The sequence below is a fragment of the Parasaccharibacter sp. TMW 2.1884 genome, assembly GCF_023337695.1.
GTDB lineage: Bacteria > Pseudomonadota > Alphaproteobacteria > Acetobacterales > Acetobacteraceae > Bombella > Bombella apis.
On record NZ_QORR01000003.1, the window covers coordinates 1 to 57,671 of the forward strand.

The 57,671-nt window shown below is 56.7% G+C and carries 41 protein-coding genes, 1 tRNA gene, 1 pseudogene and 1 CRISPR repeat array (1 of these 44 running past the window's edge); of the genes and pseudogenes, 20 read left to right on the forward strand and 23 right to left on the reverse strand.

The genetic code is table 11. The annotated features are described in order from the left end of the window. Positions 1–43 precede the first annotated feature (43 nt). The 3 genes from DTI93_RS05530 to DTI93_RS05540 all read left to right on the forward strand — a co-directional run bounded on the left by DTI93_RS05530 (position 44) and on the right by DTI93_RS05540 (position 2,592). Positions 44–120 (forward strand) — tRNA-Met (locus DTI93_RS05530). 1,312 nt (positions 121–1,432) lie between these two features. Next, the gene (locus DTI93_RS05535; protein ID WP_146046929.1) at positions 1,433–1,948 is read left to right on the forward strand and encodes a hypothetical protein; all 516 of its coding nucleotides are present in this window, start codon (positions 1,433–1,435) and stop codon (positions 1,946–1,948) included. A 113-nt stretch (positions 1,949–2,061) separates the two neighbouring features. Next, positions 2,062–2,592, forward strand: coding sequence for a hypothetical protein (locus tag DTI93_RS05540; protein ID WP_143539960.1), 531 nt, complete (start codon positions 2,062–2,064; stop codon positions 2,590–2,592). A gap of 68 nt (positions 2,593–2,660) precedes the next feature. On the opposite strand, the gene DTI93_RS05545 is transcribed toward DTI93_RS05540, so the two are convergent. Genes DTI93_RS05545 through DTI93_RS05580 form a run of 8 tightly spaced genes read right to left on the reverse strand, consistent with a single transcriptional unit; the run spans position 2,661 to position 16,126 of the window. Continuing rightward, complete coding sequence (locus tag DTI93_RS05545) at positions 2,661–4,481, reverse strand: SUMF1/EgtB/PvdO family nonheme iron enzyme (RefSeq protein WP_081562553.1); 1,821 nt, start codon at positions 4,479–4,481, stop codon at positions 2,661–2,663. Between the two features lie 47 nt (positions 4,482–4,528). Continuing rightward, positions 4,529–5,833 (reverse strand): hypothetical protein, encoded by a 1,305-nt coding sequence (locus DTI93_RS05550; RefSeq protein ID WP_043561880.1) that lies wholly within the window; start codon positions 5,831–5,833, stop codon positions 4,529–4,531. Positions 5,834–5,870: 37 nt separating this feature from the next. After that, positions 5,871–6,617 carry an ABC transporter ATP-binding protein gene (locus DTI93_RS05555; protein WP_249079910.1) on the reverse strand — a complete coding sequence of 249 codons (747 nt, stop codon included), beginning with the start codon at positions 6,615–6,617 and terminating at the stop codon, positions 5,871–5,873. A 14-nt stretch (positions 6,618–6,631) separates the two neighbouring features. After that, positions 6,632–8,593, reverse strand: coding sequence for a vWA domain-containing protein (locus DTI93_RS05560; protein WP_052349235.1), 1,962 nt, complete (start codon positions 8,591–8,593; stop codon positions 6,632–6,634). Then, the gene (locus DTI93_RS05565) at positions 8,590–9,597 is read right to left on the reverse strand and encodes a hypothetical protein (RefSeq protein ID WP_249079912.1); all 1,008 of its coding nucleotides are present in this window, start codon (positions 9,595–9,597) and stop codon (positions 8,590–8,592) included. Before DTI93_RS05565 ends, DTI93_RS05560 begins: the two co-directional genes overlap by 4 nt. Then, a complete protein-coding gene (locus DTI93_RS05570) occupies positions 9,594–12,236 on the reverse strand; it encodes a virulence factor SrfC family protein (RefSeq protein WP_249079913.1) in 2,643 nt (880 codons plus the stop codon). Before DTI93_RS05570 ends, DTI93_RS05565 begins: the two co-directional genes overlap by 4 nt. A 48-nt stretch (positions 12,237–12,284) precedes the next feature. After that, complete coding sequence (locus tag DTI93_RS05575) at positions 12,285–15,506, reverse strand: virulence factor SrfB (RefSeq protein WP_249079915.1); 3,222 nt, start codon at positions 15,504–15,506, stop codon at positions 12,285–12,287. A 53-nt stretch (positions 15,507–15,559) separates the two neighbouring features. Then, positions 15,560–16,126: a hypothetical protein gene (locus tag DTI93_RS05580; RefSeq protein WP_143539963.1), complete on the reverse strand. Its 567-nt coding sequence runs from the start codon at positions 16,124–16,126 to the stop codon at positions 15,560–15,562. 1,636 nt (positions 16,127–17,762) lie between these two features. On the opposite strand from DTI93_RS05580, the pseudogene DTI93_RS05585 reads away from it, so the two are divergent. From DTI93_RS05585 to cas2e, 9 genes and pseudogenes are all read left to right on the forward strand, one after another. Beyond that, positions 17,763–18,326: pseudogene (locus DTI93_RS05585) on the forward strand (CRISPR-associated endonuclease Cas3''); the annotation flags it as partial. Between the two features lie 96 nt (positions 18,327–18,422). Further along, entirely contained in the window at positions 18,423–20,288 is a 1,866-nt protein-coding gene (gene cas3 / locus DTI93_RS05590; protein WP_249080039.1) for a CRISPR-associated helicase Cas3', read from the forward strand. A gap of 166 nt (positions 20,289–20,454) precedes the next feature. Further along, positions 20,455–21,942, forward strand: coding sequence for a type I-E CRISPR-associated protein Cse1/CasA (casA, locus tag DTI93_RS05595; RefSeq protein WP_249079917.1), 1,488 nt, complete (start codon positions 20,455–20,457; stop codon positions 21,940–21,942). After that, positions 21,939–22,487, forward strand: coding sequence for a type I-E CRISPR-associated protein Cse2/CasB (casB, locus tag DTI93_RS05600; protein WP_248630787.1), 549 nt, complete (start codon positions 21,939–21,941; stop codon positions 22,485–22,487). The genes casA and casB overlap by 4 nt, the downstream gene beginning before the upstream one ends. Positions 22,488–22,540: 53 nt before the next feature. Further along, positions 22,541–23,605 carry a type I-E CRISPR-associated protein Cas7/Cse4/CasC gene (gene cas7e / locus DTI93_RS05605; RefSeq protein WP_249079920.1) on the forward strand — a complete coding sequence of 355 codons (1,065 nt, stop codon included), beginning with the start codon at positions 22,541–22,543 and terminating at the stop codon, positions 23,603–23,605. Beyond that, complete coding sequence (gene cas5e, locus DTI93_RS05610) at positions 23,605–24,297, forward strand: type I-E CRISPR-associated protein Cas5/CasD (RefSeq protein ID WP_086431673.1); 693 nt, start codon at positions 23,605–23,607, stop codon at positions 24,295–24,297. The genes cas7e and cas5e overlap by 1 nt, the downstream gene beginning before the upstream one ends. Beyond that, positions 24,294–24,977, forward strand: a complete 684-nt coding sequence (gene cas6e / locus DTI93_RS05615) for a type I-E CRISPR-associated protein Cas6/Cse3/CasE (RefSeq protein WP_249079922.1) — start codon at positions 24,294–24,296, stop codon at positions 24,975–24,977. Before cas5e ends, cas6e begins: the two co-directional genes overlap by 4 nt. Then, the gene (gene cas1e, locus DTI93_RS05620) at positions 24,974–25,924 is read left to right on the forward strand and encodes a type I-E CRISPR-associated endonuclease Cas1e (RefSeq protein ID WP_043561865.1); all 951 of its coding nucleotides are present in this window, start codon (positions 24,974–24,976) and stop codon (positions 25,922–25,924) included. Before cas6e ends, cas1e begins: the two co-directional genes overlap by 4 nt. Further along, positions 25,924–26,205, forward strand: coding sequence for a type I-E CRISPR-associated endoribonuclease Cas2e (cas2e, locus tag DTI93_RS05625; protein ID WP_249079925.1), 282 nt, complete (start codon positions 25,924–25,926; stop codon positions 26,203–26,205). Before cas1e ends, cas2e begins: the two co-directional genes overlap by 1 nt. Before the next feature lie 90 nt (positions 26,206–26,295). Next, positions 26,296–27,056: direct repeats of the CRISPR family, unit length 29 nt; unit sequence CTGTTCCCCGCCCATGCGGGGATGAACCG. A 300-nt stretch (positions 27,057–27,356) separates the two neighbouring features. Here the strand turns inward: cas2e and DTI93_RS05630 are convergent. Both DTI93_RS05630 and DTI93_RS05635 read right to left on the reverse strand, forming a co-directional pair. Next, positions 27,357–28,103, reverse strand: a complete 747-nt coding sequence (locus DTI93_RS05630) for a hypothetical protein (RefSeq protein ID WP_249079927.1) — start codon at positions 28,101–28,103, stop codon at positions 27,357–27,359. 562 nt (positions 28,104–28,665) lie between these two features. Next, positions 28,666–30,768 carry a TonB-dependent siderophore receptor gene (locus DTI93_RS05635; protein WP_249079928.1) on the reverse strand — a complete coding sequence of 701 codons (2,103 nt, stop codon included), beginning with the start codon at positions 30,766–30,768 and terminating at the stop codon, positions 28,666–28,668. A 331-nt stretch (positions 30,769–31,099) separates the two neighbouring features. On the opposite strand from DTI93_RS05635, the gene cysG reads away from it, so the two are divergent. The 4 genes from cysG to DTI93_RS05655 are packed head-to-tail and all read left to right on the forward strand — an operon-like array spanning position 31,100 to position 34,956. Beyond that, positions 31,100–32,545, forward strand: coding sequence for a siroheme synthase CysG (gene cysG / locus DTI93_RS05640; protein ID WP_249079931.1), 1,446 nt, complete (start codon positions 31,100–31,102; stop codon positions 32,543–32,545). After that, the gene (locus tag DTI93_RS05645; RefSeq protein ID WP_052349231.1) at positions 32,545–32,886 is read left to right on the forward strand and encodes a DUF2849 domain-containing protein; all 342 of its coding nucleotides are present in this window, start codon (positions 32,545–32,547) and stop codon (positions 32,884–32,886) included. The genes cysG and DTI93_RS05645 overlap by 1 nt, the downstream gene beginning before the upstream one ends. Further along, entirely contained in the window at positions 32,883–34,565 is a 1,683-nt protein-coding gene (locus DTI93_RS05650; RefSeq protein WP_249079932.1) for a nitrite/sulfite reductase, read from the forward strand. Before DTI93_RS05645 ends, DTI93_RS05650 begins: the two co-directional genes overlap by 4 nt. Then, on the forward strand, positions 34,552–34,956 hold the full coding sequence (locus DTI93_RS05655; protein WP_249079934.1) for a DUF934 domain-containing protein: 405 nt from the start codon (positions 34,552–34,554) through the stop codon (positions 34,954–34,956). Before DTI93_RS05650 ends, DTI93_RS05655 begins: the two co-directional genes overlap by 14 nt. Positions 34,957–35,036: 80 nt before the next feature. On the opposite strand, the gene DTI93_RS05660 is transcribed toward DTI93_RS05655, so the two are convergent. The 3 genes from DTI93_RS05660 to tauD all read right to left on the reverse strand — a co-directional run bounded on the left by DTI93_RS05660 (position 35,037) and on the right by tauD (position 39,887). Then, positions 35,037–37,541 carry a TonB-dependent receptor gene (locus DTI93_RS05660; RefSeq protein WP_249079935.1) on the reverse strand — a complete coding sequence of 835 codons (2,505 nt, stop codon included), beginning with the start codon at positions 37,539–37,541 and terminating at the stop codon, positions 35,037–35,039. A gap of 82 nt (positions 37,542–37,623) precedes the next feature. Then, a complete protein-coding gene (locus DTI93_RS05665) occupies positions 37,624–38,979 on the reverse strand; it encodes an amino acid permease (protein WP_086431680.1) in 1,356 nt (451 codons plus the stop codon). A gap of 8 nt (positions 38,980–38,987) precedes the next feature. Further along, positions 38,988–39,887: a taurine dioxygenase gene (tauD, locus tag DTI93_RS05670; RefSeq protein WP_086431681.1), complete on the reverse strand. Its 900-nt coding sequence runs from the start codon at positions 39,885–39,887 to the stop codon at positions 38,988–38,990. A gap of 486 nt (positions 39,888–40,373) precedes the next feature. Here tauD and DTI93_RS05675 point away from each other — a divergent pair, with 486 nt between their 5' ends. After that, positions 40,374–41,144: an SDR family NAD(P)-dependent oxidoreductase gene (locus DTI93_RS05675; protein WP_249079937.1), complete on the forward strand. Its 771-nt coding sequence runs from the start codon at positions 40,374–40,376 to the stop codon at positions 41,142–41,144. A gap of 135 nt (positions 41,145–41,279) precedes the next feature. Here the strand turns inward: DTI93_RS05675 and cysK are convergent, their stop codons facing one another. Then, the gene (cysK, locus tag DTI93_RS05680; RefSeq protein WP_043561845.1) at positions 41,280–42,281 is read right to left on the reverse strand and encodes a cysteine synthase A; all 1,002 of its coding nucleotides are present in this window, start codon (positions 42,279–42,281) and stop codon (positions 41,280–41,282) included. A gap of 187 nt (positions 42,282–42,468) precedes the next feature. Here cysK and DTI93_RS05685 point away from each other — a divergent pair, with 187 nt between their 5' ends. Further along, on the forward strand, positions 42,469–42,924 hold the full coding sequence (locus DTI93_RS05685) for an Rrf2 family transcriptional regulator (protein WP_043561842.1): 456 nt from the start codon (positions 42,469–42,471) through the stop codon (positions 42,922–42,924). A 298-nt stretch (positions 42,925–43,222) separates the two neighbouring features. Beyond that, on the forward strand, positions 43,223–46,813 hold the full coding sequence (locus DTI93_RS05690) for an autotransporter outer membrane beta-barrel domain-containing protein (protein WP_249079939.1): 3,591 nt from the start codon (positions 43,223–43,225) through the stop codon (positions 46,811–46,813). A gap of 84 nt (positions 46,814–46,897) precedes the next feature. Here DTI93_RS05690 and DTI93_RS05695 read toward each other — a convergent pair whose 3' ends face one another. Continuing rightward, entirely contained in the window at positions 46,898–47,524 is a 627-nt protein-coding gene (locus DTI93_RS05695; RefSeq protein ID WP_103765730.1) for a LysE/ArgO family amino acid transporter, read from the reverse strand. Between the two features lie 72 nt (positions 47,525–47,596). Between DTI93_RS05695 and DTI93_RS05700 the strand changes: the two genes are divergently transcribed. Next, the gene (locus DTI93_RS05700; protein ID WP_249079942.1) at positions 47,597–48,493 is read left to right on the forward strand and encodes a LysR family transcriptional regulator ArgP; all 897 of its coding nucleotides are present in this window, start codon (positions 47,597–47,599) and stop codon (positions 48,491–48,493) included. Positions 48,494–48,503: 10 nt separating this feature from the next. Here the strand turns inward: DTI93_RS05700 and DTI93_RS05705 are convergent, their stop codons facing one another. The 8 genes in view from DTI93_RS05705 to DTI93_RS05740 are tightly spaced (at most 6 nt apart) and all read right to left on the reverse strand, a layout consistent with a single transcriptional unit that may run on beyond the window. Next, positions 48,504–49,769 carry an NAD(P)/FAD-dependent oxidoreductase gene (locus tag DTI93_RS05705; protein ID WP_249079944.1) on the reverse strand — a complete coding sequence of 422 codons (1,266 nt, stop codon included), beginning with the start codon at positions 49,767–49,769 and terminating at the stop codon, positions 48,504–48,506. Between the two features lie 6 nt (positions 49,770–49,775). Further along, positions 49,776–50,201 carry a hypothetical protein gene (locus DTI93_RS05710; RefSeq protein ID WP_043561832.1) on the reverse strand — a complete coding sequence of 142 codons (426 nt, stop codon included), beginning with the start codon at positions 50,199–50,201 and terminating at the stop codon, positions 49,776–49,778. Beyond that, positions 50,188–50,985, reverse strand: a complete 798-nt coding sequence (locus DTI93_RS05715; protein WP_043561829.1) for a beta-ketoacyl synthase chain length factor — start codon at positions 50,983–50,985, stop codon at positions 50,188–50,190. The genes DTI93_RS05710 and DTI93_RS05715 overlap by 14 nt, the downstream gene beginning before the upstream one ends. Then, entirely contained in the window at positions 50,982–52,187 is a 1,206-nt protein-coding gene (locus tag DTI93_RS05720; protein WP_103765731.1) for a beta-ketoacyl-[acyl-carrier-protein] synthase family protein, read from the reverse strand. The genes DTI93_RS05715 and DTI93_RS05720 overlap by 4 nt, the downstream gene beginning before the upstream one ends. Further along, positions 52,184–54,502 carry an MMPL family transporter gene (locus DTI93_RS05725; RefSeq protein WP_249079946.1) on the reverse strand — a complete coding sequence of 773 codons (2,319 nt, stop codon included), beginning with the start codon at positions 54,500–54,502 and terminating at the stop codon, positions 52,184–52,186. The genes DTI93_RS05720 and DTI93_RS05725 overlap by 4 nt, the downstream gene beginning before the upstream one ends. Next, complete coding sequence (locus DTI93_RS05730) at positions 54,499–55,122, reverse strand: LolA-related protein (RefSeq protein ID WP_249079948.1); 624 nt, start codon at positions 55,120–55,122, stop codon at positions 54,499–54,501. The genes DTI93_RS05725 and DTI93_RS05730 overlap by 4 nt, the downstream gene beginning before the upstream one ends. 4 nt (positions 55,123–55,126) lie before the next feature. Further along, positions 55,127–56,038 (reverse strand): hypothetical protein, encoded by a 912-nt coding sequence (locus DTI93_RS05735; protein ID WP_081562526.1) that lies wholly within the window; start codon positions 56,036–56,038, stop codon positions 55,127–55,129. Continuing rightward, positions 56,038–57,671, reverse strand: the 3' portion of a protein-coding gene (locus DTI93_RS05740; RefSeq protein WP_249079951.1) for an AMP-binding protein. Its footprint extends 7 nt past the window's final position; 1,634 of the gene's 1,641 nt are visible here — the last part of the coding sequence; the start codon falls outside the window, past its right edge — the gene reads right to left on this strand; it ends in the stop codon at positions 56,038–56,040. Before DTI93_RS05740 ends, DTI93_RS05735 begins: the two co-directional genes overlap by 1 nt.

Sequence of the window (57,671 nt, forward strand, 5' to 3'; positions counted from 1 at the left end):
CAGGTCCCCTCGCTCACCCACCCCCATAAAAACCACCCACCAACGCGGGGTGGAGCAGCCCGGTAGCTCGTCAGGCTCATAACCTGAAGGTCGTAGGTTCAAATCCTACCCCCGCATCCATACCCACGAATACTCCCAAACAAGTTGATACGGAACCATCGGCATATTGCTTGTTAACAGTAGAGCTATGTTGTGGGGAAGCGTGCCTGCAGAGCTCTACAAATGGGCTCATGAATGGTTTGGGTGGATTGTTCGGGCAATTTTCTGCCCAGCAAGCGCTCTCAATGCCTGACCCGGGAGTGTTGGCCAGGAAGGTGATATCCCAGATTACGTTTGGATTTGGGTTCTGGGTTACCCTATTGGCAGCAGTGGCGCTTGTCATTATGCGCATATAAGGGCCATTCAACGCCATTTGAGAGAAGTGTAAGCTTTTCTGAGGTAGGCTGTCGGATAAGATTATCATCAAGAATAATGGTTTTGAAATGGTCGGGCGTATAAAGCTTCTCGGGAGGAGCTGAACAGAGCGCTGGGACACTGTCCTTTTATCAAGAACGAATTGCAGCAGTTTTGCCATGTTCTTCAAATAGGTGGACGTCAATATGGTGAGCTTTGCTGACTAGCGGTCCTTTTTGCCATGATGGGGCCAGAGACGGAGAGATAGTGCCAGCCTCATTCAAGCTTAAGATACTGTGCATCGATCTGCGTAGGTCTGGAACTAAAATAGTTAACGCTTGGCAGCTTGTTCCTGTCATCAAGGAACTGAATGAAATGGGATTTCAGGATTAGGCCGCAGACCGAAACAGTGGGTTTTTCTTGTGATCCATGGCCTATCTCCTTTTGGAAAACCATGAACAGTGTCAGCCGTTCTAACTAGATTGAACCGTGTCGTGTATGAAATCTTCCCTTAGGGAAGATGCTGTTCGGTTATTCTTTTCACCATCATTTCTGGAAAATGCTTTTCCTGTCAGGGATCGGATTGGAACTCTAAGGCGTATTCTTCTTTTGCCTTGAAGGCTCCGTTGAAAACAGGGATATCGCCATAGATTGCGCTTCGGTGCCAGCCAATGTCATGGCTGTGTAGCCGAAAAACTGTGTCTTTTTCATGTCCAGGCTTTCGTAACTTTCGGCCAGTGGGCTGCTTGGTTGCCCAAATCAGAGTTGCCTAGGGAGATACTCTCTCCGTGTTCTTTCTGAATATGGAGGAACGGTATGAAAGGGGGGCACCGGCTTCCGTCGCAAGGATGCCCTCGCCGTAGTGGGTTGTCACTGTTCTTCATTCTTTCAGACTTGTCCAGAGAATTTCTCTCAAGTGTCTGATTCTGTATTCAACCTTCTTTTTAAGTCAAAATATAAAATTTTGTGTTAACATAAAACAATGATAGCATGAGGCTGTGCCTGATATTTCAGGAACATTAAAGAAGGATTTCAGAGTATGCGTCGTTCTATTTTTGCGATAACAGCATGTGCCGTTTTTGCGTTTTCGACACAGAGTAGTTATGCAGGATTCTTGAGTGATATCGAAAATGCAGGGACTGCATCCAACGGTGCCGCCATTGGAGGAGTTGCCGGGGGAAAGAAAGGTGCCTTGATTGGTGCCGGTGCTGGCCTGGCCTTTCAGACGTTGCATGCTCAAGCCAAGGGAAATAATGAGCAGCAGAAGGCTGTGGAAAATGGTTTGAACGCTGAAATTGCCACGACCAAGAAAAAGCTGCGTATCGCTCAGGCGAATGTGCAGAAAGCCCAGAAGGCTTATGATGAAGCAGTCGCCAAGAAAAATGGTCTTGAAGGCGATGCTGCGAAAGCCCAGGATCAGGTTATTGCTCGTAAAAATGCTGTTTTGGAAAATGAGAAGCAGCGTGTAGCGGAATATAAGGCAATGGCTAACAAACTGCAGCAGACCAAGAGCGATGCGCTTGCAAAGTCTAATGCTCAGAATAATGGCGATTAATATTTGAAATTATATATCTTGAAGGGAGCATATATTTATATGCTCCCTTTCTTGATAGAACGCCTAGTATATTATTTTTACTAGGCGTTTTTCTGTATGAAAGGGGGTATGTTATGATTGTTAAGGTCTCAAAGAGACGCTCATTGTATGTGTCTCTCTCAACAGCATCTCTTATGCTGTTTTTGGCTGGTTGCTCAGCAGCAGATTGTGACCCGAATAAACAGGATGAAATGTTTACCCAGATGGCTTGTTCGTTTGGGGGAGGCTACCAGAAAAGAACAAAGGCTTTGACAAATGAGCGTAGCGTGCAGGAACAGGCTGTTCAGATACAAGATGCTCATCTAATGTCCATCAATCAGCAGATTGCCGTACTACGTCAGGAAATGGCGCAGCTACAACAGAAGATTGCTAAGGAAAAAGCGCAGCGTGATGATCTTCTTAGACAGGAAGCTTCCCTGCAGCAGCAGTATGATCAGGCAAAAGCTGATGGCGATTCCGATAAAATGAAAGAGTTGATTGAAAAAATCAGGAATGTGTCTCAGATAAAGAGTCATTTCGATTATAGCATTAAAATAGATAATGCAGCATATGCTTCTAAAGTTGACGAACTCAACAAGAAATCTGCTGAAACTCATTCACTTTAAAATATTTTAAATTGTTTTTGCTAGTTTTATGGAAGCACAGGGATATGAAGTATCCCTGTGCTTTTTCCTTATCTGTTATAATAATGCATATGAGCCGCCTGTTCTATTTTTGCAATAATATCCCGCTCAGCATCGAGGGATTTACCGGAGGATATGTCTTTTGTATTTTGTATGGCTATGTCTAGCCAGTCGAGGCGCCTGGAAAGGGGAAGGTCTTTATAATTATTTTTGAGATTGTTTACTATGATGGTCTTGGCATCCTCCAGACGGGTATCCCTTTGGCTATTACGGGATACTGTTTTTAACAGGCCGAGGTAAGCGTTCACTGTATCATCAAGCGAAACCTGTTCTGTCGAGATGGAGGTTTTATAGATGCTCAGATTGGGGTTACGGGCATTGTCAGGATCATTGACGAAAGCCGTATAATTGACAATGTCAATCCTGTTCGAGGCGATCTGCTTGCTGAGTGTCAACAGAGTAGTCAGGTTGGCGACAGCGCTATCCAGGTCAGCTTGGTTACGTTCTGCATTGGCCTGATTTTGTGCCTCCCGTGCAGCCTCCATAGCCTGGTTCAATTGGGTAAGACGGGCTTGTAGCTCAGCTTTGTTCTGGTCACTTTGGCTCAGGGCAGACTGAAGGTTTTTGAGAGCATCATTTTCGTTGGCATGCTCTTCTTTGACTTTGCTGGTATCAGCGTTGGCAGCATCATTGACCAGCGCAGCGAACCCTTTTTGTGCTTTCAAAGCTTCCTGTAGGCTATTCATTGTCATGGCACCGATGACAACACGGAACCCGACCTCAGGAGCACGCTTTGCGTCTCCATTGTCGTCATAAGGGGCAAATTCCGCACGATAAGCGCTGGAAATGTCTCTGGCGGAATTCAGGACACTGCCTCCGAAAACTTGCGTCCCGCCTGTAAGTCCCTGGTTCCAGTAATGCAGGTAAGCCCTCATCTGGTAGGGTGTAAGAACCATCTCACTGACATTGCCGACTATATCGTACAGGGAGAGGGGATTGGCTATATTGAGTGATCCAATCGGTTTGGGGATGACGCCATGATCGGTAGAAATCCCCTGACTGCTGCCAACAATGCAATCATCAATCTGATTCTGGCAATCGCTGCCCGGTTGTGGCCAAGGGGCAGGTTGTGTGTTCAGGGAACTGTTCTTGATCCCTCCACTAGCGGCAAAAACCCATTCAGCATCAGTTGGCAGGCGAATAAAGCCGGGCTTGTCTCCTCGCTTCGGTAGACGGTCAGGAGCATTCTTCATGAGCCAGCTCGTCCATTTCTCTGCAAACTGCTGTGCTTCCAGGAAGGAGATATTGCTGGCAGGAAAATTCCTGCGCTGAGGGGGAGGAGCCCCCTGACCTTCCATGACAAGTTTATATTGCGCCGCGGTTACCTCATATTTTCCGATATAGTAGACAGGATGCTGATTTTTATCAGTAAAGGGAGCGGCAAGATTGGCTTCATGTATGAAAAGGTTATAGCCATTGCTATGGGAGGCCTGAGTACTTTTCAAATCCATGGCCTGGCCAATTGTGATCCGCCGGTTTGCCATGAAAGCGGCATCTCCTGTGCTGGCTGATGTAGGTTGTACTTCAACACGGCGAAAAACCATGGCCCCTCCGCAGGGCATGGGAAGAACCAGTTCCTCGGCATCGGAATCTGGTGAAGGCTTGGGGTCATAGATGGCTTTGTTCCAGCTGATCTGTGCTGGAGTGGAGGTTGTGCACTGTGCCCGTGCTGTGTGGCTGGAGAGACCTGTACAGAGCAGGGCTGACAAGACAAAGACGGGCGCTGATGGGCGAAGTTGGGCCATGATGCGCAGGGATGGTTTTCGGAATGCTAAAAATTCTGTTGCTGTAGTGAAATGTAAATAAGACATTGGTGGTCCTTTGCTTATAAAGGCATGTCAATCATGATGACAGGCTGTCAGGAGTTGCATATGCCTTGCCATGGTGAAACCCGGTGCAGGGAGCGTGTTGTTGCCCAGGCCATGATGGTCGATCCTGGGATGATATAAGCAACTAGCTGCAAGGCAAAGGCGATTGTAATATTTATGGAGGATGCTGACGTTTCGTCTTGTAGAAACGTGTTGTGAAGTATGCGATTCATGGGCCAGCTTAATCCCCAGGCTATGCAAAAGGCGAGGCAGGTTCCTCCAGTGGCCAGGAGAATGGTCTGCACGACAGGGATGATACGAGCGTTATTCAGTCCAAGAAATGTCAGGCTTGCGAGATGGAATTTCTTTCGTTCAGTTTCCGCTGCAATGGCCGTACCCAAAGTAACGGCAAAGCCTATGGCCCCGATATAAGCCATGAGATGAAAAAGATGTGTTGTTTGCTGATTGATATTAAGAATGGTTTTAACACGGGGAAGCTCGCTGGTTATGCTTAACCCCTGATGTGTCAGATCTCTGTCCAATGTGATGACGTCAGATAGTGAACGCGCATAAAGTCTGAAGCCGGGCCATGTTGCCTTTGGTGTACGTGCTTTCAGGAAATCAGCTGCTTTTTGTTCGCCCAGGGTCAGAGCTTCCTGCCAGGAGGAGAGGTTGGTGTTCTCGCGCCATTCTTCGGCGGCTTGCGCTACAGGAAGTGACACGAATAGCTGGAAGCGGGATGTAACGGTCTCGTCTGCGATAGCAGCAACGTTTAATTGTATGCGAGCCATTTTTGCAGCGCCTGCGGCATGTCGGTCAATGAGCATGACGAAGGTGTCCCCGGGTTGAAGGTGCATGTGTTCTGCCAGATGGGCGGACATGACAACCGGGATATCTGGAGATGAAATCTGCGCATGTAATTTTGCCAGGCGCATTTCAATTCTCTTTCCCAGAAGAGGATCTCCGGGAGAGGATGGAAGAAGTTCGGCGTCTGTTCCCTCGAATACTGACGTTGTGTTGGTTGCCTGTAACCGTACGCTTGCGGCGAGTGTGCGTGTTTTGGGAAGGAGAAAGGTCACTCTCTTGTCGGTTCTCAAGGCCTCCAGTTGTTGTTCGGAGTAAGGATAATTTCGGGCGCTTGAAATTTCCAATGCCGAGGGGTCGTGCAGCAGAGTCTGTTGCATATGATCAACGAGACCTGCCTTCAATCCTGCAAGGAGCAACATGGGCAGCAGAGTACTGGCAAGACCACTTACAATACACAGGGCAAGTATTTTATTGGAAAAAAGGTCCCGCCAGGCTAGATGACAGGCAAGAAGAAGGTGACGAAAGTGCGTGTGACCCCGGGACGGCATGAGCGTTTCCTTTAGAGAAAGTTATATATGAAAATTGTTAATTGTGGATGATAGTTTTATTCCCTTTCATCTGAGCCTGAACCAGTGAAAATTCGGCCTTCTGTAGGGCGTCTATGTCATGACTTACTACAATGACGCCGGCGTTTTGTGTTTCTGCATAATTGCGTAGCAGATCTAGGACGATCGCAGCCTGGGAAGGGTGAAGGGGAGCTGTTGGTTCATCAGCCAGAAGGATAGGGGGTGTGTGAATTAAGGCACGTGCGATGGCAACACGCTGCCTTTGACCGACAGATAATTGAGAGGGCAGTTTTTCAAGGCAGGATATGATCCCGAGCCGCTCGGCAAGCATGTCGATGTGCTCAGCACTCTGCCCGGAGGGGGGAGTTTCCAGCACATTCAAAGCGAGGGCAATATTTTCGCGCGCTGTCAGGAACGGCAGAAGGCCGCCGGTTTGCGGAATGAAACCGACATGCTCGGCCCGTAATGTAGTGAATAGCCGTTCACGCTTGCGGTTTGTGGTGTGTGACCCGGGTGAAAGATAAGGGGCGAGCTGCCTCTCGAGCAAAGAGAGGCAGCGAACTTTTGTTGGAAGAAGGGCGAGCGAAAGTAGACCAAGCAGTGTACTTTTCCCGCATCCTGATGGTCCGATAACCCCGAGGCATGTTCTCTTGTGCAGTGTCAATGAGGGGATCTCGAGCGTAAAATCCCCCCCCGGTGCCTGCCAGGTCAAGGCTTCGGCGTGGAGAAGGGGGGGATCGGCAGGACAGCTTTCACTCTGAACCATGGTTGGGGCTGTGTTCAAGGCAAGTCATCCAACCCTACGGAATAAACTTTTTCATCCTCATCATTGCCCCCGTTGATGGAATGCCAGCCGTCCGTATCACTTTCATAAAGCTTGTAGCGTTCAATAAGCGCACGCAGGTCGCTGAGTATGGCGTCCTGTTCCCCGGCGCTCAGGCTATTCCAGCGCTCCTGGGTGAGTTGGGCAATCCGAGACCGATAGGGAAGGCCATTCAGATATTCCGGCAGCAGGCTGCCCAGTGTTCCATGGGCGGCATCGCCATCATGTGAGAGGGCATCCGGATTACGGGCCGAGGCTGCGAAGGCAAATTGCAGCCGCTGGAAAAATTGCTCGGGAGCCAGCTGGCTTTGTTCACCCTGGTCCAGAATGGTTTCAAGCGAAGAGGCGAGATTGCTCATTTCATTTCGCTTCATCAACAAATTGACGCGCAAGGCAGTTTTATTGCTGACAGGATCGGTGCTTGCAACATAGCCTTCGATCATGGGCGGAAGGCTGGCATTGTCACGTTGGCCTATGTAGCGCAGACGCATGGCCTGCTCTACAATGGCCATGCGGTCATTGGAGGGGCCCTCAGGTGTCGTTTGGCTGCCATGTTGACCGGAAATGTGACTTGCCTGAGTCAGAATCGCCTGTGTCAGTTGTCGGACAACGAGGTTGAAATCATTCGTCAGATTATCGGATGTACCATTACCGACGGGATAATAGAGACTGGACGTATTCGGGAATGCCGAGAGAGTTCGGTATTGCGCTTCTGCCCGGTCAGTATCGTTGAACTTTTTCCCGGCGGGTGTGTGAAGATGGATCACGAAGAGGGCAATATCGTGTTTTTCGGCCAAACGGTTGAGGTCGGTGATGCCAAGGTGGGTTGAACTTAGAGGGTTGTGTTCATCGCGGGCACCGGCATCGGTTACCAGAATGATATAGCGGCCTTGCATGGAGGACCAGTCAATATCCGTTATGGCAGTTTTCAGGCCAGCGATGGGGTCTTCGTCGAAGCCGAAGGAGGAGACATGTGCTTCGTTGACGGAAGCGATCTGACTGGTGATGGCATCGCTCGATTGGGTGAAATCGGGAGTTGCAAAAATTTTTGAGGCATATTCAAGTCTGGGATCATCCTTTCTGGACTGATCCCTGAAGCCTACAAGCCCGAAACGGAAATTGTGTCCCAGGGGAGCGTTGTTGATCTGTGAGACAATGTCATTGATGGCATTGCGAGTTTGCTCGATGTAAGGCTGCATGCTCTGTGTCGTATCAATGACAAAGACCAGACCTGCGCGGAATGGGGGTGCTGCGTCGCTTTTCTGTTCGTGGGGGGGAGGCAAGGTGGCCCCGGCGACGTGCATCAGCATGGCACCGGTATAATCGGGCTCGCTATTATGTGCGTCCAGGATGGGCAGCAGATAAAAATGTTTTTTCTGATCAATCCAGGCATCAGGTTCCAGTGCGGCAGCCTGGCTGTTGGGAGGCTGGTGATCTCCGGCGCTGAGGATGGCCCGGGCATCGGCGGCAGGGTCATTCCCATTCAGCAGATTCTCTTCGGCCTGCCGGGTGCTCATGAAGATGGCGCGCGATCGACCTGCCAGCGGAGCAAACTGGGCATTCAGGCGATGATTCCAGCTGAGTGTCTGGGATGCCTTGATCCAGCCATTGGGATGATCTTTCGTACTGCCAATCTGAAGTTTGTCATTCGCCCTGGCAAAGACGTAATAGGCCAGAAATCCTGGAGAAGGGGTGCCCTGTTCGGTGTGTTCATCTGGCGTGATGATGGCCCCAGGCTGTGTAAGTATTTGCTGATAAAGAGTGCCCCCTGCCCTTTGCAGCAAAGGAGCGGCAAAGCCGTGCTGCCCGGTGAGGGCGATTATTCCGCACAGGGTGGACCCCATCAGTCTTGTGATGATCCTGGCTTTTTTGGAAGAAAAGGAGAACAGCGTGCTGGCAGAAAGAAATGTTGGGGTCATCGTGCGTATTCCTGAAGGGTGAAAGCGGCCTCCTGGTCGCCATTTTCGGCTTTCTTGCGAAGGGCTGCGAGCAGGCTGTCCCGTTCACTGCGAACGTCCTGATTTCCTGCGAGAAGGGCCTCGCGGTAGTAGCGTGCTGCCTCCCGGGGATTGGGCTGAGGAATGGGGCCGTCGGTACGGAACCTGGCAGGATCATACAGCTCTCCCATTCTCTGGAGGGAGACCGGGTCATGTTTGGTTGCTGCATACCCAAGCAGCCGCAGTCCTGCGTCACCCTGGCCTGCACGGATACGTCGCCACCCCTCCTGACCAATGGCAGCCGGGGTGACCAGCTGCTTGACGGCATCTGCCGGACTCATGTTTTGGTAAGCAGGCGTTGCGAGAAAAGATGGTTTGTGAAACCAGAACCATCCTCCTGTCGTGGCAAGACAGAGTGCGATCACTGCCCCCCCTGCCGGGATGAGCAGTCCCTTCTTCCTGGAGGAGGAAGGCGTTTTATCCATCGCTTGCGTTGTCTCGGGTGCATCCTCCGGCTTTTTGTCTTCAGGCGTCCCGTCGGCAGGATGCTGGGTGGCCGTTGCATCAGGTGGTGGAAAAGGCACGGCTTCGGGGGGGGCGGCAGGAGGCGGAGAGAAGGCTGCCTGTTGTTGGGATTGCTCTTCTTCTGTCTCCGATGCCATTTGCAGGATTTGTGAAGCCGTCTGGGGCTGTCTGTTCGCAGGGAAGCCAACCCAGTCGATTTCTGCTTCTGTTATGCCGAGTGCCGGAATACTGACAGCGGAAGCGGCCAGCGGGTCAATGCAGGCTTCGGCCTGCTTGCGCGGAAGAAGGGCAATGACCATATGCCCGTCGTGCGAGATTATTGGGCAATCCGGCAGGAATGTGTCGTCAACCTGCACAGTGACGTTCTGTTGCGTCGAGACGTCACCCGATGCAATGACCAGGCCAAGAGTCATTTCTTCTTGTAATGGAATGGCTTTGTCGGCAAGGGTAATCTGATTCATCTGTTTATGTCTTTCCCGTTATCATGTGCATTGTCGAGCCTGCTCAGTGTCTCCAGGTACTGGCCCAGCTTGGCATTCTCCTCCACGTCATACTGCGGACCGGCTTCCCGGAAACGGGCCTTCAATGCGGTGACCCAGTCCAGGAGGAAAAGTACGCCGCTATTGCCTATGTTCGGAAGATCTGGATAGAGCTTCCCGGCTGGATCTGCGGGAAGAAGGAAGATTGGCATACCCGTTTTTTCACAAACCGGCCGGTTTGCTGGGGCGTCCTTTCTGTCAACGGGGGGATATCCGAGCCATGTCACAAAATTGCTGATGGTCTCGGCCGTAAGGATTCCAGGTTTTTCGCCATTCTGGACAAGCTTGCTGACATTTTTACATGTGTTGCGCAAAATGTTGGCAATGTCTCCAGCCAGATTGTTCGTTTCAGCCAACTTGAAAAGTTGTGCCAGGAAAGGCGAGAAGGCATCGTTGTTGACATGAAGCCAGTTTCGTTCCCTTTCGGTACTCATGTTGTCAGAAGAGAATTTTTCCCGGCAATGGTCTTCCCAATATTTTAGGATATGTGCGGCGAAACGGTCAAAATCATCTTCCTCTGGTGCAGCGTCAGCGGACACGTTTTTCTCGGCTGGAGAGGGGGAGAGGAGACTTTCAAGTAACTGAATTTCCTGGTGAGTGGTCTGCGGTTTGGTTTTGTTGAAGGCAATCCATTCCCGAGTAACAAGCTCTGCACTGAGGGAGAGTTGCTGGAGCAGTACGCCAAACCGTCCTTTCTGGGCGAGAGGGAGGCAGGTTGCCCTGATGAAATTATCCACGGAGCGCTCTGCTTCGGCGTGAACGGCTTCCTGCGAATTGTCAAAGTAGAATTTCTTCCCTGTCTCCTGCAGGTTCTGGAGTATTCTGCGCAGCTTCAGATACAGCTTGCTGGTCTTGATATCTTTTTCTGCGAGAGGAAGGAGACGCTCGGCAAGATAGCTGACACCGCCATCATTGGGCTTGAGTACGGCATCGAAGGCTTTGTCATGGTTCCTGATGTAGGTTCTGACTTTTGCTGAACTGTCGTACCCTGTTTTGAGGCTTGGCAGTCGGCTCTTGAAGCCAGGGAGCATGGTAGTTTCATTTTTCTGGGCATCGCGATCGTAGATCGTATCCCCATAGGTGGGGGAGCGCAGCCATTGGATGTTATTGAATATTGGCTGGGCGGGTTCCCACGCATTAAGCCAGGGAGAGTTTTTGAAATAATTGATGATAGAAGCGTCGAGCCGCGTGTCCCAGCGTTCAACTCCATCATCTGGCCGTCCTGGCGTGGAGGCTAATGCCGTGTCGAATTTGGTCAGGATGATAAATAAGGAGTTATCCTGGGTGCTGCGCTCTTCTGGCGTAGCGCCAATGGTCGTGTTGACCCAACCATCAATCATCGCCGGTAGGCTAACGACCTCCTGGTTACTGTCGCCAATACATAACAGGACAGATGTCAGGTCATTGTTGCTCTTATAGAGGTGGAACAGATAGTCGACCTTCCCGCGGAGAAAAAGCTCGGGGATGTTCGTGGCCTTGCTGAGTGATGGATATTCCCCACGGGATCGCGCTCCGGGGAAGTCAAGTAAATCGATCCGCTTTTTCTGGAACTCCCACCGTGCTGCCTTCAAGGGGAGAATAAGCTCTGAGATGAGGGCCGCTGCAACGTCACGCCCCATTCCAACCAGTTTTCCACTGGGGGATTTCAGGGCGGTATTCATGCTGGCTCCCGGACCCCACAGGGTTTCAACATTCAGTATGCTGCCATTATTGGGGGCGTTCAGGGCATCGGGATTACAAAAAGCCAGTTCATCCCTGTCGAGACTGAAGCGGGCTTTGAGCAGTTTGTGCGCATAATCGGTGAAAGGCGAGCTCGGACCACCCCATAATGGAGAAAGAGCTTTTATGGCTGTATCGAGATCAAATGAAGATATGTTCTCTGCGAGAAAAGCCCAATATTCATTATCAGTCCCGTCTGATGAAAATGGCGTATAGCTTTTTTCAGAGAGGAACGAGCTGTTAAAATAATCCTGCAATGCTTCAACATCATTTTTCGTAAAAAATGGGTCCTGCTGCGGATCGTTTTTTTCGCGTGGGATGATGTTTTTTATGGTTTCAAGTATGTCAGTGGTTTTAACAGCATCTTCGGTAAGCTTGAAGTCCCTGAAATAGGTATTCCCTAAAATACAGACCACATCTCTTGCCGAGAGCAGTTTGACGCAAATCGGTGTGTCCGCACCCACGTTTGTGGGGAGGGAGGGAGGGGTTACGGTAAAGCGGGAGACAAGACCGGAGGATTCCTTACCGCCTGGCGGGTTGATTTCCCTCAGAAAGTCCAGCTGGTGGTCAGTTGAAAAGTCGATGATGAGGGGGCCGGTCTCGGGAGAGGTCAGGGCGCCGGTCAGGAAGGATTTTCCCGCCTGGGAGGCTCCATAAACGGCAATTGTCTGGGGTGCATCAGCGGTGTGATCGATTGCCTGCGCAGCACGCAGGCAAGCACGCACCTCTCTCCCTTCCCTTGCATGAGGCTTGTTGTGCTCCATCCAGGCAGAAAGGGTTTCTGCAGTGGTGGCAAGTGCTGAAGATACGCGCTTCAGGGCGTCGGGAGATATGGCATCCATGGCGTAGACTTTCTTGGGGCGGTGAAGGAGGCTGGGAGATAGGGCGGATCAGACTGTTGATTGGTCTTGGATGGTTGTCAGGTGTATGGCGCCGGTGTCACGCCAGTGTCCCTGGGGGGTGAGGGTTGTCTGTAGTGTTGCGCTGATGAAGTCTCTGGCTGGCACTTTTATGGGAGGGCCATCATGAGTGGTGGGTTGGCCTTCAATTTCCGTGATGACCAGATTTTCACAGAGCTCTTTCCGTTCAGCTTCGCTGGTGGAGGGGGTTCTGGTGCGGGAGAGCGTAAGGGACAGGGGGCTGTTAAGGTCAATGCGCCGCTGCTGAAGGAAATCCCGTCCTGCGGATGTCAGGGCAAGATTGTAGAATGGACTGCTGGGAAAGTCCTTGTTGGGGAGCTGTTTTGTCCCGAGTATCATGCTGCCTTCGAATGTATCGATCTTTATTTCCAGCTTGTCTTCCGCTGTGACATTCGAGAGGTCGTAGGCGATAGGGGATCCGTTTTCCTCTTGAGGGTTGAAGAGACGGATGATTGTTCCTTCGTTGATTTTCATGTTGCCAATGAAATGCGCCGTTGATTTTTCATATCTGGTTTTGGAGGCCAATTTGAAATTGCCGATCTCCGCACGGCAAGCCTTCTTCCAGATGACGGCGCCCATCACGACAGTACTTTTGGGATCTCCAATCCGGTTGCTGCTGTCAGAGAAAGGATAGTCACCAGTAATCACATAGTTATGCATGGGAATGACACGCTGCGGAGCCACGGGCAGAGCGCTCAGGATCAGGCTGCAGACATGTGGCAGTTTGGAAGGTCTGCCGGAAAGCAGGAGGGCATCGCAGCCATAGGCCTGAACAATACTGCACAGTATCTGCAGGGGTTGGCCCAGCCTTCTGGTAATAATACCTTCCATGTCATCGGTTGTTACATGTATGCTGGCATCCAGAGGGTCGAAAATATCTTCGTTGGCAGCTTGCGTGTCATCGTTCTGGTCAAGAAATCTGGTCAGAGCGGAAGAGGAAGGCGTGCCGTGAATGGAAAGATGTTTTTTGAGGGCTGCCCTGAAATAATCACGTGTGCGTTCGGCGGCTTTCGGAGAAATCTGGTGAAGCTCGTGCAAGCGGCCTGTTATCAGCTCTCCTGAGAAGAACGTTTCCACATTTTCGTAGGCATTAATGATGCTCAGTGCGACAGGTTCAAGAATTGTGGAAATGAAAAGCTGTCGCTGCGTTGCCTCCTGAATGGTTGAGTCTGCGGCACCCAGTTTGAACAGGGTATTAAAAAAAGCTCGTGGCTCAGGAATATGATATGTTCTGAAATGATTCATGAAGGCCGTGATAATTGGCCCTGAAATTATGTCTTCAAGCAGGTCATCACCCGCAATGCGCAGACTCTCGCGGAAGAGCTGATGCGGGTGGAGCATTTCTTCATGTTTGTTGCGCCGATAATCGCACACCATGAGGTCTGTTGTCCCTCCGCCGATATCAAGGCTGGCGATGCGGAGGCGTTCTTTGCCATCGGAGGAGGCAGCATGGCCATAGAGATGGAAAAATTCGTCAACACTGCCGCCCATCTTGTTGTTTATTTCATTCTCCAACCAGACAAGCTGAGTGGCTGTTGCCTCATCTATGCTGCATTCAAGCTCAGGTGGCTGTGTGTAGGCGTCCCCAAATTGTTTCCATGTTTCCTGCTGCCTGGTGCTCTCCCAGGCCATGGTGAGGGCCGTCCGGGCACGTTTGGTAAGGATGCGGCGCTCAGCCAGAGGCATGCCGGGCGGGAAAGCCAGTACAAGGGAACGCAGCCGGCGTGGTGTCCGGCTTTGCTCGCGACTTTCGCGTTCCTGCGGGGAGTTCATGAAGGCTATGGCCTGCAGGATGAGCTCATTGAGCATGAGGATGGAAATCTCGCTTTTGGATAGCTGACAGACTTTCACCTTTCTGGCGGCTGTTATGTCCGGTCCCGCATTGGCACCATCGTATAGCTCTTCCTTCAAATCAGTGCTGAATGTTGTGATGCCCCGTTCGTTCTGCCGCATCAGGATTTCATGAAGTTTGCTTCGGAATGAGCCTGATACCCGTGGGTTTTGGGCGGGATGGGGGGGAATGGCTTCCGCGCTGGTGAGAGCATCATTGAAATACCATCCCTGAGATGTAGGAGTGCGATCCCAAAGGTAGCGTTTGGGGGAAGCGAGGCCGGAAAAGCCTTCGGTTCCTTCCCGGGCGGCCATCATTTCTTCGGCCTCTCCGCCTACCCGGACAGGAGAGGGCCAGAGGAATGCATCATCGCGCCCAGATTCCCGGGAAAGCCGGACATCTCCGAATGTTATGTTGCTGAATTCGATCCGGCTTGAGAAAAGCCCGGAATGGATGGTCTGTGGAGCACGCAAATCCCGGAGGCCAAGCACACGGCAGTTGCCGAACCGGCCATTTTTGGAGAGTGCCTGATCGGCGTTCTGCTCGATAAGGATACCGCTGCTTCTGGAGTTCCCCAGGTCCAGGACGAGATCGACATCGATTGGTTTTGTTGCATTGTCAACAAACTTGATGACAGGCAGGTCTTTATCGGCGGTAAGCCCCTGCAGCAAGGCCAGATAGGCAGCAAGAGCTGTAAGGCGGTGATCCAGATCTCCAGGCCGTGGAGGCGGCGGTGTATCATCATCAAAGGAAGGCAGATACGCTTTCACGCTCTCAGCCTGGGCGGCAAAGATGATATTCTGGACCCAGTGATTGACACTCAGCCAATCTTTGATCCTGGTGAGGGGGGGCAGTGCGTAGGTTGCTGCTCCGTTGTCATCCGGCTTGGGGCCGTTGTAGATGGGATTGCCTTCTGGGTCCTTGGAGGGGGTACGCTCCATCGTGGTATCGATGACAATTTCCATGAAGAATTGTTTTGTTGTCGAATCTTTTTTGAGACGACCACGAATCCAGTTGGAAGGGCCGCCCTGGAGGTCAACTATGTCTGTTGGATCTTCTGTGCTGGAAGGTCTCTTCTGGGAGTCACTATCGCTGAACGTGTTCAGCCAGGGCAGTGGAATCCAGCGTCCCTCAAAGAGTTTTGCAACGGTTCCTTCGAGGTTCAGGAAAATTTCTTCGCCTTCAACCCGTTTTCCTGCCGAGTTGCGAGTGATGACCAGAGTTTCCTGCTCTTTTGAGGCAGGGTTGGAGACAAGACTGAAGATATAGTCCTGTTCTACCCGCTCACGGAATGAAGCCAGGTCGAAATGAAGGGTAGTAAACTGCAACAGGCTGTCAGGAACGAGAAGAAGTTCTGTCATGATAAAAACCCAAAATCGGATAAGGAATGGACGGGTTTGGAAGGGAGTGCCTTTTACAACGAGGTAGCGGGAGGAGGAGAACTGCCGCCATCAGGCAAAGACTGCGTTCCTGGGTGGGGTGCATGATCCCCGTCGATTGGTGCCTGCGGGGCCTGATCGGGGGCAGGGGAAGGAGCCTGACCAGCACCCTGGTCCTGCGTACCGGCCGGGGGTTCGGGCAGGGTGAAATTGAAGCTCTGCCGGTCGTTATCGGTGCGGGCTTCTGCGTTGTATTCCTGGACGGGCTGCCCGTCTTCATAGACGGTCACATGGTATGGGACAGGCTCGCCATTGGAGCGCATGTGATAAGGGATGACCCTGATGCTGTACGTACCGGGCTGTGGACGGACCGGCCAGGTGATATGCTCGATGGGATGCTGTACGATGGGAGAGGTCGGCGTTCCCACGTTGGCGTCCACGTCCAGCACGCCTCCCTGTGATGCACGCTTGGAGAAGCTGATTTCCTGACCGGCAGGAGGTTGGACATGCAGGTCCAGGTCGCTGGGGTCGTTCCAGGCCAGAGAGATTTCCAGAGCTCCCTTGTTGCCTCCCCGGCTGCGTGCTGTCTGAAGGTCATTCATGGCAGTCTGTCTGTGTGGTGCGTCAAGGGGCACTGCTGTGTGAACAGGGGCGGCAGGGGGTGCCAAAGGAGTGTGGACAGGGAGCTGACCGTTACTGCAAGCACCTCCGATGGAGGAGGATACTCCATTAATGCTGCCAAGGCCGGGAGGGGCAGACAGGTGCCGTGCAGAAAAGAGCCCCATGAGCAAGGTGCCCAGAAGCCATAAGAGCAGGAGGAGGCCCAGCAGAACGAACCCCCACCGCCAGAAACGTCGCACCCAGAGCCCCAGGCCGATAAGAAGTGATGCAAGAAGCGCCCAGCCCAGCCCGACTCCCCACAAGGCAGGCCCCAGAGATGTGCTCAGGGCAAGGAGGAGGAGGAGAAAAAGGGGAAGACCGAATGTCAGGGCGGGGAACCAGTGCCAGGCCGGAAAGAGGGCCAGCCATCGTGTGTACCACACGCGGTACCATGGAAGGATGACAAGTCTTTCTTGCGTAAAAGTGTGGCTGCTGGTGAACCTCTGGGAGGTTCTTTGCTGACTGGTGGTCTGGTCATTGGATGCTGATGCATGGGGGGAAGAGGGCTGGGATGCCGGCTCTTCGGAAGTGGTTTTTTCTTCTGGTTCAGGGCGGGGCTCGGGGTCGGGCGCTGCTGGGGGAACGTCGGGAAGGGTTTTACCCTGCAGGTTGCCTTTGGCCAGCATGCCGGAAATTGCACGATGCCCCCAAGCCGTAAGAATGAGCCCATGGGGGTTATAATACAGGTTGTCGATGTTGGGGATTGTTAGGGCTGTTGGAAGTAGGGATACGATATCCGGGTCGATGTTGCGGCCACTATTCTGTTTCGCCCATTGGATGATGTAGTCGCGGGTCTGTGTATAAATCTGGTTGATCTGGCTCTGTTTTTCCGGGGGGATGGGAGAGCATGCAGGGCCATACCAATCTATGGTGCCATCGGCAGGGTTGCCAAAAGGTTGTGCCAGGGAAAGATGCTGGGCTTTGGGAAACTGTTGAGCATATGCCTGCAGAACATCCTGGATATCTTCCCAGAGCTCCGTGACGGGCTGGCCTTGCACCCGCAAGGTTTCAAATTGGCCATTTCGTGTAGTTTTAATGCGTGAAAAAGGCATATGGAGGGGCTTCTCGGTGTAGGGACGTTGATAATCTTCCAAGACAGATCATGTCATAATATTGTTGTGTTGTTAACTTTGCAATGGATGGCATGAGTTTCCCCTGTGGAGAAAGTGGTCATGACGAGATTGACATGTTCTGTTTTTTTACAAAAAAGTGAAGTTATTTTATATTTTCTTTATGAGACCTTCTATGCTCTTGGAGCTGTCAAGTCCTTAGAGAGGAAGAGACGTACCTGTCTGGCACTGCATTTTTGACATGTCCTGATGGAACTACCATTTGTGCCCATCACAAGGCAGCTGGAGCTGTCAGGAGGGGGGCTGCAGGATATGTCAGAGGGGGAAGCAAGGTCACGGAAGGCCTTGTATTCATGCGTCTTCCCAGTCAGTTTCAGCCCAACATGATCAAAACCGCCCGGAATAATGCTGGTGTTTGTCTGGCGACCCAAAAGTTCATTTGAACTTCTCCAATCGCCTGTTACGCTCGACATGGTCGATAGTTGTATGTCCAGGGGAGAGAAATCAGATGAAAGAATGGCTTGATTGGCCCGCCAAGAGTGCTCATCCTCCTGAAACTATTGAACATCCGGCAATTTATCATATGCTCGATGTAGCGGCTGTCGCTGAGCAGCTGCTTGCGGAATCGCCTTGGCCATCTGCATTGAAACAGGCTTTTATTGCACTGGCAGGCCTGCATGATTTAGGAAAATTCAGTGAAACATTTCGAGGAATGTTACGTGAGGGGGCATATCAACCATTCACGCACTGGGAACTGACTGAAATTCTTCTGCTGACTGAAGATGACTGGTTGGCGGAGTGGCTGGGCGGTACCGAAGACGTTCGGGAAGTTTTATATGCGGCTGTGGCCGGGCATCATGGCCGCCCTCCTCAGACAAACTTGCAGAGACGGGAGCTGAGGAAGTGCCTGCGGGCTGTCGGAGATGGCCATGAAGCAGCACAACGTTTGTTGGAGATTTTCAGGCAGCTCTGGCCAGAGGCTTCTCTTGATTCCCTGGATGAAGAAGCGGCGACAAGTTTTTCCTGGTGGCTGCCTGGGTTCTGTACGGCAGCCGATTGGATAGGGTCCAATACGACATGGTTCTCTCCAAAGGAATTGGAGCTGGAACCGGAGGCGTACCTGAAAGAGGCACGTGCAATTGCCCAAAAAGCCGTGAAAGAAGCTGGCTTGAGTGGAACAACAGCCCGTGAAGGGGAGTTGTTTGATTTTGCACTGAGGCCACTGCAAGAGGCATGCGTTTCTCTGGCCTTGCCAGAAGGCCCCGCACTGGTTGTGCTGGAAGCCGAAACCGGGGTTGGTAAAACGGAAGCCGCTCTTATTCTGGTGCAGCGTATGATTCTGGCAGGGAAGGGGCGGGGATTGTTTTTTGCTCTGCCTACTATGGCCACAGCTGATGCCATGTTTGGGCGGGCCAGGCGGGTCATGGAGACGATGTTTACAAACCCGTCCTTGACCCTCGCTCACGGTCGGGCCGGTCTGTCCGTGCCGTTTCGTGACCTTGTCAATGAAGGAAGCAGGACGGGTAAATCTGATGATCAGTCCGGCGTGACAAGTGCTGAGTGGCTGGCTTCAGATAATAGACGGGCCCTGTTGGCTGATGTTGGGATCGGCACGATTGATCAGGCTTTGCTGTCCGTTCTGCCGGTACGGTTTCAGACATTGCGGCATTATGGCCTTGCTTCCAAGATACTGGTGGTTGATGAGGTTCATGAAATGGGTGAGCCCTATATTGCGGAAGAGTTGGTGGCTCTGTTGCAGATGCACAGGGCCATGGGGGGCTCAGCTATATTGCTGACAGCGACTCTGCCACTCAAATTACGGGCCCGCCTTCTGGAGACGTACGGCGGCATTTCTGAATCTCACGCCTATCCGGCCATAACTGTCGCCGGAGGTGAGACCGTAACACAGTTTGATGATGATGCCCGGCCCCAGAAAGGGCCTGTCATGGTGGAGCGGCTTTCCACGATGGATGAGGCGGTGCGATATATTGCCCAATCTGCAGCAGGTGGAGCTGCCTGTGTATGGGTTCGCAACGCCGTGGATGATGCCATTGCTGCGGTTGATGCGTTGCGGGCTGAGGGGGTGCAGGCCCATCTGCTACATGCCCGTTTTGCCTTGTGTGATCGCAAAAAGCTGGAACAGGAAGTGCTGGATCGTGTGGGGCGGAATGGGGCTGGCCGTAAGGGATTTGTTCTGGTTGCGACACAAATTGTTGAAGCCTCGTTGGATTTGGACTTTGATGTCATGGTGTCCGATCTGGCCCCGATTGGCTCCCTGATACAGCGTGTTGGCCGTCTATGGCGGCATATGGATGTGCGGCCTGCCACACAGCGTCCCGTCCCGGCACCTGTTTTGAAGGTCCTGTCACCAGACCCTGCCGAAGTGCAGGATGACCGCTGGTTGCAGAAAGTTTTGGAGAGAGGGGCTTGGGTTTACTCATTGCCGGATATGTGGCGGACGGCTTCGGTTCTGTTCAAGGCTGGCCAGATCAGGACCCCAGATGGTTTGCGCTCCCTGATAGAAGCTGTACATGGCGATGAGGTGGAAAACCTGCCCTCCGTACTGGATGGGGCGGAGGCAGAAGGGTGCGGAAAGGCCATGGCTGCGCGGCATCGTGCTCTTCAGAATCTTGCCACTATTGAAGATGGCTACCGGAAGGGCGGCTGCGGTGCGGATGATACGACCTATCCTACCCGGCTTGGGGATGAAACCCGGATTCTTGCTTTGGCCCGCCAGACGGACCATGGCCTTGTCCCATGGGCACAGGCCGAAGGAGTTCCTTCGGATGAGTTGGGCAGGAGTGAGCTGGCAGCTCTATGGGCATTGTCGGAAGTTTCTGTGAGGAGCAAGCGGCTTGTGGGGCTGGACCTTCCAGATCAGGACAGGGCCGATATTCAGGAAGCTCAAAGATATTGGCCACAATGGAAGAAGAAAGCCGTCACGATCTGCCCGGTTCATGAAATAGATGGAGCTATCTGTCAGGGTGTTTGTTATAGGAGTGATATAGGACTTCTTATATACCATTCTTCCTGATCTGGTAATTCCATTGATTTTTCCAGCCCATTATTCCTCATCTGTTTTGATTTGTGACTTGTTAATGGGCTGGAAATGACACAGAGTGATGTCGGAGTGCTGTATTTTTCTGCTGGTGCATGAAGACGCAGCAGATGGTTGATCTTGTAACACCTAGAGGTTTCTGGTGTCTCTAAATCTGATAACAGACCCGTGGATCCCTGTACGATGCGACGATGGTAGCAGGCGGATTATTGCACCATGGCAGATGGCAGAAGAGGGTATGCTCTTCCCGGACTGGGTCCGTCCTGACCTGAATGTTGCCTGTCTGGAGCTGCTGGTTGGGCTTGTCTATCTGGCAGATCCACCAGCGAACAAGAAGGATTGGCGGGCCCGCAGGCGGGCTGATCCAGAGCGTTTGAAAACGAAATTGGCTGCTTATGAGCCGGCCTTTCATCTTCTGGGTGATGGTCCCCGCTTTCTTCAGGACATGGAGAAGCTTTCAGGCTCCCCTAATCCGGTTGACATGCTGTTCATCGATAGTGCGGGTGGGCAGACCATGCGCAATAACATTGACGTCATGGTACATCGCAGCCGTTATTCATGTCTTTCTCTGCCGGAAGCGGCGATGGCGCTTTACACATTGCAGGACTTCGCCCCATCTGGTGGGGCTGGAAACCGCACCTCCATGCGTGGTGGTGGGCCACTCATGACACTTCTCGATCCCGGCGAAGAATTATGGGACCTCGTCTGGCTCAATGTTCCGTTCGGTCAGCCATCCGACATGAAAGACCTGCCGTGGATGAGGCCGACACGGACATCGGAGCCTGGGCGGGCATCCGTCTATCCGTCTGATGAAAAAAGACACTTTGACGTGGAAGCGTTTTTTGGCATGCCCCGCCGTCTGCGCCTTGTAGGGGATGACGAGGGTATAACAGGTGTCATACAGAGGCCCTATGGCACGAACTATGCCGGGTGGCGGCATCCTTTAAGCCCTTATTACCGGCTCAAGGTCACAGAGGACTGGCTTCCACGCCATCCACGGGCTGGACGGTTTGGCTATCGTAACTGGCTGGGTATCATTGCTGAAGGTGAGCCCAAGAAAGCGCATGAAGAGCGTTTGGCCAGTTTGGCACTGATCGTGAGAGAGTGGTGTGGACGAGAGAGAGGGGATGAGGCGTCCGTAATTGTAGCGGGCTGGGCCATGAACAACATGAGTCCGAGAGATTTTGTCTATTCCCGCCAGCCGCTTTCTCGCCTGTCCGAGGATGCTGAAGAGGTTTTGCGAGGTTTTATTGAAGCTGCCGAGATGGTGGCGGCAATGTTGAACTGGGCATTGTCATCCGTTCTGGATACTGGTGAAGCACGGGAAGCGCAACGTGAAGAGTTTTACCTGAAAACTGAACCCGCTTTTTATCATTGCTTCCATCAGATAGCCGTCGGCGAGAGACCCTCTGAAGAGTGGCTGAATGCGTTGCGAAAGCAGGCTCTGGGTCAGTTTGAAGCTGTTGCTCTGCCGGGGCTTTCCGAGCGTGACATGCAGAGCATGAAGAAAATTGCCGAAGCCCGGAAGCTTCTGAACATAGAGTTGTGGGGATACGGCAAGAAGGCAGGTCCAGCCCTGTTTACAGCATTGGGTCTCCCCGTCCCGCAGAAGAAGAGGAAGGCCGCATGAGTGAAAAAACAGACATTGGCGTGAAGGTCTTTGAGTGGTGGCAGAAAAATCTTGCTCCACGCACGCAGTCTGCGTCGAGGGGTGCAGAAGAAAGCGGGAAGAGCGAAACGGAAAAGATGCCGGGCCAAACAGCGGCACGCACGCTCAGTGCGAAGTTGCGTCGTGGGGGTTTCCCTGATCTTCTGTTTGAACCGGAAGTGCATCATCTGGTGCGTACGCTGAATGTGCGGGAGCATGAGCTGAAACGTTTTTGTCGGCTGGTTGAGATACTGGGCAGTGTGCGGACCAATAGCCACAGCACATTGGCAGAGCGGTTGAGAGGGGCAGATAAGGAGCCATTATTGTCGCCTCTAAGGTTCAAGCAGTTAATGACAGCGGAAGATGAAGAGCTGGCTGCGTTATTGCGGCGTGCTGTGCAGATGGCAGAGTATCGCTGCAACGTTGCAGCCCTCGCACGGGATGTCATGTTCTGGAATGATCGGACCAAGACCCGCTGGTGTCTCGATTATTTTGGTGCTGCGAATTCGGGAGACAAGACAGAATAGCACATGTGTTGCTGGTCTCGTTTTTATCCATTTATCAAGTAGGTTTTTGTGTCATGACAAATTTTGTCCAGTTCCATGTTCTGACAACTTATGGTCTCTCCAATCCCAATCGTGACGATATGGGCCGCCCCAAACAGGCCGTGATTGGTGGGGAGGTGCGTATGCGCCATTCCTCACAGTCGGTCAAACGGGCCTTGCGGGAAAGCACGTTCTTCAGCAACGACCTTGCAGACCATATGGGGACAAGGACTAAACGCCTGCATGGTGGGCTGGTGCAGCATCTTTTGAGTAAGGGCGTTGCCGAGAAAAAGGCTCAGGAGAGTGCAAGTACTGTTGCTGGCATTTTCGGCAAACTGGAAGCGGCTGACAAGGAAACGGGCGAACAGATCGCCACGACGCTCGCTTTTATTTCACCAGATGAATGGAAACTGGCAAAAGAGCTGGCCGAAAAAGTCGCTGCCGGGGAGAAACTGCCCAAAGACAAAGACCTGAAGAAAAAGGTCCTGCGTCAGGCTGATGGGGCGGTGGATATTGCCATGTTCGGGCGTATGCTGGCCTCCGATGCCGACTTCAACCGGGATGCCGCCGTGCAGGTGGCTCATGCGTTCACGACCCATCGTTCAGTAGCGCAGGAAGACTGGTTCTCCGCTGTGGATGATCTGAACAAGGATGATGAGCGTGGTGCTGGCCATATCGGTGAAAGTGCCTTCGGTACGGGGGTGTTCTACCAGTATGTCTGCGTCAATCTGGACCTGCTGGTTGAGAATCTGGCCGGTGACAGGGAACTTGCAGCCAAGGCCATGGAAGCATTGGCTCGGGCGCTGTCTCAGGCCACGCCTCGTGGCAAGCAGAACAGTTATGCCCATCGGCCACGGGCACATTACATGCTGGCAGAACAGGGTGAGCAGGCACCCCGTGATCTCTCAGGTGCGTTCTTCCATGCTGTAAAAGGTGAGAATCTGCTGGAAAGCTCCATTAAAAAGCTGGAAGAGACCCGGAAGGCCATTGATGATGCCTACGGGCCGTGCTGGGCTGCCGAAGCTAAATTGTGTGTGGGCAAAACCGGAACACTGGATGAACTGGTCGCCTTTGCAGGTAAAGCCGTGCGGGGTGAGTGATGGCTTCCCCTTATCTGGTGTTTTCGCTCTCGGCCTCCCTGGGGTCGATGGGCGAGCTGGCCGGGCATGAGCGGCGGGGGTCGCTGCTCTGGCCGGGCCATTCCGCACTGATCGGATTGATGGGAGCTGCGTTAGGCATACGGCGTGATGGCGATTTCTCTGGGCTGGACAGTCTGAAGATTGACGTGGCGGTGTTTGACAGCGGCACGGCTCTGCGTGACTTCCATACCATTCAGTCCGTCCCTGCGGCGGCGGTGAAGAAGCCAAATTCCCGCCCGGAGGCAATTCGGAAAGCGGGAGGACGGCTGACAACCAGCATCACTCTGCGCGATTATCGGGCGGGCGTGTTCTATGGCGTGGCCGTGCAGGGTGAAGGGCTGGAGGAGATAGCGGCAGCGTTACGCAAACCGCATTTTACGCTCTATCTGGGGCGTAAATCCTGCCCGCTTTCATCCCCTCTGAATCCTCAGGTCGTACAGGCCGATACGGTCGAGGAGGCCTTGGGGCAGGTGAAAGTGCCTTTCTGGCTTTCCAGACATGTTGATCTTTCTGAAAAGGTCATGGTTGTCGGCGAGCAGGGCAGCCAGCGGGATTACGTGCATGATGTCCCACTGGACCGGCAACGCTGGCACTTTGCTGCACGGGATGTCGGAATACGGCATGTTGAACTGCTAGGGAAGACGATGAAATGAGCTGGTATCTAAGTAGAATCCGCCTTTCCCGCAGCCCTGCCGTCCGTGTTCTGGAAGCCGCCCTGAGAGAGCCGGATACAGGGCTGAGGCGGTCATCGCAGCATCATATGCTCTGGTCTGCCTTTGCGACTGATCCCAACCAGAAGCGGGATTTTCTCTGGCGTGCAGAAAGTGACGGGAGCTTTCTTACCCTCTCTCCACGCCTTCCACGGGATGATAACGAGCTGTTCGAGCCTCCTCAGTGCAAGCTTTTTGCCCCTGAACTGAAGACAGGGGACAGGCTCGAGTTTCAGCTTCAGGTCAATGCGACACGGATGAAGCGTGATACGGGCAAGCGTGTGGATGTCGTTCTGGATGCGATTCACGCTATTCCGAAGGAGGAACGGGCAGAGAAACGCATGGACCTTGCCCAAGAAGCAGGTCGTGCCTGGCTGACACGACAGGGTGAGAAAGCGGGTTTTGTGCCGCATCATGTGTCTGTCGATGATTATCATACCGAGACGCTTCCACGTTTTGGAAACGAACGGAAGAGGAGCAATCGGCCTGATTTCGGTATTCTGGACCTCTCAGGCCAGCTGGAGGTGACAGACCCGGAAGCGTTTCTGGCCCAGCTGGTCCGGGGCTTTGGCCGGGCCAAGGCCTTTGGTTGCGGCCTCATGCTGATCCGGCGGGCTTCATGAGCGGGGCGGGGAAAGGCGGGTTACCCGGTCTGGCCCCGCCAAAACCCATCCCCCTGAAAGATCGGGCTTCCCTGATTTTTGTCGAACGGGCGCAGCTGGATGTGCTGGATGGTGCCTTCGTAGCGGTGAATGCTGATGGTACGAGAACCCAGATTCCCGTTGGCGGTCTGGCGGGCATCATGCTGGAGCCGGGTGCCCGTATCTCTCATGCAGCCGTGTCGCTGGCCGCCCGTGTAGGCACGTTGATCACATGGGTAGGGGAAGCTGGCGTGCGGTTATATTCTTCCGGTCAGCCTGGTGGAGCACGGGCGGACCGTCTGTTATGGCAGGCCAGTCTGGCTTTGAATGATGAGGCCCGGTTGCGTGTCGTGCGAGAGATGTACAAGCGGCGTTTCAAGGAGGAGCCACCTGCCCGGCGGTCGGTGGATCAGCTGCGTGGTATTGAGGGAGCCCGTGTAAGGGAAAGCTACGCCCTGCTGGCTGCTCAATATGGTGTCAGCTGGAAACGCCGCTCTTACGACCGGAAGGACTGGGACGGCTCGGACATTCCCAACCGTTGCCTCTCAGCGGCCACGGCCTGCCTGCATGGTTTGTCCGAGGCTGCTGTGCTGGCAGCAGGTTATGCCCCGGCAGTGGGGTTCTTGCATAGCGGGAAGCCTCTTTCTTTCGTGTATGATGTGGCAGACATCTTCAAGATGGAAACCGTTGTGCCAGAAGCTTTCCGTATTGCAGGCAAGGCGGAAAAGGGGCGGCTGGATATGTCCCCAGACCGGGCCGTGCGCCTGGCCTGCCGGGACAGGTTCCGCAAGGAAAAGCTGCTGGAGAGAATCATTCCGACCATTGAGCAGGTTCTTTCGGCTGGCGGTCTGCCTCGCCCCGAGCCCCCACCGGAGGCCGTGCCCGTCGCTTTTGAAGATGAAACCTTTGGCGATCCGGGGCACCGTTGATGCTGGTTGTGGTGGTCACCAATGCGCCACCCTGCCTGCGTGGCCGTCTGGCAGCATGGCTGGTGGAAATACGGGCTGGGGTCTATGTGGGCAGCTACTCCAGACGGACAAGGGAGATGATCTGGGAGCAGGTACTGCTTGGCCTTGGGCCTGAGGGTGATGCTGTCATGGTTTGGCATGTTCCCAACGATCAGGGATATGAGTTCCGTACGGCTGGTCACAATCGCCGGATGCCGGTTGATTTCGATGGATTGAAACTGGTTGCTTTTCGACCGGAATAAAGCGAAGGAGTGAGGTATTAAATTCTGGTTTAAGTTGGTACGGTCTTTGACAATAAAAAAAGTCATGTCTTACAGTACGTTGCAGGAAGTCTGTTCCCCGCCCATGCGGGGATGAACCGAACGTCAACCTGTTCTTTGCGGGGAACAGCTTCTGTTCCCCGCCCATGCGGGGATGAACTGTGGGTGAACGGCGTGAAGGCGGCTGGATTGGGCTGTTCCCCGCCCATGCGGGGATGAACCGACAGCGGGCAGGCCCTTGACGTTCTGGCTGCCCTGTTCCCCGCCCATGCGGGGATGAACCGCCGCCGCACCGGCACGTCATGCCGCCCAACCGCTGTTCCCCGCCCATGCGGGGATGAACCGGCCCAGAACGAGGCGCAATCTGCGTAAGCTCACTGTTCCCCGCCCATGCGGGGATGAACCGCTCTCTCAGAGTTCATCCGTACCTTTCGGGCGCTGTTCCCCGCCCATGCGGGGATGAACCGTCGCTGTTATTCCTATTACCGGAATTCTTCTCCTGTTCCCCGCCCATGCGGGGATGAACCGGCGGACAGAGAGTAATGGATCAGGGTGTTGTTCTGTTCCCCGCCCATGCGGGGATGAACCGACGGAGCGGCGTGGGTTGGCCGAGGCGATTGCCTGTTCCCCGCCCATGCGGGGATGAACCGCGGGCACGGGAGCCCACCAGCTGAACAGGAACCTGTTCCCCGCTCATGCGGGGATGAACCGTCATTCCCCGTCAGTGGAACAAGTCTGCGATGCTGTTCCCCGCTCATGCGGGGATGAACCGGCCGCCCGTGAGTTCCGCACATACTCGTACAACTGTTTCCCGCTCATGCGGGGATGAGCTGTCTTCATGAAAGACTCCCTGGGAACAGCTGGGGATCAGGGGAAAGTCCTTAAAAAAACTTGAGGAACAGCGCAAAGAGGCCAACATCCTCATATTGAGGATGCCGGGGTATAAATCAAGCGAAGTCACCCTATCCGGCTACGAGTTCGACCGCACATCTCAATCAGGGTGCGACCTATTGATCGTTAAATTATCATTCCAAGAAGTGAGGATTGCTGGCAAGAAACGCATTGTTACAAAAAGCGGGACGCCAATGGAGCCTGATGATATGGGACATAAAATACCCCAGAGAATAGGGTGATTACTTGCCGCCGAGAGAGAAATCAATCGTGCGAGCACCAGTGCCATTATGATCCAGAGACACAGGGAAATTGTCAGAAGACCAGCAGGCAGATGTCATGTATCTTTTTGCTTCGTTTAAAAAACTGTCATCGGTTCCTTTGCGATATGAAAAATTGCATGAATCAGCGTGCCAATAATTATCCTTATCTTTCTGGAAATGGCATGTAGCCCTTACGCTACCTTCATTCCCCAATTCTTGCGCCTCCTCCGGGTATTCCACATAATCGAATTGACATTTATGGGTAACGACTTGGGTATTAGCTATTATCTCTTTGTGGCGTTCATCTTCTTCTTGCCTTGCCTTATCAATATCCCTCTGAGTGATCTTCCATTGACGGCGTTCATTTTCTCCCTCGATGGCTGAAAATGGTGGGACCGTGAGAGCATCATGCTTCAACGCTTCTGGCTCGCAGATATGGTCGACCACCATGCCTTCCCCATCGCCGGGGAAGAGACTCATTCCTCCCTCTACGGCGTGGAAAACAGGACGTGCAGACATGGCGCACCGTGATGATGGCTGATACTTCATCGCCCATGCCGCCCATCGTGCCGTTTCTGGATCAGCGCCGAACTGTTGAAAGATAAATCGTGTGTGCGATTCTTCGTAGGCGGTCCATTCAGCGTCTGTCATTGGCGGTGCGGCATGGGCAGAACATGACACGGCACAAGCCGCCATGGCGGCATACAGCACACGTCTTTTCAGCATCTCTCCAGCCTCATCAGGTCATCGTCATGTCTCAGTATGCCATCCCTCTCACCAGTTCTGCTAGTCAGACTTTCGGGGTCACTCTCTCCGGCCAGTCATATACCGCACTTCTTGAATGGCGGAGCGGGTATGGGTTGTTTCTGTCTCCAGCAGCAGGCGGCATACTATCTATCCTTCGCCCATGCGGGGTCTCACCATTATTGAATGCCTTGATGAAGGCTGTGGCTTTACCTATTATCGGTGGTGCAGCGTATGGTGATCAGGCGATATTCTGCCGGCCTGGGCCGCCCGTTAGGGTAGTTGCGTTATTGTGGGGTTTGCGGCAGGCCCCACTCATACGCTGTCTTGGTTTTTTGTGTTCGGGAAGCTTCGCCCGGTGATGCGGTGGCGGGGCCTGCAATGAACCCCGCAAAGCGCCACGTGGCGGGTTGCCACAGCTACGGCCTGCAGATTGTCACCGTGTCGCACCGCATCGGCAGCAGTTGATGTTAATGGGAACGTGACGTCAAGAGCTGTTATCCTGTACGGCAAGACAGATTTCCTGTAGTTTTTCTGCTTTGTTTCACCATCGATATGAGAGATCACCAAACAGGGCACGGCCAGGAGCGTAGGAGCAGTTGGTCATGCTGGTACATACGGAAACATATTTCGAGTTGGCAATGTTTGTGCCATTCAGCTGGAGGTGCCATCTCCGGTAATCAAGATGGGCCTCAATATCGCCAACCAGCTGGGAGGGTACGATGATGGTGGCTGGCAGGGCACCGGCCGTTGTGCCCGTGTAGCGGACGCCCCCACCAATTCCGGCACTGAAGGTGCGTGTGATGATGAAGTTGCGCCGCATGAAGAAGGAAGCCATGCGGGAGGGGACCGTCACGGGGCGTTGGCCCACCTGGTTTTGTGTGGCGGCACTGCCTTTGGTGATGCGTGGGTCCTGCACCGTGAAGGAGGCGAGGAGGTCGATCCTGTAGGGGAGACGCCCGACAAATTCTGCTTCAAAACCACGGGTCCGCTGGGCACCGAGCTGTATCTTGTCGCTGGAATGGAGAGGGTCCTGCACCAGGTCATTCCGTTCTTTCAGGGTGAAGACATCCAGTGTGAGCAGGAAACGGTCGCCAAAGATGGAGTCTTTGCGGGGCCTGTATTTTATTCCGGCCTCCAGCAGCCGTCCCCGTGTCGGGGAGAAGGCGGTGCCATCATAGGTCGTGCCAAGCTGCGGACTGAAGGACGTGGCGTAGGAGACATAGGGAGCTACACCCCAGACCGATTGATAGAGCAGGGCCGCCCGGCCGGTGAAGGCGTTGTCCTTCTGGGGTGTGTGCTTGCCCGTATTGTTGTTGACCTGCACGCTCTGGGTGAAGTCGCCACGACCGGAGAGGGTGAGGAAAAAGCGGTGCCAGTCAGCCTGCTCCTGCCCGTAAAGGCCCGTCTGTGTCCCAGTCGTGTTGTAATTTCGTTTGGACGCATAGGCGGGCATGGCGATGGCCCGATAGACTGGCTGATAGAGGGACAGGTTGGGCGCTTTCCCTTCGCCACGCCGTTCCGCCATGAAGTCGCTGCGGAAATCGACACCGGTAAGCAGAATGCTGTGGAGGGAACCGAAATGGTCTTTCCATTCCGATCGTGTATCAAGCGTTGTGGTGTTGTAATTGCCGGACTGCAAAAGGGCCGTGCGGGATATCGTGTCCGTGTTGACCAGCTTTGGCTGGGCAACCGTGCGGTACAGTACGTCCATGTGGGCAAAACGCATGTTCTGCGAGAGCGTCCAGCCCGGCAGCAGTTCCTGTCTCAGCGCATAGCCGACTGAAAGCTGACGTTTGGAATAGACATCGAAATTCCGGTCGCCGGACAGGAAGTTGCGGGGCAGATAGCCATGCCGGGTGGGCACGACCGTGCCGACATAGGGCAGGAACTGCGAGCTGGACCCCGCATCCAGCTGCTCATAGCTGCTCAGGAAGGTGAAGTCCGTACGGGAGGAAGGCTGCCAGCGCAGGGAGGGAGCCACATAGATTTCATTGTTCTTGATGTGGAGGGCAAAGGTGCCCGATTTGCGGATCAGCCCGTTGAACCGCCACAGCCAGTGGCCCTGCCTGTCAAGGCTACCCCCAATGTCCACGGCTCCCTGCCGTCGGGCATAGCTGCCTCCCTGTACGGAGATGATGTTGGTCTGGTGCTGTGTGGGACGCTTGCTGACGGCATTGATGATGCCGCCAAGCTGGCCGGACCCGTACAGTGCGGAGCTGCTGCCACGGATGATGTCCATTTCCTCCAGCCCCCAGGGTTCTATGGAGAAGGACTGCGACGTGGCGGCGTTGGGCGTGCGTGTGCCATCAAGATAGATGTCGGGTGTGAAGCCACGGATGGTGCCAAAATAGCCCCGTGGGTCATCTTTCCCGCCATAGTCGGAGACACCCGCACTGTAGCGGATGGCCTCCGTCAGGGTGCGGCTGTTGAGCATGTCCATTCTGGCCCGGGAAATGACCGTCAGGTTCTGTGGTGTGGTTTCCAGCGGCGTGGCCGTTTTCAGGGCCGCCTGTCCCGTACCGGCAAGGAGGGCACGGGCCCTGCCACGGACAAGGATTGATTCGACAGGTGGTTTGGGGGGCGTGGACGCTTTGTGTGTCGTGTTTTTCCGTGTTTCTGGCGGGAGCGGTGCTTCGGCTGCCATGACGCATGATGGAAGGATGAAACCTCCCAGAATGAGAAGCCCCCGGAATGATCTGGATGAAACGGGACGGAGCAAAACGGCCTCTTTAACATGAGAATGATTATCATCATCAAATATAAAAAGTAGTTTAATTTCGCAAGCGCTTTCACATTCCTGTGATGAGATGATAGGGCTGTAAGATAAAGCGGGACAGGCAGCCATCCATTATGGGCAGAATGGCGGTTGTTCCCCCTGTGAGCTTGGGAATTTATTAAAACTAAAAAACATAGTGATTTACAAAAACAACAAAATAAAAAGTTGATTTTTATCCCAGATTTGACATGCTCCCCGCATGACGACGAAGCCCTTTTCCTATCTGCCCATCGTTCTGCGGACGGACCAGCGTGACGCCCTCCTTGTGGGGGGCGGGCAGGTGGCCGTGCAGAAGATGCGTCTGCTGAAGGGGCGATGCCGGATGATCCACATCTGGGCAGAAACACTGCATCCCGAGCTGGCAGCTCTGGTGGAGCAGGGGCAGGCCGTGTTCCGTCAGGGCAGGGTGGCAGAAGACGCCCTTCAGGCCGTTCTGCCAGACATGGCACTGGTCTTTGCCGCCACGGATGATGAGGCCGTCAATGAGATGGTGGCCCGTCAGGCCCATGCGCTGCGGGTACCTGTCTGTGTGGTGGATGCCCCGGCTCTTTCAAGCTTCATAACTCCGGCTCTGGTAGACCGGTCCCCCGTGCAGGTGGCCATCACGACTGGCGGGGCCTCTCCGGTTCTGGCCCGTCGTGTCCGGCAGATGGTCGAGGCCATGCTCCCGGCCAGAATGGGTGAGGCCGCCCGTTTCATGCAGAAGCAGCGGGGCTGGCTGAAGGACCGCCTGCCGGGGATGAAGCAGCGGCAGCGTGTCTGGGAATCTTTCGTGGATGGTCCGGCCTATGAGGCTGCCCTGGCCGGGGAGGAAGACCGGGCACGGGAGCAGCTGGAGCAGCTCGTGGCGGAGGCCGAAGGCGAGGCGGACTGCCCGCAGGGTGAGGTCTGGCTCGTGGGGGCTGGACCGGGAAACCCGGACTGGCTTACCCTTGCGGCCCTGCGCCTGATGCAGAATGCGGACAGTGTCCTGTACGACAATCTCGTGGCGCCGGACGTGCTGGACCGTGTGCGGCGTGATGCCGAGCGTGTCTATGTCGGCAAGAAGCGGAGCCATCACACCCTGCCGCAGAGCGACATAGAGGCCGAGATGCTGCGCCGGGCCAGGCGGGGTGAACGTGTCCTGCGGCTGAAGGGGGGTGACCCTTTCGTGTTCGGCCGTGGGGGGGAAGAGATGGAAACCCTGCTGGCTGCCGGCGTGCCGGTACGGGTCGTGCCCGGCATCACGGCGGCCAATGGCTGTGCCGCCGCCGCCGGGATTCCGTTGACCCATCGGGACTGCGCCCAGAGCTGCGTGGTGGTGACAGGCCATGCCCGGGCTGATGGAACGCTGAACCTGCACTGGCCCAGCCTTGCCCGCAGAGGGCAGACGGTCGTCATTTACATGGGGCTGAGCTCGATGGCGGAGCTGTGCCGGAAGATGCAGGATCATGGCCTGCCGGAAAGCTGGCCGGTGGCGGTCGTCCATCGGGGGTCCTGTGCAGACCAGCGTTGCGTGACGGGCACGCTGGGCACGATTGCTGAAGATGTCCGTCGTCAGGGGCTTCAGAGTCCCGTACTGATCATTGTGGGAGAAGTGGTGCATCACCGTGGCGAGGTGGTGCAGGCTGTGCCCGGTTACAGCACATCGAAGGAGAGTGCCTGATGAAACGTCTTTCCCGCCCGGGAGAAGGGGAAATCCTGCTGCTGACGGCCAGCCGTCTGCTGGATGGCCGTATTGTCTGGCTTGGCGAGGGGGATCACTGGCATGAATCCATCGCCGAGGCTGTCCGCTTCACCTATGAGGAGGCCGGTCCGGCTCTGGAGCGTGCCCTGGCCGAGGCGGAACAGAAAGAGGTCGTGGCCGTGTATGAGGTCGTGGCCAGGGATACCCGGCCTCCCGAGCCTGTCACGACACGGGAAGCCATCCGGGCCCACGGGCCGAGCGTTCACCCGGATTTTTCTTACGATCATGCCCCGGTGCGGGAAAAGGAGAAGGTAGGATGACACAGCCTGCGTCACGGTCTGTCGGGCATTACCAGTATGAGGAGCGGGACCGGACCTTCCTTCAGGAGCGCATCAACGAGTTCGAAGGGCAGGTCCGTCGTCGTCTCTCCGGTGAGCTGAGCGAGGAAGAGTTCAAGCCCCTGCGGTTGATGAACGGGGTCTATCTCCAGCTTCATGCCTACATGCTGCGGGTGGCCATTCCCTATGGCGTGCTGGACAGCCGCCAGCTGCACAGGCTGGCCGACATTGCGGCCAAGTATGACCGGAATTACGGTCATTTCACCACCCGGCAGAACATCCAGTTCAACTGGATTGCGCTGAAGGACGTCCCGACCATCCTGCGGGAGCTGGCCGAGGTGGACATGCACGCCATCCAGACCAGCGGCAACTGCATCCGTAATGTCACGTCGGACGAGTTTGCCGGGGCCGCGAAGGATGAACTGATGGACCCCCGCATCCATGCCGAGATCGTGCGGCAGTGGTCCACCCTGCATCCCGAATTCACCTTTCTGCCCCGCAAGTTCAAGATCGCCATTTCCGGCAGCCCGGAAGACCGGGTGGCGGCCCGCTTCCATGACATCGGTCTGCTGGCCCGTCCTGGTGAGAATGGTCCGCTGTTCCGTCTTTTCGTGGGCGGTGGACTGGGGCGGACGCCGGTCGTCGGGCAGGAACTTTTCGATTCCGTGAAGGAAGAAGACCTGATTGCCACGCTGGAGGCCGTTCTGCGTGTCTATAATGCGTTCGGACGGCGGGACAATCTCTACAAGGCCCGTATCAAGATTCTGGTGCAGACCATCGGTCTGGAGGCGTTCCGCAAGGCCGTGGAGGAAGAGCTGGCCCGCATGGACCGTGCCGCCTACCGGCTGACACCGGAGCATGTGGCGCAGATCCGTGCCCGTTTCGCCCTGCCGGACCTCAAGGCCCCGGCAGATGCGGCCGACGTGCTGGAGCAGCACAAGAAGGCTGATCCCGTCTTTGCCCGCTGGGTGGCCAGCAATACCCATCCTCATCAGGATGAGGGACATATCTGTGCCGTCATCTCCCTGAAGACACCGGGGGCCATTCCCGGTGATGTGACGGCCGAGCAGATGCACGGTCTGGCTGATCTGTCCGAGCGTCATTCATTTGGTGAGGTGCGGGTCACGCATCTTCAGAATCTGGTGTTCGGGCATGTCCGCAAGGACCAGCTGCATGAACTGTGGCAGGGCCTGAAGGCACTGGGCCTTGCCGCACCGAATGTCGGTCTCATCAGCGACATCGTGAGCTGCCCGGGGCTGGATTACTGCAATCTGGCCAATGCCCGCTCCCTGCCACTGGCGCAGAAGCTGGGGGCCCGTTTCGGCGATGCCGACCTGCAGGCCGAGATCGGGGCCTTGAGCATCCACATGTCGGGCTGCATCAATGCCTGCGGGCATCATCATGTGGGTAATATCGGTCTTCTGGGGGTCGACAAGCGGGGGGCCGAGACCTACCAGATTCTTCTCGGCGGGGATGCCGGGGAGAATGCGGCCATTGGCGGGATTCTGGGCCCGTCCTTTGCAGAGGATGAAGCCGTGGATGCCGTGGCCCGCATCGTGGAGTTCTATCTCGGGCAGCGTCAGAAGGGGGAGACCTTCGCTGCGATGCTCAAGCGGTGTGGCCTGAAGGCTTTCAAGGAGGTGGCTTATGAAACTGTTTGATCTCAGCGGGCGTAAAACGCTGGAGGCGGCCTCTCCCGTTCCTTTTGCGGAGTGGAAGGAAACCCGGCAGGGCACGGCCATCTCTCTGGCACCGGATGTCGAGGTGGAGGAGCTGCGCTCCCATCTTGGCAGCCTGACACTGATCGTGCTGGAGTTCCCCGTCTTCCGGGACGGGCGGGCATTCACGCAGGCCCGGTCCCTGAGGGAATATGAGGGGTATGAAGGGGAAATCCGGGCGTCCGGCCATCTTCTGCCGGATCAGGCCATTCATTTCAGACGTTGCGGGTTTGACAGCGTGGTTCTGCTGGATGGGGCCAACGTGAAGGACTGGGAAGACCAGCTGGGACGCTATCAGTTCTACTATCAGAATACCGCCGTCAGCCCCGCCTGAGGGGGCGGCTTCTGGAAGAGCCTACAGAAACGGGCCGGAAGGGACTGTCCTTTCCGGCCCGTTCTTGCAGGTGGGGTGTCTCAGAACTCCGCCTTGACGGAGCCGAAGAACTGGCGGGGTGCGCCAAGAAGGATGGACTGGTTGTTGTAGGCTGCTCCGCCCTGGTTATCCATCGTGAAGCCGTTCTGGCCCACGGTGGAGGCGTATCTGGTGTTGGCCAGATTGTAGATGTTGAAGGCGAAGACCAGATTCCTCACGGCCGTAGGGTTGTGCATTCCGAGACGGGTCATGTCCAGCGTGTAGATCAGGCCGAAATTGGCCAGCCAGTAGGTTGGCAGCTTGTAGTCGCCCACATAGTCATAGCTGCGTTTCCCATAATACTGGGTATCGACATAGGCCTGCAGATGCCGCCACTCATAGGAGAGGCGGGCCTTGTACATGAAGCGGGGATACGCCACCACCTGCCGACCTTTCGTGGCATAGAGCGTTCCGCCGCTGCGTATGTTCTGGTCGTACGTTGCCTTGTCGTAGCTGATGCTGTTGAGCAGGGCGAGGCCGGGCAGCGGCGTGATGGTGATGGCCCCATCCACGCCATTCATGGTCACGCCCCCCACATTCTGCACGGTGGAGGTGTTGTTGGTGAGGATGGACCCGGCACCCGCGCTGCCCAGAATCTGCTGGAGGCGGTTATGGAAGTTGGTGCGGTACAGGTACAGGCTGCTCTGGATGAGATGGTCGGTGTAGCGGTAGCCTCCGGCGAAGGTCCAGGCCGTTTCCGGCTTCAGGCTGTTCTTCGTGGCGTTGTAGGCAAGCTGGGACACCGCAAAAGGTGAGTTGCTGGAGTTGTAGCCGGACTGGCTGTAGGCATGGGCATTCTCGGAAATGTCGAAGAAGAGCTCATGATGGTGGAGGAAGTGCCAGTCCCCGCTGATATGGGGCAGGAAGGCCTTGGCGGTCGTCAGGCTTTCTCCGCTGGCCAGAGCCGGGAAGCGGGGTTCCCAGTTGGTGGCATGGCCCACACGGGTCGTATTGAGAATGGACTTGAAGCCAAAATGCAGCGCAACGGACCTGATGGGGTGATAGGTGTCCTGCACGTAGGCCGTGAAGCTGTTGGTGTTGTAACGCTGCCCCCAGAGGGTCCGGCCGGGAACGTTCCTGAAGCTTTTGAATGGATTCAGGGGTGTGCCGTTGGGGCTGTCGGGCTGCTGGTAGGCATAGGCGTAGGAATCATACCGGTTGTTCTCGTACCAGAACCCCACGGAGAGATCATGCCGCTTCAGGCGGTAATCGAAGGAAGTCAGCCCGCCGAACCGTTCGATGGAAGGATGGCGGACCTGCTCGAAAATGGGGCCACCATTGAGCTGAACGGTATCGACACCGTTCTGGTACGCATAGGGGCTGGCATAGGTGCCGTGGCCGGTCTCGCTGTGGCCATAGAGGCTGCTTTTCCATGTCAGGCGGTCGGTCAGGGCAAGGTCAGCCTTGATGCCTCCGAACAGGTCGGACGAGCTGGCCGTACTGTCGTAGTAGGAAACATCCTTGGGGTCTGACAGCCGGTCATAGGCGGCAGGGTACTGCCCCCGTGCGGCCCGGTAGGCTCTGGCCCATGCGCCGGGCCGCCCGTAGAAATTGTCCAGCCGGGACCCAGCCTGGTCCAGCCAGCTGGGAGCGTAATCCTGATAGTTCACCATCTGGAGGGCATCCCAGTTGAAGAAGGCGGAAACCTGGCTCCGTTCCCCGATGGGCTGGACCAGCTTGGCATTGACCTGCTGCATGAACTGGTCTCCGCCGCCCTTCCATTTGTCACCCTGATTGCGCATGTAGGAGACGTAGAACTTCGTGCCGCTTTCATTCAGCCTGCCGGAGTCGAACCGGAAGAAGGAATGGAACAGCGCATTGCTGCCGAAGGTTTGGGCAACCAGCCCTCCCGTTCTGTTCTTGGGGTTGCTGGAGACGTAATTGATGCTGCCCCCCAGATTGTTGGTGCTGGCCGTGCTTTCCGCCCCGGCGCTCTGGGTGACCTCCAGCCGTTCCACATTCTCCGAGGAAATGGCCTGTAGCGGGTTCAGCCCGTTATAGTTGCGGAAGGTCGGCTCCCCGAGGGGCAGGCCATCCAGCGTCATGCCGATTTCGTTCTGGATGAAGCCATGCATGTAAATCTGGGTCGAGTAGGTGTCCACACCCTGCGGGTCGTCGGACTGGAACTGCACGCCCGGCATCTGGGCCAGCGTGCGGAGGGGGTTGGTGCCGGGTACCTGCTGTTCCAGCTGCTTGTGTCCCAGCACGAGCTGCGTGCCCTGCACGATGTGACGGGTGCGGACGGACAGGGTCTCATACCCGCCATGAACGGCCTTGCGGGCATGGCGTTTCGTGCTGGCCCCAGCTGTGGCAGCGCCCCCCGGATGAGAGGCTGATGATCGGAGACGACCCGTCTTGCCGTCTGCATGGCGAGACGTGAGATGCTGGGTGTGATGGTCAGTTTCCGGGCTGTTATGGAGACCGGCGGCCTGGAGTGAAGCAGGCACGACAAAGGGTGCGGACAGGCCGGTGAGGCCCATCCAGAACAGATGGCGATATGATGGCATGACGGATCCGTTGAGACGGTGAAAGGACAGGTGCCGGAGTCGTGCCCCATCTTTGGGGCACCCCGGTTTTATGAGAGAGGTATCAGGCCCTGTTCAGACATCGCCGGGTGATGAAAGTCAGGCTGGTCAGCGTCAGAAGCAGAATGACGGCGAGTGACAGCAGGGCATCCCCGCGTGCGGAGGGCAGAATGAGCAGGATGGCTCCAAGAACGGGGATGAGCACGGCCAGTCCCTTGGCCAGCGGCAGGGCCGTGGCTGTCTGTGACTGCCGGGCCCAGAGCCAGTAGGCGATGGCGATCATGAAATAGATGAACAGGATCAGCCCGCCAGATGAGCCGAGAAGAACGGGATAGAGTGTTTCCGGCGAGCCGATGGCAGCAGCGATGACAGCCAGCTCCAGCAGGGTGGTCAGGCGCAGGGACCAGATGGGGACCTGCCGGTCTGTTTCTTCTGTCAGCTTCTGCGGGGCGAGGCGCAGATCGGCCAGTTCCCGCAAGGTGCGGGACACGACATAGACAGCTGAATTGAGGCAGGAGAGGACAGCGACCAGTGTTACGGCAATGGCGGCGTAGCGGGCCAGCGGAACACGGAGATATTCCAGCACGCTCAGGAAGGGGGACTGCCCTACATGCACACCATTCCACGGCAACAGGGAGATGATGACCAGTACCGACCCGGCATAGAAGAACAGGACCTGCAAAGGGAGGCGCCGCATGGTATGGGCGATGGCCCGCAGGGGGCGGTCACTGTCCGTTGCGGCGATGATGGCAATCTCGCAGCCGGTGAAGGTCTGCACGATCATGGGGACAGCCCCGATGACAGCCCAGCTTCCTTTGGGGAAGATGCCTCCATGTGCGGTGATGTTGTCGAGCGCTATGGCGAAGGGATGACCGGAGAGAGCCAGCCAGCCCAGGCCGAGGGCGATGAAACCGCCCAGAAAGAGCAGTTTGAAAATGGAGAGACCTGTTTCTGCCTGCCCGTAATGGCGCAGGGAGAGACGGTTTATCGTCCAGGCAATGGCAACAAGGACAAGCGCTCCCCAGAGGGGGGCAACGCCTGCCAGCCGTCCGATGATCATGCCACCGGCAACGGCCTGTGCTCCGGCCGTCACGGCCCAGAGGAAGGCATAGCTCCAGCCTGTAATGAAGGCTGCCCTGGGGCCGTTATGGGTGGCGATGTGGGTGATGAAGGACCCCTGCCCCCGTGCGTTGATGGCCAGCCCTCCCAGCAGACGCATCACCAGCCAGACGACGATTCCCGCTGCCAGATAGGACAGCAGGACAGCAGGACCGGCTGCGGCGATGGTGGCGGACGTTCCGACGAACAGCCCCGCCCCGATGATGCCGCCAATGGAGATCATGGCGACATGCAGCCCTTTGAAACGGCTTGCGGCAGGGGCACCGGACGAGGATGACGGTGACGCAGGAGGCTGGCTCATCGGGTACGTTATCCTTTCTGACCGGGGCCATAGGGGCGGTCCCCGATGATGGTGATGCGGTTCATGATCCGCCGGGCGGGGAGATAGTCATTCACGGCATAATGCTGCGTGATGCGGTTGTCCCAGAAGGCAACGTCACCCTCTTCCCACCGCCAGCGGACGGAGAACTCAGGTTTTGTGGCATGACGGGTCAGATAAGCCAACAGGGCAGCGCTTTCTTCGGGGTCCACATCGTTGATTTCGGTCGTGAAGCCTTCACTGACAAACAGCCCCTTTGCTCCCGTTTCCGGGTGGATGCGGACGACAGGATGGGTCACGGGTGGGAAATTGTTGCGTGTTTCAGCCCATTTTTTCCGCTCTTCATCCGTGCGGCCATAACGGGAGACAGGAAAGGAGCGGAGAAAGTCGTGCTGGGCTGTCAGCGTGTCGATGCGCTGTTTTATGCCGTCGGAAAGGGCATCATAGGCAGCGGTACCACTGGCCCAGATCGTATCTCCCCCGCCTGTTTCCGGGAGGAGGCGGCTGGTCAGCACGGCAGCTTTTGGCGGTTCCTGCTGGAAGGTGACATCCGTATGCCACAGGGCATTGTCCCGCAGGTCGTTCTTGGCGGTATCCAGCACGATGGCTTCCGGCACGTCGGGGACGGTCGGGAATATGGGGTGGAGATGCAGCTTGCCAAAGTTGCGGGCAAAGTCCCGCTGCTGTTTGGGTGTGATGGTCTGTTTACGGAAGAAGAGGACCTGATGGCGCAGAAGCAGCTCGTGGATGTCGTTCTTCTGCGACGGAGACAGGGGTTGTGAAATATCCACACCTTCTACGATGGCGCCGATGGCCGGGCTGAGGGGGATGGCCTTCAGGGTGACCGGGGCATGGTGTAGCGGAGCGAAAGCAGCAGCGGTGGAAGCCATGGTAGGAACTCCATAAAACGAATTATGATAGTCATTTTATAAAACAACATATCCGAATGTCATAATGGGGTATTTCATCTTATTTGAAAGTGAAAAATGTCATTTTGAGTAAATTTTTTCATAACACACTGTTTTATATATATTTTTGTGAGGTGATCCTGCTGGGTGAAAGGCCTGGTAGCGTGTTTTTTCCAGTTCTCTATAAACAACTATATTATTTCGTATTAATTGATGGCCCGGTTATTGTGGCATGTGATGGGGGACCGGCTCCCCATCGGGTCATGTGGGAGTGCTGTAAGGGCATGGATGATATGCATTAATGGATGCTGAATGAAAAAGCGCTGAAGACTGCGGAGCATGATGGAGTCGATGACGGGAAACAGTAATGGAGTGGCAGAGGGCAGTAGTTAATTTGATATAAATCAAAGACCTTTCATGCAAAGAGAGTAGCGTGACAACAGACACCTTTATCTGAGGAGATGACAGATGGGACGGATTGCTGGAAAGATTGCACTCGTGACAGGCGCCGGCAGCGGCATTGGCAAGGGGATTGCCAAGGTTCTGGCCAAGGAAGGTGCCAAGGTCATCGTGGCTGACCTCAACCCGAAGGGTGGTGAAGAGGTTGTGGAAGAAATCCGCAAGGCTGGCGGCAAGGCCTGCTTCCTGCCCCTGAACGTGGCCAAGGAAGACGAGTGGAAGAAGACGATGGCTGCCATCAAGGAGCATGATGGCCGTCTGGACATTGTCGTCAACAACGCTGGCATCGCCTATGACGGGACCATCGAGAGCACGTCTCTGGAGGATTGGCGCCGTGTGCAGTCCATCAATCTGGATGGTGTGTTCCTCGGCACCAAATATGCCGTCGAGATCATGCGGGAGCTGAATGGCGGTGAGGGCGGTTCCATCGTCAACATGTGTTCCAGCTCTGCACTGGTTGGTATCCCGAATCTGGCTGCCTATGGGTCCTCCAAGGGCGGCGTGAAGATGCTCACCAAGTCTGCTGCCCTGCATTGTGCCCGCAGCGGGTACAAGATCCGCATCAACAGCGTCTGCCCGGGTTACATCCAGACACCGCTGGTTGATGAGCTGACCCGTACCGACAAGGCCGCCTATCAGCATCTGGTGGACATCCATCCGGTCGGTCATCTGGGCACGCCGCAAGACGTGGCCTACGGTGTTCTGTACCTGGCCTCTGACGAATCCGAGTTCGTCACGGCAACCGAGCTGGTGATCGACGGTGGTTATACCGCCGAGTAAGGCGCAGGGCCGAAGCAGGCCCGCGAGTCTTTAAAAAAAGCCCCCGTTCCCATGCCGGGAACGGGGGCTTTTTTCATCGCTGCATGTCTGCCAGCCGGAGAGTAGCCTACGGTCTGGCAGGCAGGATCAGGTCTCTCAAAGGCCGGAGAACAGAGCCGTTGAAAGGTAACGCTCGGCAAAGTCAGGCACGATGGCTACGATGGTCTTGCCAGCCCATTCGTCTTTTTTGGCGAGCTCCATGGCGGCAAACAGGGCTGCCCCAGCGGAAATGCCAATGGGCAGACCTTCCGTGCGGGCGCAGAGGCGGGCTGTCGTCAGGGCATCATGCTCGGTGACGGGGATGACCTTGTCCAGCGCACGGATGTCCAGCGTATCGGGCTTGAAGCCCGGGCCAAGCCCCTGGATGCCATGCGGGCCAGGATCGTCACCATTGAGGACGGCACTTTCGGAGGGCTCAAGACCAAACACTTTCAGCCCTTCCTTGCGTGGCTTGAGAGCATGGGCAATGCCGGACGCCGTTCCTCCAGTACCCAGACCTGCCACGACGGCATCTACGGCACCGGCCGTGTCTGTCCAGATTTCTTCAGCGGTTGTCTCGGCATGAACCTTCGGATTGGCTGGATTCGTGAACTGGCTGGGCATCCAGGCATTTTCGGTTTTTTCAAGGATCTCCTGTGCCTTGCTGATGGCCCCTTTCATGCCTTGCGGGGCGGGGGTCAGCTCCAGGGTCACTCCCATCAGGGCCAGCATTTTACGCCGCTCCATCGAGGCGCTTTCCGGCATGGTGACAATCATCCGGTAGCCCATGGAGGCTGCCGCAAAAGCGAGGCCGATGCCGGTATTGCCGGATGTCGGCTCCACGAGAACGGACTTGCCCGGTGTGATCAGTCCCTTTTCCTGTGCTTCCCGCAGCATGGCCACGCCGATCCTGTCCTTGACGGAGGCCAGAGGGTTGAAGAACTCCAGCTTGAGCAGCAGGTTGGCTTTCAACCCTTCCTTTTCTGTCAGCCGGGGAACGGCCACCAGCGGAGTGCCGCCCACGACTTCCATGAAAGAAGGATAGACATGCCCACGGGGGGCTGCGAACGGGGTCGTGGAAAGAGGGAAAGGAAAATCTGATGAGCGAGGTTCTGTCATCGTTGGTACTCCCTGCCATGATGAATGTAAGAACAAGACTAGCAGGTCTGCCCGGTATTCGTCATGTCGCTTTGGAAAGACTGGAGAAGAAACGGTAAAGGATCGCGAAACATTCGCATAATTTTCTTTCTTATAACGCGAGATGGGCTAAAAGGAGGCTGACGCTTTGATGGCTGAAGAGTGAATGATGTATCTGAAAAACGATCGTATCCTGACGGCCCTGTCCATCATGCTTGATGTGGCCTTTTATGCCGGACGGTCCGGGGTCGTGAGTGGCGCGGACATAGCCAGGCGCAGCGGTCTGTTGAGGCGTGGAATCGAGCCGGTGCTCCAGGCTCTTTCACGGGCGGAGCTTCTGGACAGTGTTCGTGGGCCAAAAGGGGGATACCGGCTGGGACGGTCCCCACGGGTGGTCAGCCTGCACGAGATTGTCTGTGCTGTTGGTGTGCGGGACCAGGTGGCTGCCTTGCAGGAGCGGGATGGCAGTCCCCTCCAGTCTTTGGTGATTGCACCATTGTGGGCTGATCTGAATGAAGGAATCAAGGATCGGCTTTCAGCGATCACCTTGGCTGATCTTCTCCAGAAGGCCGAGCGTGAAGGGCTGGAGCGGCCCAGACAGGCGCCCATTTCCTTCACCATATAAGATCCCTCTCTTTTTTGATGAGACTGCTTCTCCATGTCCGGACAGCATTTCTGCTGATTCCGGAGGGGGTCTGTCATGTCGGCATCACGAGCTCGCTCGGTCATAATAGAGTGAAAATATGGTTTCATTATGGTTATCGTTAACTTAACAAACAACTTGTATTAATTTTAATTTTATATTACTTTTCGATGAACATAGTCGCTCTTCTCATTGGACTGTGCCCTTCCGGGGGGCAGTCTGTTTTCTGGTATCGTTGGTGAGGAGAGGACTGCAATGGAGTACGGGTGCGGGGAAAGTCATGCGGAATAAACTTTTCTTTACAGCAGCTTTGTTCTGTGTGGAGGTAACGCCTTTCGGGCCTGTCTTTACGCCTGCCCAGGCTGCGGACGCGGTCTCGGCGGCCACGCCGGTATCGATCAATGGCCAGGAGTCGTCCGTCAAGGAAGTGACGAACCTGTCCGATCAGGGGAGCGTCATCAATACGGGCAGCGATATCTATCGTGTCAAAGGAGATGGAACGGATCAGACCTTCTCGGGTTCCATCCGTGGGAGTGCTGATCAGACAGCCGCCATCGACCAGGCCGGTGGTGTTGATGTCAATACGGGCGAGACTGTCAATCAGACGCAGCAGACCCAGCCCAACAACGTGACGTTCACGGGGCAGAATGTCTATAATGGGCGTACGTTTGTCCGTGGTAATGGATCTTTGACCCTGACAGGCAGTGATGGCAAGGTTGGTGGCATCACTTCCGGGGGGGCAACGATAGTTGGTCTGGCCGCCAACGATTCTGGTACGCTGACAGTGGACAAGGATGGCATCCTGCTGCTGCGTGGCCAGACAGACAGTGATGGCAAGGTCATGCAGCCTTATGGTCAGCTGATTGTTGGCAATGGCGATCAGAGCTACGGTGCCAGCGATACGAGGCAGGAAAACCGTCTGATTGTCCAGAATGGTGGCCAGGTGGGTGCCATGACTGTCGCTATCGGCAACCAGGCCGCCGGCAAGGGTGATGTGTCTGTTACCGGGGCAGGCAGCGGTCTGACCGTTGGTGCTGGTGGCATGTTTGTTGGGGCTGATGGCGAGGGCAACCTGTCCGTCACGCAGGGCGGCAAGGCCGTTGTGGGTGGCGATGTGGTTGTCGGTGGCAGTGCTGGCTCCCAGGGCAGCGTGACGGTTGATGGCTCCGGTTCGTCCTTGACAGCCAAGAAGGATGGGGACCAGGCCGTACAGATGGTTGTCGGTGACCAGGGCCAGGGGGCGCTGAATGTCCGGAATGGCGGTACGGTCACCACGGATGGCAATGTCACCCTCGGGAATCAGGCTGGGTCCGTTGGGTATGTGACGGTCGGTGACGGGCAGAATGCCAGTGGCAATGTCCAGTCCAGAATGGATCTGACGGGTAGCGGCGGCACGGGGAACCTCGTTGTTGGCCAGCAGGGGACCGGTCACCTGAGCATCCAGAAGGGTGGTGAGGTGACAGCCTATGGCGTGGCCGTTAGTGGCGAGGACACGGACGGGCACCTGGCCTCTAACAGCTCTCTGACTGTTGGTTCTGCCGAAGGTGGTGTGACCCAGCCCGGTGGTCAGCTGAATGTTGGTCAGGGTGGCATGGTCATTGGTGAGGGCAATGGTACAGCACCCCGCTATTATGCCGGTGTGACTGCTGGTGGTACCATCAACAATGCTGGCAATGTTCATATCATGAGCGATGGTCAGCTGCGGGTTGGTGGTGAGGATCAGTCCAATGCCGGGGCAGCAACCGGTACTCTGGTTGCTGGCGACACGAACGGCAGCAGTGGTATCAGCAGTGATGCCACCCAGACGAATGGGACGTCTGCCAAGGAGAATGGTGGCGTGGTCCTGTACGGTAACGGCGTCATCCAGAACCGTCAGGGCAGCGACCTGCATGTGGATTCCAATGTCTATCTGTCCGATGGGACTCCCTCCGGGGAGGCTGTCCGGCATGGGACATTCGATACAAACCAGCAGAGCACCTATCTGACAGGCAAGTTGACGGGGACTGGCGGTCTGACGGCAACAGGCGGCGGTACGCTGTATGTGGCCAATCATGACAACAGCTACCAGGGTGAGACGGTCGTGTCGGGCAAGGACACGACGCTGGCCGTTGCTTCCGGGTATGGTCAGGCGTCTGACAGCAACAATTCTTCTTCTTCCGGGATCACGGTTGAGGATGGTGCCCGTCTGACAGGTAACACAACAGATAATGGGGCTGCTGCCGTCACGACAGTTGCGGCAGGTGGTACCGTTGAGGCTAACTGGAACCAGAGCAGTGGAACCCTGAATATCGGTGCTGCCGGGCATCAGGGGACGGCTCTGGCAATGAATGGCACTGCGGGTCACCAGTCTGTGTTGTCCGTGGGCGCAAGCTCCACACCGGTTTCGTCCAACTCCTACATCACGCTGAACAACGTTCAGGGGTATAGCCGCCAGAATGGTACGATCGATACGACCGGCCGTTCGCTGACAGGCTCCTACCGTCAGCTCAATAGTGGCCTGATCCATGTGAATGGTGATGCCCAGCTGAACAGTGCGACCCTCAATGTTGTGAAGAACGACAATGACCGTATCTATGCAGGGGATGGTTACCGTATCCTCACAGCAACAGGGACGGTCAGTGCCAATCATGACAACGCCCTGACAGGCAATCTGCCAGATGGCCTGTTCGTGTCGCCTTATCTGGCGTTCGAGAATCAGGCCGTGGACGTGGTCTATGCCCGTAATAATGTCTCCTTCAGCAGCGTGGCGGGGAACCAGAACGAGCGTGAAGTTGGCCATGCACTTGATGGCATGGCCAGTGGCAGTAGCGTGGTGCAGGCCATGACAGGCGTCAGTTCCGCTGGTGAGGCCCGTCGTGCACTGGGTAATCTCTCTGGTGACATCCACGCATCTGCCCGGACTGCCCTGATCCAGGACAGCTATCTGCTGGAACAGGCCGTGCTGGACCGTCTGGTTGAGGCAGGCTGTGATGGTGATGGAAAAATGTCCGCCCAGGGGCATTACAATTTCTACACGCGGCGCAAGGAATCCCAGTGCCACAGCGACCACACCATCATGTGGGGTCAGGCTTATGGCAGCCTGGGGCATAATGGTGGCGGCGGGAACGCAAGCCTGCTGCACCATCAGACAGCCGGATTCGTCATGGGTGTGGATACACCAGTTGATGACCGGTGGCGTGTGGGTGGCATGATTGCCTACGGGCATTCCATGTTCAATGCCAATGGGACGAGCAACTCGTCTGGTAACAGCAACAACATCAGCCTGGGCAGTTATGCCGGGTCTCATTGGGGACGCTTCAATCTGCGTCTGGGGGCCTTCTACACCTGGAACCTGATGAACATGCGTCGGCATGTGCAGGTGGCTGATTTTGGTGGCCGGCAGACCAGCAATTACCGTAACGGGACGGCCCGTGCCTTTACGGAGCTGAGCTACAAGTTTGACTTTGACAAGTTCCAGTTTGAACCTTTCTTCGAGGGGTCCTACGTCAACCAGTACGCAGGCCGTTTCCAGGAGCATGGCGTGGCTGCCCTGTATGGTCAGTCCAAGGATCGTAGCGTGGGCTTCACCAGCTTTGGTTTCCGTGTGGCACGCAGCTTCCAGATTGGAGAGATGTGGCTGCGGGCCCATGCCATGGGGGCTTACCGCCGTGCCTATGGCAGCCTCGGCTCCAGCAGGACGGAACGTTTCATGGGTGATGGCAGTGGCATGAATGTCAATGGCGTGCTGCTGTCCCGTGATGCTGCTGTGATCAAGGCGGGTGTAGCGGCCCGGGTCACGGATTCTGTGGATCTCGACCTGTCCTACACGGGGCAGTATGGCGAGCATGCCATGGACAGTGGTGCTACAGGGTCCGTCAAAGTGCAGTTCTGACAGGCGTCAGGAATGGATCAGGAAAAAGGCCGTCCATCATGGGCGGCCTTTTTTGTGTCTGCCGTGTCAGGGGGGGGCGCAGGCTTACCCTGCCAGGCCAGCGTGATAGAGCAGGGTTCCTGCCAGGGTGAGCATGATGGCGGCAGTTACCCCATCCAGAATTCGCCATGAGAGTGGATTGCTGAAAAAGGGACGCAGCACTCTGGCTCCGTAACCCAACAGGGGGAACCAGACAAAACTGGCCAGTACGGCACCAAGTCCGAACCATGAACGGCTGCCTTCAGGCTGGGTGAGGCTGACAGACCCCATGAGAAGCACCGTATCCAGATACAGATGAGGATTCAGCAGTGTGAAGCCGCAGGTCATGGCAATGACTTTGCGCAGGCTCTGCGGAGGCTGGTCTTCCAGTGTGACAGAGCTGCTGGTTGTCATGTGGCGTAAGGCAGAGAGGCCCTGCCAGATGAGGAAAGCAGCGCCAGCATAGGTCAGGATGTCCGTAAAGAACGGCATGGCGGCGACAATTTTTCCAACGCCGTGGACGGAGGCTGTGATGAAGACCGCATCCACACTGGCGCAGAGCAGGATGATGGGCAGGACATGCTCCCGCTTCAGGCCCTGTCGCAGAATGAAAAGATTCTGGGCTCCAACAGCGATGATGGCAGAGGCGCCAAGGCAGAAACCGGTCATGATGGGGGTGATGATCGTGTGCATGGCCCGTCTATGACAGGCAGGGTATATACAGAACAGCTTATTTTATTTCACTGAATGAAGGAAAACTTCATCATGTTCGATTACGCCGCCCTGACAGCTGTTAGTGCTGTCGTGCGGGAAGGTAGTTTCGAGAGGGCAGCCGCTGTACTCGGGCTGACACCGTCTGCCGTTTCACAGCGTGTCCGTGGGTTTGAGGAACGTCTGGGGGGTGTTCTGGTCATTCGTGGGCAGCCATGTCGGCTGACAGAACTCGGGACGATGCTCTGCCGTCATTTCGACTGTGTCAGGGTGCTGGAGAGTGATCTGGCCGCCCGGCTGGCCTGGCAGGACAGAGGGGCCACACTTCCGGCTACGGTGAAACTTGCCGTCAATGCGGACAGCATCACGACGTGGTTTTCTCATGCCATGATGGCCTTTGCCCGGCAGGACCCTGCCATAACACTGGATATTTCCATTGATGATGAGAGCTGTACGGCGGAGCGGCTGCGGTCCGGGGATGTCATGGCTGCTGTGACGGCATCGTCCGATCCGCTCCCGTGGTGCAGAACGGTCTCGCTGGGGCGTATGGTTTATGTGGCCTGCGCCAGCCCGTCCTTCATGGAGGTGCATTTTTCTCAGGGTGTGACGGCCGAAACCGTGCAGAAGGCTCCCTATCTGCGGTTCGATCGGCGGGATATGTTTCAGGCCCGGTGGGCAGAGGCAGTGTATGGCGTCACGCTGGGTGCCCCCGCCTGCTGGATACGTTCTTCCACAGCGTTTCTGGACCTCTGCCTTCATGGTCTTGGTTGGGCCATGCATCCTCTGCCGCTTGTGGAGCATCATCTGCGCAGCGGTGCCCTGGTGGAACTGCCTCCAGCGCACCGGCCTTCCATGCCGCTTTTCTGGTCAGTCCCCCGCCTTTATGGTTCGGCATTGAACCGGCTGAGCCAGAATGTGCAGCGTGTGGCGGCAGAGTGGTTGACTGATTGATCCGGTCTGATCAGGCGTTTTTCCCCTGCTGGCGGCCGAAGCGCTTGGCAAAAGCGAAAATGGCCGTGAAGGCCCGGAAGGGGAGCATGATCCGCCATGAGGGCGAGAAGTTGCCTGCAAGAAGCGAGATGATGGCATCCCGCATCCGGAGCGGACTGTTCTTTGGCCGCATGAAGAAGTAGCGCAGCAGAGGGTCGTTGATGCGATAGACGAGCCAGCCGATCAGCCGCATTTCCTGTCTTGTTTTACGTTCAGCCTTGCGGGCCGCCCTGCGCCCCCGGGCTGGATCAAGCAGCCAGGTGCTGGCAACATCGGCGCCGCGGAGTGCTCCCTGCATGGCCAGCATGATTCCTGATGAGAAAACGGGGTCCAGAAAGCCGAAAGCATCACCGATGATGAAATAGCGCTCTCCCCAGGCCTTGTTCCCTTTGTAAGAGTAGTTGCCGGTCGTGGTGAGTGGTGCCAGTGCTTCCGCCTGGCTCATGCGCTCCCGTACGCTGGGGCTGGACTGTACGGTCTTCCAGAAGAGAGTATCCAGCGAGCCACCGTGATTTTTAAAGCTGTCATGGTCCCCCACGAAGCCGACACTCATGATGTCATCCGGCAGGGGAATCATCCAGAACCACCCACCCTTGACGAGATGGACGGAAATATAGCCCTCCATTCCTTCGCCTTCTGCCCGGGGGACATTGCGGAAGTGGCTGAAAATGGCGGCCTTGTTGTTGCGGAGGTCGCTGTATTTCTTTCCATGCTGGCGGAGCATGAGCGTATCCCGGCCGGACGCATCCAGAATGAATCGTGGGGTGAAGAAACGGGGATTTTCTCCATCCGTTTTTGCTTCCACGAGGGGAGCATCCGGTGTCGGGAAGGTGACCTTCGTGACACGGGTTTTTTCAAAGGTCTTTGCGCCTGCTTTGGCGGCATTGCGGAAGAGCAGCTCATCAAATTCTGACCGGCGAACCTGATAGGCATGATCTGCCTGCGGGTCGATGGCGTAACGGAAGGGGAATGAAAGCCGTCCTTCCCCGGTATCTGTCACGAATTCGGCTCCGGGTTTGTAGATCCCCATGGCTGCGACATCGTCCAGCACACCGAGCGTCTCCAGTATGGGCAGGTTGCAGGCCAGCAGGGATTCACCGATGTGGAAGCGGGGATGCTGGTCTTTTTCCAGCATGATGACATCCAGCCCGCGTCGGGCCAGAACGGTGGCAGCCGTGCTGCCAGCGGGGCCACCGCCGATGATCAGGACATCACAGGGGAGAGGGGACTGGGTCATGGTGGTTTATTCCGTTGGGAGCATGACGGTACCCGTTCCGGCCATCAGCAGTCTGGCAGAGGGGGTCCGCAGGGTGAAATCGTAGATCATGCCGCCATGGGCCTGGTGCTTCTGGATGACGGTGATGATGAGGTGCGGCCAGTCGGGATTGTCCAGCCGGTCACAGTGGATCTGGACATCCCGGATACTGGTCAGCCACCCCTGCCGTGCCTCATGGGCTGTCAGCGCGCCATGCAGGGCAGCCGCCTGCATGGCCATTTCCACGCCGGTGACGGGGGGCAGCTGGCCCGCCACCCGGTAGGGGTTGGCCGGGTCGTTATGGAGGTGGGTCGTGGCCTCAAGCTGTGTTTCATCCCAATGGTTCGCAGCATCCAGCAGGCAGCTGGCTCCCTGGTGGGGGATATGGCGGAGGATGGCATCACGGTTGAGCATGGGTCAGCGCAATTGTCATATGGTTGGCCCCGTAGGGCAGGGAAATGGACTGATCCTGCCCGCAGGCAATGGCCTGCAGCAGGGGCAGTATCTGGCCCGCAGGATTGTGGCGGGCCATGTCTGCCAGGCTTTCAGGCAGGGAGGAAAAAGGGTCACGCACATCCCTGCCATTTTTCAGGGACAGTGCAAGCTGGAGTGACGTGTCCCGGCCTGGTGTCAGGATGAGAGCACAGCCAAAGGAGCCCCTGGTCCGCCTGACCGTGCCGAGTGACCCGGGAATAGGCGCATCATACAGGCAGAAGAGAACGGGCTTTTCCTCTGCATGGGCTTCGGCAGCCGCTTTCAGCAGGGCGGCTGGCAGGGTTTCGTCATGCAGCCCCAGTGAGACGGCAGGCTGGTGGCTCTTGTGGCTTATCATCCAGTATCCGGCAGGCGCATTATGGACGGAGTTGTGAAAAAGAGAGGGTGAGACAGCTCCTGCCGGGCTGGCGAGAGACTCCAGAATACGGTTGATGATGAAACCATCGCCGTTGGAGCTGGCAAAGATGGCAGGCAGGTCCCCGGCATGGCACCCAGCCTGCTGGCAGGCTTCCTCGGCACAGAGCATGGCCAGCCGGATGACCTGGCTGGCTCTCCGGCGCTCATTGGCGGGCAGACTGGCGGGTGGGGGCAGTGTCAGGCTGGTTCCGTCATGGGGGGTGTCCCCTCGCAGGACAGGTTTCGCTTCCGCCCAACCATGCAGGCCGTCCCCCCAGCATCCGATACCTGCGATGGAAATGATCATGTCAGTGGTCCGAAGATGAGACTGCTGTTCGTGCCACCAAAACCAAAAGAATTGTTCATGACGAAGTTCAGCTTGCCGTGGCGGGGTGCAAGGAGAATATCACTCTGGAAGAGAGGATCAACCGTCTGACTGTTCATGCAATGTGGTAGATACTGGTCCTGTATGGCTATGGCACAGATCATGCTCTCCAGAATTCCGGAAGCTCCCAATGTGTGTCCGGACCAGCCCTTGGTGGAGGAACAGGGAACAGCCCGGCCGAAGATGGAAGCCATGGCCCTGTCTTCCATCTGGTCATTGGCCGGTGTCCCCGTGCCATGCATGTTGATGTACCCTATGGCCTCTGGTGGCAGGCTGGCCCGGGCCAGGGCTTTCTGTATGGCGAGAGCGGCGCCGCTGCCTGTCGGGTCGGGTGAGGACATGTGGTGGCCATCACTGCTGGCTCCATATCCCAGAAGGCGGAGACGGTAACCGGCTGGCCGGGCAGGGCGTGGCCGGCCATCGGCCCGTTCCAGCAGGGCAAAGCCTGCGGCTTCGCCGATGGAAATACCGCTGCGCCCGGCATCGCAGGGGCGGGTGGGATGGGCCGAGACCAGCCCGAGAGAGGCAAAGCCCTGGAGTGTCATGCGGCAGAGGCTGTCCGCCCCGCCGACAATGGCCGCATCGCAGAGACCGGTAGCCAGCAGGTGGGCGGCATCAATGAAAGCACGGGTAGAGGAGGCGCAGGCGTTGGAGACTGTCAGCATCGGCCCGGTGACATCCAGCCGGGCTGCCACATAGCGTGGCAGGGAGGAGAGGTCCTGCGTGCCGTCATAGGGGAAATCCGGCGGCAGGGCTTCATCCCGGTCTTTGCGGGCAGCATAGGCTTTTTCCGTTGTCAGGATGCCGGATGTGCTGGTGCCCATGACAACGGCAAGGCGATGGCGGCCATAATGGGCCCGGGCATCGGCGACAGCCTCCATGAAATCATCGGTCATCAGGGCCATGTCGGCCAGCCTGTTGTTGCGGCAGTCAAACCGGTGCAGGGCTCCTGGCAGCTGATGGTCTTCCACACCGGCAACGCGCCCGATATAGCCATGCCCCGGAGACTGGAACGTGTCAGGCTGGAGGGTCTGGCGCTGTTCCAGCAGACAGGTCCGGGTGGCTTCCATGCCCCGCCCCATGGCGCTGATGGCTGTTCCGGCCGTGATGATCAATGCGGTCATGCGTGGTCTCCCTGCTGGGAGGAGGTTGGGATGGTGCCCATCAGCAGGAAGCTGAAGATCATGGCGAACAAGGCTCCAGAAGAAATGGTGAGACCCAGCTCCCGCAGGAGAGGGGTTTGACAGCTTGCCAGAATGGCAAAGGAGAGAACGGTCATCATGTTGCAGGTCAGCAGGGTGCGGAGTGTCCGGGTCCGCTCAGCGGCATCAAGCTGGGGGCGGCCGAAAAAGAGGGCGTAATCTATGCCAACACCCAGCACGAAGGCCAGTGCCACGATATGGATGATGGAAAAGACAGGGCCGTGAAGGCGCAGCAGGGCCAGCACGCTCAGGCCTGTCAGGCCAAGGGTGAGGGCAAGACGCCCCGTGCAGGCCGGGCTGCGTTGGCAGACGAGCAGCGTAAGCAGGGCAACGGCAATCCCTGTGGCCAGCCAGAAAGCCGCTTTTCGGACATAGGGGCGCAGCAGGTCTCCCACGGCTGTTTTCATGTTGACGAGCAGCAGGTCAGGCTTTTGCTGGTGAAGCCGCTCGAGAGAGGCAGATGCCGCAGGTGAGCGGGGCAGGATGAGGCCATACCACAGACCATGCCGGGCCATGAGCAGCAGATCGATGCGGTGGCCCACGGCTGTATGGGCGATGTCGTCCAGCCCGAGAGGTGGTAGATGGCGGGCCTGTTCCACATCCTCTGGCAGGTTGGCAAAAGCCTCGGGCTGGAAGGGGGAGGCCTGAAGGGCTGTCTGGAGGTTGGCCCGGATGCTGTCCGCTGCGGGCAGGGTGGCCAGCCGCTGCTGCTGGCGGGCTCTGCTGGGCAGCAGGCGGGCCGCATCGTCCATGTCCTGGCTGGTGGGCAGGTGGCCGAGCAGCTCTTCCTCCTGTTGCAGGATGTGTTCACTGTCCGGGGCGTGGACAACGGCAATCAGACCAGGTTGGGGGGAGCCGAGCTGCTCGTGCAGCTGATGGTCCACTTCCAGCAGGGCTGGTGGGATGGGGTTGAGGATTTCCCCCTGTCTTTCGATTCTGAAGGGATGGAGCAGAAGCACGGCCATGGCGGGAGGTGCTACCATAAGGCAGAGCACACGGTAACGGCGGAGTGCCTCCCAGCGCAGCAGCGAGGGGGATATACCCTGATGATGGGCGGCCAGGTCAGCCTGTGTGACCAGATGGGGCAGAATCCAGATAGTGATGCAGGCGGCGGTCAGAATCCCGGTGGCGGAGAAAAGGCCAAGTTCCATGAGGCCGGGCAGACCACAGAAGATCATGCTCAGCAGCCCGACAATGGCCGTGAGGGTGGCCAGTTTCAGGCTGGTGCCAATGCGGCCCAGAACGACAGGAATGGCTTCCCCCCTGTCCCGGTGCCCCAGCAGAAGGACAGGGTAGTCCAGCGACACACCCAGCATGGTCATGCCGAAGCCGACGGCAATGCCATGAACCCAGCCGAAACAGAGCTGGACTACCAGCATGGAGAGGGACAGTGAGAGCAGGAAAGGTACGCCCAGTGTGGCCAGCACCCAGAGAGAGCGGAAGCGCCAGTAAAGGATGCCGACCACAACGAGAAGGGAGAGAAGGGCGAGGCGGTCCATGTCCTGGCGGAGGGACTGGGCGGCGATGAAGGAGAAAGCCGGGGAGCCTGTCAGAAGCAGCTGGCAGTCCCCGCCATGGGGTGGCCTGCTGTTCTCGAAAGCCTGCCGGATGGCCTGGTGCAGGTGTTTCAGCTGTGCGGGGTCGAGTGTCGGCTGGCGAAGCTGGAGCAGCATGAGCGTGGCATGGTGGTCTGCTGTCAGCCAGAGGCCATCCAGGCTGGCGGGGGGTGTGCTGCTTTCCAGACTGGCCAGATAGTCGGCATAGGCGCCGGTTGGGTCTTTCAGTCCGATATCCTCCACCAGTGGAGCCGCCATGGACTGGAGGAGGTCATAAAGCCGGGCAGTATCGGCTTTCAGGGCGTCCGGGGAGAAAAGGCGTGTCCGGTCATGAGGGGCCAGTCCATAACGGTGGGCGAAAAAAAGCGGCTGGTCCTTCTGCCATGAGAGGGAGGCCGGGCCATCCAGAATGAGGCTGAACTGCCCCGTTGCGGCCAGAGCCTCATGGAATCTGTGCCCGGTCTGGAGTAGGCTGGCCGTATCGTTGCCCCTGATGGAGGCGATCATGATGGACTGGGTAGGCCCGTGGTTCAGCTCATCCAGCAGGAACTGGGACGCTGCGTCATGGGGGCGGGGCAGGAAGGCCTGCATCCCCATGCGGAGGGGGATGGCAGAGAATGTTGCCGCCGCCACCATGATGGCACCGAGCAGGGCCAGCAGAAGGGGGAGACGGCGTTTCATGGTGAGGTGATGGCTGTATCGGTCACATCGCCATTGGCCAGGACAAGATGAAGGCTGTCCAGCGAGTTGTTGCGGCCCTGTATCTGGACGAGCCGGACGATCTGGCCGGTGTCGTGTGTGCGGGGTGTCATTGTCAGGGTCCAGCGTCCCATGTCACCCGTGGCGGAGAGCGTGTAATACTGCTGGAGCAGTGCGACATCTCCCTGCAACGGCCCCCGGATTGTGGCGGCCATGACCTGCAGCGCCGGGCTCATGTGTAGTGGTACGGCCCGCGCGGGGGTCTGGCCATGGCGGAGCCATGCCGTGTCCCCCTGCATGATGAAACTGTCCTGCACAGGGGTGAGGGTGAGTTTTTCCACCCGATCGGGGGGAATGAAACGGAGTGTTCCCTCGCTGTGAAGTGGCACTTTGAGAGCGTGCAGCTGGCGTGTCTCCGTGAAGTGGTTTTCCCTTTGCGAGACCAGACCAATGTGGTGCAGGATGTTGACAGCCAGAGCCTTCTCCTCTGCGGTGGGCGAGGTGATGGCACTGGCGGCAGGAGGCGACATGGCCGCAGTGTCTGCCTGTGCCTCCCGCCAGAAGAGGGGCAGCACAAGGAGGAAGAGGGGCAGGCATTTCATGATGTCAGAGGCCTTTTTCCCAGAAATCAAAGAAATTGAACCATGCGTAGGGATGGCGCTGGCACAGCTCTTCCATCCAGCGGACATAAGCCTGCATGGGGGAGAGCAGCGCCTCCCGTGCGGGGGCTGGCTCTGTTTCCGGGAGAAGAGTATCAGCCAGACCTGTGCAGGCAATATGGTAGGTGCCATTTTTTTGCCTTATGGCGGAGACGAGCACAACCGGTGCGCCGGTCAGTCTGGCCAGATGGAATGGACCTGCGGGAATGGGAGCTTCCTCGCCCAGAAAGCGGATGGGTATGGAGCGGCCACCATCATGGGCCCTGTCTGCCAGAATTCCGATGAATTCACCGTTCCGCAGGGCCTTGAGGGTTGCCAGCATGCTGTCTGGCTGCCCCAGCTCGATGATGTCGGCATTGAAGCCCGGTGCCAGGGCCTCAATGAAACGGGATGTGGCCCCGATGAAGCGGCGATACATCAGCATGCGGAACGGAACAGAGGCATTCAGGCCGCATTGGCGCAGGGCATCGAATGATCCGATATGCGCCCCCATGATGATGCATCCCCTGTTCTGGTGCAGGGCTTCATGGAGGATGTCCTGCCCGGTGATGTGGATGTTTTCCCGTGGGAAGCGGCCACTGAGCAGGTATATGCGGTCCAGAGTATTGGTGCTGTAAGCGTGGATATGGCGCAGCACCATGCCCCAGTGAGGACGGCGCAGTGCGCCGGCACGGTGCAGGTGGGACAGGTACTGCCACGAGGCCCGGCGGACCGAGGAATAGACAGCTGCATAATAGAGTGTGGCTGGCCAGCGTAGCAGGGCGGTGACCCGGTATCCCAGATTCAGGGCAACCCATATCAGCAGCCGGATGGTCAGGCTGTTGCCTTTCTCCGGGCGGAGCCATGTGTTGCGCTGCATCAGGGCTGGCTCCCGGCCTGCCCCCGGAGAATGACGGTTCCTTTCAGGGGGCCGGAAAGGTGACGGAGGGTGAAGCGTATCTGTCCATTGCCCAGAGCGCTGGAAAGCAGCTGCATGGGGTCGCCCGGCCGGACGACGGAGAGAAATTTCACGGTGCTGATCGTACGGACGTCCAGCTCCAGCAGGGTGAATATCCGTTCCAGCAGGGTAATGCCCGGTACGGTGGGGTTACCGGGAAAATGGCCGGGCAGGGCCGGATGGCTGGCCGGGATGGAAAAAGGTGGATGGGCCCGTTTCTCCGCATGGTCCCGGATGAGACCTTCCAGTGCCTGCCGTGTCAGTTTGCCGACAGGGTTGCGGGGCAGGCGGGAGAGGCGGACAAGCCGTCGTGGCATGAAGACCGGGTCCACATGCTGGCGGAGGGCCCGCATGATGGCTGTGGTGCTCACCTCGGTTCCCGCAACGATGAAGGCCTGCAGGCGTGTCGGTTCGGGCTGGTCTTCCTTCAGGTCTTCCTCGCTGAACAGGGGAGCAAAGCAGCCGTCCAGGAGGCCATCCGTCTGGAGCAGGGCCTTGTTGAGTGCTCCGTAGGAGGTTCGTTTGCCAGCGATCTTGAGCAGGTCTCCCTTGCGGTCGACCAGATGGAAATGGCGGTCCCCCTGCATGGTGATGACATCATTCAGAGGATGTGGCGTGGCATGGGGGGCCATGCAGATATGGGTCTGGTCATCAGTCGGGTCGGCTGTCAGGGTCAGTCCGTCATAGAGCTGCCACGGATCGGGGCTGACAGTCCGGCGGCTGGCGATGGAACCAGTCTCGGTGGCGCCATAAATTTCCATGACCGGCGCATGGAAGCGTTCTTCAGCCTCCAGAGCCAGTTCCCGGGGGAGTGGAGCAGATGCCGAGATGATGCGTTCCAGCCCAGGCAGTCTGGCTCTGGCCGTCGTGAGAGAGCGCAGATGGATGGGGGTGGTGATGAGCGTGTGGGGAGATGGCGTGCTGTCCAGCAGCTTTTCCACATCCCCGGGGAAGAAGCAGGGGCCGCTGGCTGTGGCGGTTGGTGTATGCAGGCTTTGCAGGATGAGTGTCTCAAAACCGTACATGTGGTAGGGGGGTACGGTACCCAGCAGGGTTGTCCCGTCTGGACGGGACGGTGCCAGAAGGGGCAGGGCAGCATGGCTGCGGGCAACCAGTTCTCCCCAGCGTTTTTTATGGACTTTGGCCTGCCCGGTACTGCCGGATGTAAAGACATGCGCTGCTTCGTGCCCCGCAGGCAGCTGGATGTTGTCCTGACGGGATGATGTCAGTTCGGCAAGGGGGGGCAGGGTCAGGCTGGCCAGGGATTCAGGCAGGGACGGCCCCGTGCAGAGGGCTCCATGGGCCTGTTGCAGGGCCATGAGCTGGGAAACGGCATGATTGCTGGAGAGCAGGCAATACTGCCCCTTCATCATGGCGGCCAGAAAGACGAGCGTGAACTGGACCAGATTGGTGTGCAGGTTGATGATGGGGCGCTCTGGCAGCCGCTCGGCCAGTGCCCAGGCATGGGACAGAAGCTGCGTGCCGCACAGAGGCCCCGCAGCCGTATGGAAGACGGGGCGGCCCGGCGTCGTGATGAGGGACAGATCAGGCAGGG

Coding starts and splice junctions, on each gene's coding strand:
- DTI93_RS05535 (WP_146046929.1), top strand. CDS start 1,433: ATGCGTCGTTCTATTTTTGCGATAACAGCATGTGCCGTTTTTGCGTTT.
- DTI93_RS05540 (WP_143539960.1), top strand. CDS start 2,062: ATGATTGTTAAGGTCTCAAAGAGACGCTCATTGTATGTGTCTCTCTCA.
- DTI93_RS05545 (WP_081562553.1), bottom strand. CDS start 4,481: ATGTCTTATTTACATTTCACTACAGCAACAGAATTTTTAGCATTCCGA.
- DTI93_RS05550 (WP_043561880.1), bottom strand. CDS start 5,833: ATGCCGTCCCGGGGTCACACGCACTTTCGTCACCTTCTTCTTGCCTGT.
- DTI93_RS05555 (WP_249079910.1), bottom strand. CDS start 6,617: ATGGTTCAGAGTGAAAGCTGTCCTGCCGATCCCCCCCTTCTCCACGCC.
- DTI93_RS05560 (WP_052349235.1), bottom strand. CDS start 8,593: ATGACCCCAACATTTCTTTCTGCCAGCACGCTGTTCTCCTTTTCTTCC.
- DTI93_RS05565 (WP_249079912.1), bottom strand. CDS start 9,597: ATGAATCAGATTACCCTTGCCGACAAAGCCATTCCATTACAAGAAGAA.
- DTI93_RS05570 (WP_249079913.1), bottom strand. CDS start 12,236: ATGGATGCCATATCTCCCGACGCCCTGAAGCGCGTATCTTCAGCACTT.
- DTI93_RS05575 (WP_249079915.1), bottom strand. CDS start 15,506: ATGACAGAACTTCTTCTCGTTCCTGACAGCCTGTTGCAGTTTACTACC.
- DTI93_RS05580 (WP_143539963.1), bottom strand. CDS start 16,126: ATGAATGACCTTCAGACAGCACGCAGCCGGGGAGGCAACAAGGGAGCT.
- casB (WP_248630787.1), top strand. CDS start 21,939: ATGAGTGAAAAAACAGACATTGGCGTGAAGGTCTTTGAGTGGTGGCAG.
- cas7e (WP_249079920.1), top strand. CDS start 22,541: ATGACAAATTTTGTCCAGTTCCATGTTCTGACAACTTATGGTCTCTCC.
- cas5e (WP_086431673.1), top strand. CDS start 23,605: ATGGCTTCCCCTTATCTGGTGTTTTCGCTCTCGGCCTCCCTGGGGTCG.
- cas6e (WP_249079922.1), top strand. CDS start 24,294: ATGAGCTGGTATCTAAGTAGAATCCGCCTTTCCCGCAGCCCTGCCGTC.
- cas1e (WP_043561865.1), top strand. CDS start 24,974: ATGAGCGGGGCGGGGAAAGGCGGGTTACCCGGTCTGGCCCCGCCAAAA.
- cas2e (WP_249079925.1), top strand. CDS start 25,924: ATGCTGGTTGTGGTGGTCACCAATGCGCCACCCTGCCTGCGTGGCCGT.
- DTI93_RS05630 (WP_249079927.1), bottom strand. CDS start 28,103: ATGCTGAAAAGACGTGTGCTGTATGCCGCCATGGCGGCTTGTGCCGTG.
- DTI93_RS05635 (WP_249079928.1), bottom strand. CDS start 30,768: ATGGCAGCCGAAGCACCGCTCCCGCCAGAAACACGGAAAAACACGACA.
- cysG (WP_249079931.1), top strand. CDS start 31,100: ATGACGACGAAGCCCTTTTCCTATCTGCCCATCGTTCTGCGGACGGAC.
- DTI93_RS05645 (WP_052349231.1), top strand. CDS start 32,545: ATGAAACGTCTTTCCCGCCCGGGAGAAGGGGAAATCCTGCTGCTGACG.
- DTI93_RS05650 (WP_249079932.1), top strand. CDS start 32,883: ATGACACAGCCTGCGTCACGGTCTGTCGGGCATTACCAGTATGAGGAG.
- DTI93_RS05655 (WP_249079934.1), top strand. CDS start 34,552: ATGAAACTGTTTGATCTCAGCGGGCGTAAAACGCTGGAGGCGGCCTCT.
- DTI93_RS05660 (WP_249079935.1), bottom strand. CDS start 37,541: ATGCCATCATATCGCCATCTGTTCTGGATGGGCCTCACCGGCCTGTCC.
- DTI93_RS05665 (WP_086431680.1), bottom strand. CDS start 38,979: ATGAGCCAGCCTCCTGCGTCACCGTCATCCTCGTCCGGTGCCCCTGCC.
- tauD (WP_086431681.1), bottom strand. CDS start 39,887: ATGGCTTCCACCGCTGCTGCTTTCGCTCCGCTACACCATGCCCCGGTC.
- DTI93_RS05675 (WP_249079937.1), top strand. CDS start 40,374: ATGGGACGGATTGCTGGAAAGATTGCACTCGTGACAGGCGCCGGCAGC.
- cysK (WP_043561845.1), bottom strand. CDS start 42,281: ATGACAGAACCTCGCTCATCAGATTTTCCTTTCCCTCTTTCCACGACC.
- DTI93_RS05685 (WP_043561842.1), top strand. CDS start 42,469: ATGTATCTGAAAAACGATCGTATCCTGACGGCCCTGTCCATCATGCTT.
- DTI93_RS05690 (WP_249079939.1), top strand. CDS start 43,223: ATGCGGAATAAACTTTTCTTTACAGCAGCTTTGTTCTGTGTGGAGGTA.
- DTI93_RS05695 (WP_103765730.1), bottom strand. CDS start 47,524: ATGCACACGATCATCACCCCCATCATGACCGGTTTCTGCCTTGGCGCC.
- DTI93_RS05700 (WP_249079942.1), top strand. CDS start 47,597: ATGTTCGATTACGCCGCCCTGACAGCTGTTAGTGCTGTCGTGCGGGAA.
- DTI93_RS05705 (WP_249079944.1), bottom strand. CDS start 49,769: ATGACCCAGTCCCCTCTCCCCTGTGATGTCCTGATCATCGGCGGTGGC.
- DTI93_RS05710 (WP_043561832.1), bottom strand. CDS start 50,201: ATGCTCAACCGTGATGCCATCCTCCGCCATATCCCCCACCAGGGAGCC.
- DTI93_RS05715 (WP_043561829.1), bottom strand. CDS start 50,985: ATGATCATTTCCATCGCAGGTATCGGATGCTGGGGGGACGGCCTGCAT.
- DTI93_RS05720 (WP_103765731.1), bottom strand. CDS start 52,187: ATGACCGCATTGATCATCACGGCCGGAACAGCCATCAGCGCCATGGGG.
- DTI93_RS05725 (WP_249079946.1), bottom strand. CDS start 54,502: ATGAAACGCCGTCTCCCCCTTCTGCTGGCCCTGCTCGGTGCCATCATG.
- DTI93_RS05730 (WP_249079948.1), bottom strand. CDS start 55,122: ATGAAATGCCTGCCCCTCTTCCTCCTTGTGCTGCCCCTCTTCTGGCGG.
- DTI93_RS05735 (WP_081562526.1), bottom strand. CDS start 56,038: ATGCAGCGCAACACATGGCTCCGCCCGGAGAAAGGCAACAGCCTGACC.